The organism is Streptosporangium sp. NPDC001559 (assembly GCF_042893955.1).
GTDB lineage: Bacteria > Actinomycetota > Actinomycetes > Streptosporangiales > Streptosporangiaceae > Streptosporangium.
Genome location: NZ_JBIAVG010000011.1, coordinates 1 through 54,284, shown reverse-complemented (window position 1 = coordinate 54,284; position 54,284 = coordinate 1). Strand labels below are relative to the sequence as shown.

The 54,284-nt window shown below is 70.1% G+C and carries 57 protein-coding genes and 1 pseudogene (1 of these 58 running past the window's edge); 29 read left to right on the top strand and 29 right to left on the bottom strand.

Annotation, left to right across the window (positions count from 1 at the left end; genetic code table 11):
- Positions 1 to 609, top strand: the 3' portion of a protein-coding gene (gene narI / locus ACFYY8_RS24130) for a respiratory nitrate reductase subunit gamma (protein WP_390044479.1). It extends 120 nt beyond the left edge of the window; only the last 609 of its 729 coding nucleotides appear in the window; its start codon lies beyond the left edge, outside the window; its stop codon occupies positions 607 to 609.
- 3 nt (positions 610 to 612) lie between these two features.
- Here the strand turns inward: narI and ACFYY8_RS24125 are convergent, their stop codons facing one another.
- Positions 613 to 1,113, bottom strand: a complete 501-nt coding sequence (locus ACFYY8_RS24125; RefSeq protein WP_390044477.1) for a hypothetical protein — start codon at positions 1,111 to 1,113, stop codon at positions 613 to 615.
- A gap of 143 nt (positions 1,114 to 1,256) precedes the next feature.
- Here ACFYY8_RS24125 and ACFYY8_RS24120 point away from each other — a divergent pair, with 143 nt between their 5' ends.
- Both ACFYY8_RS24120 and ACFYY8_RS24115 read left to right on the top strand, forming a co-directional pair.
- The gene (locus tag ACFYY8_RS24120) at positions 1,257 to 2,252 is read left to right on the top strand and encodes an RDD family protein (RefSeq protein WP_390044475.1); all 996 of its coding nucleotides are present in this window, start codon (positions 1,257 to 1,259) and stop codon (positions 2,250 to 2,252) included.
- Between the two features lie 120 nt (positions 2,253 to 2,372).
- Positions 2,373 to 5,579 carry a BTAD domain-containing putative transcriptional regulator gene (locus ACFYY8_RS24115; protein WP_390044473.1) on the top strand — a complete coding sequence of 1,069 codons (3,207 nt, stop codon included), beginning with the start codon at positions 2,373 to 2,375 and terminating at the stop codon, positions 5,577 to 5,579.
- On the opposite strand, the gene ACFYY8_RS24110 is transcribed toward ACFYY8_RS24115, so the two are convergent.
- Both ACFYY8_RS24110 and ACFYY8_RS24105 read right to left on the bottom strand, forming a co-directional pair.
- Entirely contained in the window at positions 5,508 to 6,347 is an 840-nt protein-coding gene (locus ACFYY8_RS24110; RefSeq protein ID WP_390044471.1) for an ABC transporter permease, read from the bottom strand. The genes ACFYY8_RS24115 and ACFYY8_RS24110 overlap by 72 nt on opposite strands.
- Positions 6,344 to 7,360 (bottom strand): ATP-binding cassette domain-containing protein, encoded by a 1,017-nt coding sequence (locus ACFYY8_RS24105; RefSeq protein ID WP_390044469.1) that lies wholly within the window; start codon positions 7,358 to 7,360, stop codon positions 6,344 to 6,346. The genes ACFYY8_RS24110 and ACFYY8_RS24105 overlap by 4 nt, the downstream gene beginning before the upstream one ends.
- Before the next feature lie 373 nt (positions 7,361 to 7,733).
- On the opposite strand from ACFYY8_RS24105, the pseudogene ACFYY8_RS24100 reads away from it, so the two are divergent.
- Positions 7,734 to 8,453, top strand: a pseudogene (locus ACFYY8_RS24100) (GDSL-type esterase/lipase family protein); the annotation flags it as partial.
- A gap of 84 nt (positions 8,454 to 8,537) precedes the next feature.
- On the opposite strand, the gene ACFYY8_RS24095 reads toward ACFYY8_RS24100, so the two are convergent.
- Entirely contained in the window at positions 8,538 to 8,888 is a 351-nt protein-coding gene (locus ACFYY8_RS24095; RefSeq protein WP_390044467.1) for a hypothetical protein, read from the bottom strand.
- Positions 8,889 to 9,144: 256 nt separating this feature from the next.
- Between ACFYY8_RS24095 and ACFYY8_RS24090 the strand changes: the two genes are divergently transcribed.
- Entirely contained in the window at positions 9,145 to 12,231 is a 3,087-nt protein-coding gene (locus tag ACFYY8_RS24090; protein WP_390044466.1) for a BTAD domain-containing putative transcriptional regulator, read from the top strand.
- 20 nt (positions 12,232 to 12,251) lie between these two features.
- Here ACFYY8_RS24090 and ACFYY8_RS24085 read toward each other — a convergent pair whose 3' ends face one another.
- The 4 genes from ACFYY8_RS24085 to ACFYY8_RS24070 are packed head-to-tail and all read right to left on the bottom strand — an operon-like array spanning position 12,252 to position 16,887.
- Positions 12,252 to 12,893 (bottom strand): DUF6461 domain-containing protein, encoded by a 642-nt coding sequence (locus ACFYY8_RS24085; RefSeq protein WP_390044465.1) that lies wholly within the window; start codon positions 12,891 to 12,893, stop codon positions 12,252 to 12,254.
- Positions 12,894 to 12,913: 20 nt separating this feature from the next.
- Complete coding sequence (locus tag ACFYY8_RS24080) at positions 12,914 to 14,764, bottom strand: asparagine synthase-related protein (RefSeq protein WP_390044463.1); 1,851 nt, start codon at positions 14,762 to 14,764, stop codon at positions 12,914 to 12,916.
- A gap of 59 nt (positions 14,765 to 14,823) precedes the next feature.
- Positions 14,824 to 16,299: an MDR family MFS transporter gene (locus ACFYY8_RS24075; RefSeq protein WP_390044461.1), complete on the bottom strand. Its 1,476-nt coding sequence runs from the start codon at positions 16,297 to 16,299 to the stop codon at positions 14,824 to 14,826.
- 6 nt (positions 16,300 to 16,305) lie between these two features.
- Positions 16,306 to 16,887, bottom strand: coding sequence for an NADPH-dependent FMN reductase (locus tag ACFYY8_RS24070; protein ID WP_390044459.1), 582 nt, complete (start codon positions 16,885 to 16,887; stop codon positions 16,306 to 16,308).
- A gap of 107 nt (positions 16,888 to 16,994) precedes the next feature.
- Here ACFYY8_RS24070 and ACFYY8_RS24065 point away from each other — a divergent pair, with 107 nt between their 5' ends.
- The gene (locus tag ACFYY8_RS24065; RefSeq protein ID WP_390044456.1) at positions 16,995 to 17,711 is read left to right on the top strand and encodes a TetR/AcrR family transcriptional regulator C-terminal domain-containing protein; all 717 of its coding nucleotides are present in this window, start codon (positions 16,995 to 16,997) and stop codon (positions 17,709 to 17,711) included.
- Here the strand turns inward: ACFYY8_RS24065 and ACFYY8_RS24060 are convergent.
- The 6 genes from ACFYY8_RS24060 to ACFYY8_RS24035 form a co-directional block, all read right to left on the bottom strand.
- Entirely contained in the window at positions 17,646 to 18,350 is a 705-nt protein-coding gene (locus ACFYY8_RS24060; protein WP_390044453.1) for a hypothetical protein, read from the bottom strand. The genes ACFYY8_RS24065 and ACFYY8_RS24060 overlap by 66 nt on opposite strands.
- Positions 18,347 to 18,643: a PadR family transcriptional regulator gene (locus ACFYY8_RS24055; protein ID WP_390044451.1), complete on the bottom strand. Its 297-nt coding sequence runs from the start codon at positions 18,641 to 18,643 to the stop codon at positions 18,347 to 18,349. The genes ACFYY8_RS24060 and ACFYY8_RS24055 overlap by 4 nt, the downstream gene beginning before the upstream one ends.
- 135 nt (positions 18,644 to 18,778) lie before the next feature.
- Complete coding sequence (locus ACFYY8_RS24050; protein WP_390044449.1) at positions 18,779 to 19,096, bottom strand: hypothetical protein; 318 nt, start codon at positions 19,094 to 19,096, stop codon at positions 18,779 to 18,781.
- A 618-nt stretch (positions 19,097 to 19,714) separates the two neighbouring features.
- Positions 19,715 to 20,650 carry a phosphotransferase family protein gene (locus tag ACFYY8_RS24045; protein ID WP_390044447.1) on the bottom strand — a complete coding sequence of 312 codons (936 nt, stop codon included), beginning with the start codon at positions 20,648 to 20,650 and terminating at the stop codon, positions 19,715 to 19,717.
- A gap of 377 nt (positions 20,651 to 21,027) precedes the next feature.
- Positions 21,028 to 22,464 (bottom strand): MFS transporter, encoded by a 1,437-nt coding sequence (locus ACFYY8_RS24040; protein ID WP_390044445.1) that lies wholly within the window; start codon positions 22,462 to 22,464, stop codon positions 21,028 to 21,030.
- A 432-nt stretch (positions 22,465 to 22,896) separates the two neighbouring features.
- Entirely contained in the window at positions 22,897 to 23,529 is a 633-nt protein-coding gene (locus ACFYY8_RS24035) for a TetR family transcriptional regulator (RefSeq protein ID WP_390044443.1), read from the bottom strand.
- A 136-nt stretch (positions 23,530 to 23,665) separates the two neighbouring features.
- On the opposite strand from ACFYY8_RS24035, the gene ACFYY8_RS24030 reads away from it, so the two are divergent.
- The 4 genes from ACFYY8_RS24030 (at position 23,666) to ACFYY8_RS24015 (ending at position 27,175) form a co-directional block, all read left to right on the top strand.
- Positions 23,666 to 24,415, top strand: a complete 750-nt coding sequence (locus tag ACFYY8_RS24030; RefSeq protein ID WP_390044441.1) for an HXXEE domain-containing protein — start codon at positions 23,666 to 23,668, stop codon at positions 24,413 to 24,415.
- A 516-nt stretch (positions 24,416 to 24,931) separates the two neighbouring features.
- Positions 24,932 to 25,270: an IS5 family transposase gene (locus ACFYY8_RS24025; protein WP_390044439.1), complete on the top strand. Its 339-nt coding sequence runs from the start codon at positions 24,932 to 24,934 to the stop codon at positions 25,268 to 25,270.
- Positions 25,271 to 25,805: 535 nt separating this feature from the next.
- Positions 25,806 to 26,123, top strand: a complete 318-nt coding sequence (locus tag ACFYY8_RS24020; RefSeq protein WP_390044437.1) for a hypothetical protein — start codon at positions 25,806 to 25,808, stop codon at positions 26,121 to 26,123.
- A 146-nt stretch (positions 26,124 to 26,269) separates the two neighbouring features.
- Entirely contained in the window at positions 26,270 to 27,175 is a 906-nt protein-coding gene (locus ACFYY8_RS24015; RefSeq protein WP_390044435.1) for an NADP-dependent oxidoreductase, read from the top strand.
- A gap of 139 nt (positions 27,176 to 27,314) precedes the next feature.
- Here ACFYY8_RS24015 and ACFYY8_RS24010 read toward each other — a convergent pair whose 3' ends face one another.
- Positions 27,315 to 27,788 (bottom strand): hypothetical protein, encoded by a 474-nt coding sequence (locus ACFYY8_RS24010; RefSeq protein WP_390044433.1) that lies wholly within the window; start codon positions 27,786 to 27,788, stop codon positions 27,315 to 27,317.
- 260 nt (positions 27,789 to 28,048) lie between these two features.
- Between ACFYY8_RS24010 and ACFYY8_RS24005 the strand changes: the two genes are divergently transcribed.
- On the top strand, positions 28,049 to 29,029 hold the full coding sequence (locus ACFYY8_RS24005) for a hypothetical protein (RefSeq protein ID WP_390044431.1): 981 nt from the start codon (positions 28,049 to 28,051) through the stop codon (positions 29,027 to 29,029).
- Here the strand turns inward: ACFYY8_RS24005 and ACFYY8_RS24000 are convergent.
- Complete coding sequence (locus ACFYY8_RS24000; protein WP_390044429.1) at positions 29,014 to 29,412, bottom strand: winged helix-turn-helix transcriptional regulator; 399 nt, start codon at positions 29,410 to 29,412, stop codon at positions 29,014 to 29,016. The two genes, ACFYY8_RS24005 and ACFYY8_RS24000, sit on opposite strands and share 16 nt — an antisense overlap.
- Positions 29,413 to 29,529: 117 nt before the next feature.
- Between ACFYY8_RS24000 and ACFYY8_RS23995 the strand changes: the two genes are divergently transcribed.
- The 5 genes from ACFYY8_RS23995 to ACFYY8_RS23975 all read left to right on the top strand — a co-directional run bounded on the left by ACFYY8_RS23995 (position 29,530) and on the right by ACFYY8_RS23975 (position 33,140).
- Positions 29,530 to 30,387 carry an aldo/keto reductase family oxidoreductase gene (locus ACFYY8_RS23995; protein WP_390044427.1) on the top strand — a complete coding sequence of 286 codons (858 nt, stop codon included), beginning with the start codon at positions 29,530 to 29,532 and terminating at the stop codon, positions 30,385 to 30,387.
- Between the two features lie 310 nt (positions 30,388 to 30,697).
- Positions 30,698 to 31,522, top strand: coding sequence for an NAD(P)H-binding protein (locus ACFYY8_RS23990; RefSeq protein WP_390044425.1), 825 nt, complete (start codon positions 30,698 to 30,700; stop codon positions 31,520 to 31,522).
- A 99-nt stretch (positions 31,523 to 31,621) separates the two neighbouring features.
- Positions 31,622 to 32,221 (top strand): TetR/AcrR family transcriptional regulator, encoded by a 600-nt coding sequence (locus ACFYY8_RS23985; RefSeq protein ID WP_390044423.1) that lies wholly within the window; start codon positions 31,622 to 31,624, stop codon positions 32,219 to 32,221.
- Entirely contained in the window at positions 32,212 to 32,721 is a 510-nt protein-coding gene (locus ACFYY8_RS23980; RefSeq protein ID WP_390044421.1) for a cupin domain-containing protein, read from the top strand. The genes ACFYY8_RS23985 and ACFYY8_RS23980 overlap by 10 nt, the downstream gene beginning before the upstream one ends.
- Positions 32,721 to 33,140, top strand: coding sequence for a DUF4267 domain-containing protein (locus tag ACFYY8_RS23975; protein WP_390044419.1), 420 nt, complete (start codon positions 32,721 to 32,723; stop codon positions 33,138 to 33,140). Before ACFYY8_RS23980 ends, ACFYY8_RS23975 begins: the two co-directional genes overlap by 1 nt.
- Before the next feature lie 48 nt (positions 33,141 to 33,188).
- On the opposite strand, the gene ACFYY8_RS23970 is transcribed toward ACFYY8_RS23975, so the two are convergent.
- Both ACFYY8_RS23970 and ACFYY8_RS23965 read right to left on the bottom strand, forming a co-directional pair.
- Positions 33,189 to 33,632, bottom strand: coding sequence for a GNAT family N-acetyltransferase (locus tag ACFYY8_RS23970; protein ID WP_390044417.1), 444 nt, complete (start codon positions 33,630 to 33,632; stop codon positions 33,189 to 33,191).
- A gap of 335 nt (positions 33,633 to 33,967) precedes the next feature.
- Entirely contained in the window at positions 33,968 to 34,375 is a 408-nt protein-coding gene (locus ACFYY8_RS23965; RefSeq protein ID WP_390044415.1) for a hypothetical protein, read from the bottom strand.
- 138 nt (positions 34,376 to 34,513) lie between these two features.
- On the opposite strand from ACFYY8_RS23965, the gene ACFYY8_RS23960 reads away from it, so the two are divergent.
- Both ACFYY8_RS23960 and ACFYY8_RS23955 read left to right on the top strand, forming a co-directional pair.
- Positions 34,514 to 34,780 (top strand): hypothetical protein, encoded by a 267-nt coding sequence (locus ACFYY8_RS23960; protein ID WP_390044413.1) that lies wholly within the window; start codon positions 34,514 to 34,516, stop codon positions 34,778 to 34,780.
- Positions 34,749 to 35,420 carry a DUF2079 domain-containing protein gene (locus tag ACFYY8_RS23955; RefSeq protein ID WP_390044411.1) on the top strand — a complete coding sequence of 224 codons (672 nt, stop codon included), beginning with the start codon at positions 34,749 to 34,751 and terminating at the stop codon, positions 35,418 to 35,420. The genes ACFYY8_RS23960 and ACFYY8_RS23955 overlap by 32 nt, the downstream gene beginning before the upstream one ends.
- Before the next feature lie 15 nt (positions 35,421 to 35,435).
- Here the strand turns inward: ACFYY8_RS23955 and helR are convergent, their stop codons facing one another.
- Positions 35,436 to 37,580, bottom strand: a complete 2,145-nt coding sequence (gene helR, locus ACFYY8_RS23950) for an RNA polymerase recycling motor ATPase HelR (RefSeq protein ID WP_390044409.1) — start codon at positions 37,578 to 37,580, stop codon at positions 35,436 to 35,438.
- Between the two features lie 35 nt (positions 37,581 to 37,615).
- The gene (locus ACFYY8_RS23945) at positions 37,616 to 38,836 is read right to left on the bottom strand and encodes a glycosyltransferase (protein WP_390044407.1); all 1,221 of its coding nucleotides are present in this window, start codon (positions 38,834 to 38,836) and stop codon (positions 37,616 to 37,618) included.
- Positions 38,837 to 39,156: 320 nt separating this feature from the next.
- On the opposite strand from ACFYY8_RS23945, the gene ACFYY8_RS23940 reads away from it, so the two are divergent.
- From ACFYY8_RS23940 to ACFYY8_RS23930, 3 genes are all read left to right on the top strand, one after another.
- Positions 39,157 to 39,600 carry an SRPBCC family protein gene (locus ACFYY8_RS23940; protein WP_390044405.1) on the top strand — a complete coding sequence of 148 codons (444 nt, stop codon included), beginning with the start codon at positions 39,157 to 39,159 and terminating at the stop codon, positions 39,598 to 39,600.
- Between the two features lie 149 nt (positions 39,601 to 39,749).
- Positions 39,750 to 40,091 (top strand): YciI family protein, encoded by a 342-nt coding sequence (locus ACFYY8_RS23935; protein ID WP_390044403.1) that lies wholly within the window; start codon positions 39,750 to 39,752, stop codon positions 40,089 to 40,091.
- 5 nt (positions 40,092 to 40,096) lie between these two features.
- On the top strand, positions 40,097 to 41,377 hold the full coding sequence (locus ACFYY8_RS23930) for an RNA polymerase sigma factor (RefSeq protein WP_390044400.1): 1,281 nt from the start codon (positions 40,097 to 40,099) through the stop codon (positions 41,375 to 41,377).
- A gap of 5 nt (positions 41,378 to 41,382) precedes the next feature.
- Here ACFYY8_RS23930 and ACFYY8_RS23925 read toward each other — a convergent pair whose 3' ends face one another.
- From ACFYY8_RS23925 to ACFYY8_RS23890, 8 genes are all read right to left on the bottom strand, one after another.
- Positions 41,383 to 42,339 carry an inositol-3-phosphate synthase gene (locus ACFYY8_RS23925; RefSeq protein ID WP_390044398.1) on the bottom strand — a complete coding sequence of 319 codons (957 nt, stop codon included), beginning with the start codon at positions 42,337 to 42,339 and terminating at the stop codon, positions 41,383 to 41,385.
- Between the two features lie 109 nt (positions 42,340 to 42,448).
- A complete protein-coding gene (locus ACFYY8_RS23920) occupies positions 42,449 to 43,093 on the bottom strand; it encodes a LuxR C-terminal-related transcriptional regulator (RefSeq protein ID WP_390044396.1) in 645 nt (214 codons plus the stop codon).
- Positions 43,078 to 44,277, bottom strand: a complete 1,200-nt coding sequence (locus ACFYY8_RS23915) for a sensor histidine kinase (RefSeq protein ID WP_390044394.1) — start codon at positions 44,275 to 44,277, stop codon at positions 43,078 to 43,080. The genes ACFYY8_RS23920 and ACFYY8_RS23915 overlap by 16 nt, the downstream gene beginning before the upstream one ends.
- Before the next feature lie 260 nt (positions 44,278 to 44,537).
- The gene (locus ACFYY8_RS23910) at positions 44,538 to 45,644 is read right to left on the bottom strand and encodes a CU044_5270 family protein (RefSeq protein ID WP_390044392.1); all 1,107 of its coding nucleotides are present in this window, start codon (positions 45,642 to 45,644) and stop codon (positions 44,538 to 44,540) included.
- A complete protein-coding gene (locus ACFYY8_RS23905; protein WP_390044390.1) occupies positions 45,637 to 46,230 on the bottom strand; it encodes an RNA polymerase sigma factor in 594 nt (197 codons plus the stop codon). The genes ACFYY8_RS23910 and ACFYY8_RS23905 overlap by 8 nt, the downstream gene beginning before the upstream one ends.
- Before the next feature lie 140 nt (positions 46,231 to 46,370).
- Positions 46,371 to 46,610 (bottom strand): DUF2283 domain-containing protein, encoded by a 240-nt coding sequence (locus ACFYY8_RS23900; protein ID WP_390044388.1) that lies wholly within the window; start codon positions 46,608 to 46,610, stop codon positions 46,371 to 46,373.
- Positions 46,611 to 46,620: 10 nt separating this feature from the next.
- On the bottom strand, positions 46,621 to 47,544 hold the full coding sequence (locus ACFYY8_RS23895; RefSeq protein WP_390044386.1) for a hypothetical protein: 924 nt from the start codon (positions 47,542 to 47,544) through the stop codon (positions 46,621 to 46,623).
- Entirely contained in the window at positions 47,535 to 47,855 is a 321-nt protein-coding gene (locus ACFYY8_RS23890; RefSeq protein ID WP_390044384.1) for a hypothetical protein, read from the bottom strand. Before ACFYY8_RS23890 ends, ACFYY8_RS23895 begins: the two co-directional genes overlap by 10 nt.
- A 163-nt stretch (positions 47,856 to 48,018) precedes the next feature.
- Between ACFYY8_RS23890 and ACFYY8_RS23885 the strand changes: the two genes are divergently transcribed.
- On the top strand, positions 48,019 to 48,411 hold the full coding sequence (locus ACFYY8_RS23885; RefSeq protein ID WP_390044382.1) for a YbaB/EbfC family nucleoid-associated protein: 393 nt from the start codon (positions 48,019 to 48,021) through the stop codon (positions 48,409 to 48,411).
- A gap of 13 nt (positions 48,412 to 48,424) precedes the next feature.
- Positions 48,425 to 48,805, top strand: coding sequence for a YbaB/EbfC family nucleoid-associated protein (locus ACFYY8_RS23880; RefSeq protein ID WP_390044380.1), 381 nt, complete (start codon positions 48,425 to 48,427; stop codon positions 48,803 to 48,805).
- 3 nt (positions 48,806 to 48,808) lie between these two features.
- On the opposite strand, the gene ACFYY8_RS23875 is transcribed toward ACFYY8_RS23880, so the two are convergent.
- Positions 48,809 to 49,123, bottom strand: coding sequence for a MazG nucleotide pyrophosphohydrolase domain-containing protein (locus ACFYY8_RS23875; RefSeq protein ID WP_390044378.1), 315 nt, complete (start codon positions 49,121 to 49,123; stop codon positions 48,809 to 48,811).
- A gap of 75 nt (positions 49,124 to 49,198) precedes the next feature.
- On the opposite strand from ACFYY8_RS23875, the gene ACFYY8_RS23870 reads away from it, so the two are divergent.
- From ACFYY8_RS23870 to ACFYY8_RS23845, 6 genes are all read left to right on the top strand, one after another.
- Positions 49,199 to 49,627: a hypothetical protein gene (locus ACFYY8_RS23870; protein ID WP_390044376.1), complete on the top strand. Its 429-nt coding sequence runs from the start codon at positions 49,199 to 49,201 to the stop codon at positions 49,625 to 49,627.
- The gene (locus ACFYY8_RS23865; protein ID WP_352012849.1) at positions 49,621 to 49,845 is read left to right on the top strand and encodes a helix-turn-helix transcriptional regulator; all 225 of its coding nucleotides are present in this window, start codon (positions 49,621 to 49,623) and stop codon (positions 49,843 to 49,845) included. The genes ACFYY8_RS23870 and ACFYY8_RS23865 overlap by 7 nt, the downstream gene beginning before the upstream one ends.
- Positions 49,846 to 49,886: 41 nt before the next feature.
- Entirely contained in the window at positions 49,887 to 50,855 is a 969-nt protein-coding gene (locus tag ACFYY8_RS23860) for an NAD(P)-dependent alcohol dehydrogenase (protein ID WP_390044374.1), read from the top strand.
- A gap of 180 nt (positions 50,856 to 51,035) precedes the next feature.
- Positions 51,036 to 51,521, top strand: a complete 486-nt coding sequence (locus tag ACFYY8_RS23855) for a hypothetical protein (RefSeq protein ID WP_390044372.1) — start codon at positions 51,036 to 51,038, stop codon at positions 51,519 to 51,521.
- A gap of 36 nt (positions 51,522 to 51,557) precedes the next feature.
- Positions 51,558 to 53,477, top strand: a complete 1,920-nt coding sequence (locus tag ACFYY8_RS23850) for a M48 family metalloprotease (RefSeq protein ID WP_390044370.1) — start codon at positions 51,558 to 51,560, stop codon at positions 53,475 to 53,477.
- A gap of 4 nt (positions 53,478 to 53,481) precedes the next feature.
- A complete protein-coding gene (locus ACFYY8_RS23845) occupies positions 53,482 to 54,153 on the top strand; it encodes a hypothetical protein (RefSeq protein WP_390044367.1) in 672 nt (223 codons plus the stop codon).
- Positions 54,154 to 54,284: the final 131 nt, after the last annotated feature.

The window sequence follows — 54,284 nt, the reverse complement described above, 5'->3', positions numbered from 1 at the left end:
GAGAACCGGATCCTGCGCCTGGGGTCGCCGCTGTTCCACCTGGGCGCGTTCGGGGCCATCGGCGGGCACGCGATGGGGCTGCTGGTCCCGGCCTCGGTGACCGCGTGGCTGGGTGTCCCCGAGCACCTCTACCACCTGGTCGCGGTCTGGGCCGGTACGGTGACCGGCGTCATGCTCGTCGCCGGGTTCGTCCTGCTCGTCGCCCGTCGCGTGGTCAACCGCCGGGTCAGGCGGAAGACGACCCCCATGGACAGGGTGCTCTACGCGGCCCTGGCGGTCATGATCGGGCTCGGGATGGCCGCCACGGTCGTCGTGAACCTGTTCGGCCCGGGATACGACTACCGGGAGACGGTCGCGGTCTGGTTCCGCGGCGTGTTCCTGTTCTCCCCGCGCGGTGACCTGATGACCGGCGCCCCGCTGGTCTACCAGCTGCACGCCGTCGGCGGCTTCCTGCTCCTGGCGCTGTGGCCGTTCACCCGGCTCGTCCACGTCTGGTCGGCCCCCCTGGCCTACCTGTGGCGCCCCTACGTCGTCTACCGCACCCGCCAGGGCCCCGTCCCACCCGCCCAACCCAGCCCGGCCGCCGTACGCGAGGCGACCGGCAGGTAACCGCTATACCGGCCAGAGCTGCATCCGGTAGAGGTCGACATCGACGATAGTGGCCGGGAAGTCGGGTTCATCGGTGTTGGACAGATATCTGGTCAACACCCGGGCCGACCAGGTGCTGTCCCGCCTGCCGGTGTCGAACTCCAGGTAGTCGCCTATCTCCTCTCCTTCCTCTCCTATCTCCTCGACGATGCCGATCCGACCGGAGCGCAGGTGGAGCCGCCCTTCCCACATGCGCTCCCAGGAGGGGATCAGGCCGGGCTCGGCGTCCCAGAGTTCGTAGCGGACATGGATCGGACCACCTCGCTGGTCCGGCCCCTCAGAAGAGATCACACTGGCGATTCTGACCCCGTTGGGACCTGCCCCGATCCTGGGGAGCGTCATCCTCATGCCGTCACCGGGCGAGGGACTGCCCGTGGGGATGCCGTCCTCCACCTCGGTGATGAGAAAGGTGGAGTCCAGATACACCCTCAGGCTGTCTAGAGCACTCACGAGAAGAACCGCCATGGAGTTCTGCCTTCCTGTGGAAACACCTCGCCGTGAATTCCAGGGGCGATGACAGCGTAGTGAGACATTTCCACGAAATCCGTGGCGTCCAGGTCTGTCGGTAGGGTGTCGTCTCCCAAGACGAAAGGACCACCTTGCCGCGGATGTCCCGGTCGACGCTGGCGGCGTGGGTGACGGCCGCGGTCGTCGCGGCCTTCCCGACGTGGGAATTGTGGCGCGAACGCCTTGGTTATGAGGAGTTCGTACGGACTTCGGGAGAGCCCGACACGTTTTACGGGGTCGTGTGCCGGTTCGGCAGTGGAACGACGCTGTCCCCGCTCGCCCCGCTGAGCCATGATCTTGAAGCGATCGGGGGGTTCGCCACGGAGTGGGCGGTCGCGGCGCTGGTGGTTCTTCTCGGCCTTCTGTCCTGTCTGAACCGTGGGGATCCCGGAGCGACCGGCCGACGTGTGGCCTGGCTCCTCGTCATGGGCGCGGCCGTCGGACCTCTCACATCGCTGTACGGCTACAGCGAGATCTGCCGAGAGGAGATCCCGCTTCTCAGCGTCGAGCGGTTGGCGGCGATGGCCAACGGGTGGGGGATCACCCAGCTATGCCTTCTGATGGCGGCGGCGCTGGTGTTCGCCTCCTCATGGGAGCGTCATCCGGACGGCTCATCGGCGGGGATGGCGTGGCGACGACCGGCCGCGGTCCTGGTCGACTATCTCGTCATCTGCACGGTCCTCAGCGTCGTCGTGGGACTGGTGATCGGCGTGGGCCCGACGTCCGGGATGGGAGTCGGCTTCCTGAAGCGGGTCGAGGTGTACCCGACGGCACCGGCCGTCCCCGCCGGGCTGTTCCTCTACTTCTGGGTCCAGCACGTCCTGTGGGGGCGGACACCCGGTAAGTGGCTGCTGGGGATCCGTGTCGTCGCGGCGGGCACACGATCATCAGCCGGGAGGGCGGCGCTTCGCGCGCTGGCCTTTCCGCTGCTCGCCCTCGTCCCCGGTGCCGGGCTGTGGTTACTTCTGGTGGACGGGCTGTGGACGCTCTTCGACGCGGAGGGCCGGGTCCTTCGCGATCGGTTGCTGGGCTTCACGGTGATACGTGACCGGTCGATTCCGGGAGTAGCCGCCCCAGGGGCCGGTGGTGGTGTTTGAAACCTGGCGTACGCGGCGGGGCCGGCGGTCGAATGTCGTGAACGTCGCAGGTCAGCGGCCTTTTGAGGGGGAAATATATGCATTGCTACTGGAAGGCCGATACGCCGTAAGCTGGGGTGCGTGGCTCCGGTGCTGACCCTGCTCGACGGTGTCCGCTGGGAGGGTAGGCCACTGGCGGGCGATCGCGCGCATGCCCTGCTGGCCGTGCTCGTGCTGCACGGAAAGGCCGGGGTCAGCGACGATCACCTGGTCCGGGAGCTGTGGTGGGAGGACCCGCCCGCCAACCCCGTCAAGGCGCTACAGGTCGTGGTCTCCCGTACCCGGTCCGCGACCGGCCCCGACGTCGTGGTGCGTACGGCGCACGGCTACCGGCTGGGCCTGTCGGCGGACCAGGTCGACGCCCACCTGCTCGCCGACCTCGTGGGGCGGGCGGTCAAGGCGCTGGGCGAGGGGGACACGGCCCTGGCCCGCCGGTGCGCCGAGCAGGCGATCACCCTGGCGGGGAACGGCCGTGAGCCGTCGACCGGAGCGCTGGCCGACCTGCGCGCCGTCGCCGCCGGACACCTGGCCGAGGCCTGCCGGGTGCTGGCCCTCGCGCGAGGCAGGGACGGCGACCACGCGGGTGCGCTTCCCCTGCTTGAGGAGCGCGCGGCCGCCCTTCCGCACGACGAGGAACTGCTGGCCTGCCTGCTGCGCAGTGAGGCGGCGGTGCGCGGTGTCGCCGCGGCGCTGGAACGCTACGAACGCTACCGGGCCGACCTCGCCGACCGGCTCGGCACCGATCCCGGGCCTGAGCTGACGCGGGTGCACGCCGGGCTGCTGGCCGCCGACCGGCCGGTGCGCGAGGGGCTTCGCTACGACGGTTCCTCGCTGCTCGGCCGTGAGGACGACATCCGTACGGTCCACGCCCTGCTGCAGAGCGGCAGGGTCGTCTCCATCGTCGGCCCCGGCGGGCTGGGCAAGACGCGGCTGGCCCACGTGGCGGGCAGGAACGCCGTGCAGCCGGTGGCGCACTTCGTCGAACTGGTCGCCGTGTCCTCTCCCGAGGGCGTGGTGGACGAGGTGGGCTCCGCGCTCGGGGTGCGTGACTCGGTCGTCGGGCGGCGGGCGCTGACCCCGCAGCAGCGCGCCGACGTGCGGGCCCGCATCGCCGCCCACCTGGACCAGGTGCCCTCCCTGCTCATCCTGGACAACTGCGAGCACGTCGTCGAGGCCGTGGCCGACCTGGTGGCCTTCCTCATCGCCACCACCCGTGACCTGCGGGTTCTCACCACCTCACGCGCTCCGCTGGCGATCCCCGCCGAACGGGTCCACCAGCTCGGCGAGCTGGCCACGGGTGACGCGGTCGAGTTGTTCGGCCAGCGGGCCACGGCGGCCCGTCCCGGTGTGCGGCTCGACGAGGAGGTCGTGCGCGAGATCGTCACCCGGCTCGATGGTCTGCCGCTGGCCATCGAGCTGGCCGCGGCCAAGACGCGGATGATGTCGGTCGAGGAGATCAGACGGCGGCTCAACGACCGGTTCGCCCTGCTGCGTGGCGGTAACCGCAGCGCCCCCGACAGGCACCAGACGTTGCTGGCGGTCATCGACTGGTCCTGGAACCTGCTGGGCGAGCGGGAGCGGCGCGCGCTGAGCCGGCTGTCGCTGTTCGGCGACGGCTTCACGTTGGAGACGGCCGAGTACATGCTGGGCGCGGACGCGCTGTACGCCGTGGACGCGCTGGTCGAGCAGTCCCTGCTGAGCGTCAGGGAGACCGCGTACGGCCTGCGCTACCGCATGCTGGAGACGGTCAGGGAGTTCGGCCTGATGCGCCTGGCCGAAGCCGGTGAGGAGGAGCGGGCGCGGGCGGCGCAACGGTCCTGGGCCGTCGAGTACGGCATACGCCATATCGGCTACCTGTTCAGCACCCGCCAGTTCGAGGCCGTGGACGCGCTGCGCGCCGAGGAGGGCAACCTGGCCGACCAGCTGCGCCGGGCACTCGGCGAGGGCGATGCCGGCACGGTGATGCAGTTGATGTCCGCAGTGGGCGCGCTGTGGTCGATCCGTGGCGACCACCCCAGGATCGTCGTGCTGCGTGAGGCGCTGGTCCAGGCGCTCGACGGCTGGGTCCCGCCCCCGGAGCTTGAGGAGGCGACCAGGGCGGCCCTGCTCATCATGCTCATGAACATGATGGGGATGACCGACCGCACGCTGCGTGACCTGCTCGCCCACCTGCCCAAACGGGAAAGTCCCGATCCCCGCCTGGCCGCGATGACGCGGGTGGTGCTGGCCGGCGACTCCCCCGTCGGAGACCAGGTCATCCGGCGACTGACCGAGCTGAGCCTGAGTTCCGACCACGATCTCGCCCTGATGGCGGGGCAGGCGCTGGCCCACGCGCTGGAGAACATCGGAGCGGCGGAGGCCGCGTGCGCGGCGGCGGAGCGGGCGCTGGCCGTGGCACGGGAGGACGACGGGCCGTGGCAGAAGGCCGTCCTGCGGGCCACACTCGCCCAGCTGACCCTGCAGCAGGGGGACCACGAGCAGGCGGTCCGCCACGCCCGTGCCGCCCTTCCCGCCATGATCAGGATCGGTGCCACCGACGACGAGGTGCAACTGCGCGCCGTCATCATCCACAACGCCATCCAGACGGGTGATCTGGAGACGGCCGAGGCCGAGTTCGCCGAGCTGACGCGGATCAGCGAGAGCGAGGCGGTGCAGGGCGAGATGGTGTTCATCCCGATGTGCGCGGCCGAACTGTCCCTCGCCCGCGGCGACACGGCGCACGCCCTGGCCCAGTACCGCCTGGCCGTACAGCGGGCCCGTGACATGCGGCTGACCGCAGGTCTTCCGAGCGGCAGCGAACCGTGGGTGATCGTCATCACCGCCTTCGCGCTGACGGCCCACGCCTACCACGCCGGCCCGTCCGACCTGCGTCACGGCGAGGAACTGTTCGCCGACCGGTCCTTCCTGCTGGACGGGGAGATGCTGAGCGCGCGCAGCCTCTACATCGACTACCCGGTGGTCGGGACGATGCTGTTCGCGCTCGGAGCGTGGGGCCTGCTGTGGGAGGCGCTGCCCGCGCACGAGGCGATCAGGCTGCTGGTGCTCGCCGAGCGTTTCTCCTACAGCCAGATGATGTCCAGCATGGCCTTCGACCGGATCGAGCCGCACGCGGAGAGGGCCGCGCCCGGCCTGATCTCCGCGATACGGGCGGAGTACGGCGACCGGCGCGGCCCCGAGTTGCTCGACGAGGCCAGGAAGGCGCTGCGCGGCCACGGCTCAGATGTGCCGCTTGTAGGAACGCACCGCCAGCGGCGCGAAGATCAGGATGCAGATCAGGCAGGCCAGTAGCGTCCAGGCCACCTCCCCGCTCACGACACCGTTGTTGGCCAGGTCGCGGGCCGCCGTGACCAGGTGCGAGACCGGGTTGACCCGGACGAAGGCGGCCAGCCAGCCCGGCAGCGTGTCCACCGGCACGAACGCGTTGGACAGGAACGTCAGCGGGAACATGATCATCATCGAGATGCCCTGCACCGCCTGGGCGCTGCGCGCGATGGTGCCGACCCAGGTGAAGGCCCACGCCAGCGACCAGCCCGTGACGATCGACAGCGCGATCGCGCCGAGCGTCCCGAGCACGCCGCCGCCCGGCCGGTAGCCCATGAGGACGCCCATGCCGAAGGTCAGCCCCGAGGCGATCGTGTAACGCACCAGGTCGGCGACCATCGGCCCGGCCAGCGGCGCGATGCGGGCGATCGGCAGCGACTTGAACCGGTCGAAGACCCCCTTCTCCATGTCCTCACGGAGCTGGATGCCGGTCGCCATACAGGTGGTCAGCACGGTCTGGGCGAGGATGCCGGGAATCATGAGCGGCAGGTAGTTGCCCACGTTCCCGGCGATGGCGCCGCCGAAGATGTAGGCGAACATCGCCGTGAACAGGATGGGCTGCAGCGTCACGTCGATGAACTGCTCGGGGTTGCGGAACATCTTCTTCACCGCCCGCCAGGCCATCATCATGGTCTGGCCGAGCGTCTCGCCGACCGAGACGCGCCGCCGCGCGGACGTCACCCGGTCGGCGGCCCGTACGGGCTGGCGAGTGGCCGGTGCGGTCAGGGTGCTCATCGGTTCTCTCCGTCGTTGTCGTTCTTCTCGTCGGCCTCGTGACCGGTGAGGGCCAGGAACACCTCGTCCAGGCTGGGCTTGTCCACGCTCACCGACGCTACGGACACCCCCGCGGTGCGTAGTGCGATCAGCACGTCGGCGGCGAGGTCCGCCTGGCCGAGCGGGGCGGTGAGCCGTCCCTGCTCCGGGCTGAGCACGGGCTCGACGCCGACCACACGGCGCACGATGTCCGAGGCCTGCCGCATCTCACCGGGTACGGCGAGCACGACCTGCAGGGCTGAGTCGCCGACCGTGGTCTTCAGCTCGTCCGGGGTGCCCTCGGCCACCTTCCTGCCGTGGTCGATGACGGCGATCCGGTCGGCGAGCTGGTCGGCCTCGTCGAGGTACTGGGTGGTCAGCAGGACGGTGCAGCCGTCGGCGACCAGGTCACGGATGGTGTCCCACATCTGTCCGCGTGTCCGCGGGTCGAGTCCGGTGGTCGGCTCGTCCAGGAAGATCAACGGCGGCCTGGTGATCAGGCTGGCGGCCAGGTCGAGCCGCCGCCGCATGCCCCCGGAGAACTGCGCGATCGGCTTGTTGGCGGCCTCCTCAAGCCCGAACCGCCCCAGCAGGTCGGTGGAGATCCGTTTCGCCTCCGCGGAGCCGATGCCCTGCAGCCGTCCGAACAGCCACAGGTTCTCCCGGGCGGTCAGGTTCTCGTCGACCGACGCGTACTGGCCGGTGACCCCGACCAGCTGCCTGATCACGTGCGGGTTGTCGGCCACGTCGACGCCGAAGATCTCGGCGCGTCCGGCGTCGATCTTCAGCAGCGTCGCCAGCATCCGCATCGTCGTGGTCTTGCCCGCGCCGTTGGGGCCGAGGACCCCGAAGACCTCGCCCGGCCGTACGTCCAGATCGATCTTGTCAACGGCCCGGTACGTGCCGAACGTCTTGACCAGTCCCTCGGCCCGGACGGCGCTCACCGCCTTCTCGGCACCGGACCTCGTCTGTCTTGTCTCTTGAGTGATGCTCATGGACACAGGTTCGACGACCCGGGTTTCACCGCACCTTCGCCCCGGTTTCGCGGCGCCTCCGGGGTGAAACCGAGGGCTGCGGAAACCGTCAACGACATCGCGCCGGAGAACCAAAGGAGCGCCCACCGCCGGGAGGCGGTCGTACCCCAAGCCCGTAGTCGATCTGGCCGAGAGAGCCGACGCGCCCGCGACCGTGACCGCTCCGTCATGACGCGCCGGTTCGCCGAGTCGGGCGCTACCGGGACGTCTTTTTAGAAGAGCTTCTTGAGAAAGTCGTTACACACCGCGCCGGTCGCACGGCTGCGTTTGCCGGGTCCACCGTCGGCCTTGAACGCGGGAGCCGGCCGTCGCCGAGGCCGGTGACGACGTCACTCCCTGGGTGGACTGGGTCGGCTCGGTCCGGGTGGGGACGATGGAGGACCGGGAGGTCGAGGGCTGGCGCGGGTACACGATCGACCTGATCGCCGGGAAGGCCCGGTGCGCGGTCAAGGTGTTCAAGCCCAACGTCATCACGCTCATCGCCGGCGGGAACGACGTCATCTACGACATCCAGACGGACGGTGCGATCGGGCGGCTCCAAAGACTGGTCGAGCAGATCGCCGACGACTCTCCGAGGGCCGTCGTCCTGGTGGCGGGGATGCAGCCCTTCAGGGATCCGGCCAAGAACGCGCGGGGCGAGGCGTTCACCGCCCAGATCCCCGCCATGGTCGACCTGCTGGTGAAACGCGGCCTGCGTGTGGTGTACACCGACACCACCGGATCGGAGCTCTCCGACATCGGCACCGATGGCATTCACCTCACCGACCAGGGCTACGAGAAGAAAGGCCGACTTCCTGCGCATCGGCTGGACCGGAGTGATGCACGCCTGGCTCAACAAGCTCCCGGCGAACTACTTCGACACCTTCCACTCTTGAATGAAGGCTCTGGGGTGCCCGATGCGCCGGTCACACCATCGGGCACCCCAGACCCGCGGTCACCGCTGTGGAACGGGTCCGAAACAGGAGCGCGAGGCGCCGTACGGCGGACCGGGGAATCTCCTGTCACGGCCGATCGTCGGCGACCGCGCCTGTGGAACTCAGCGACGCCTGGGTGAGACGCCTCGGAGAAAGTCAGCCGGAACTCCCCCGTCCCGTCGCCGGCCATTCTCTTCGGCTCTTATGAGCGGCGTATAGCGCGTTCAGCAGCTACTGGAAGAACTCGCGTAGTAGACGCTCCGGCCGGTCGGCTCGGGCCAGGTGGCGTAGGAGACGGTCTTCGTCGACCGTCCGGGGACGGCGTGCGGCCCGGAGTCCCGGTTCCAGACCTTGTCGATGCAGACGTAGCGCGTGGAGGAGCACTCGTTGGAGAGGTCCACCCTCCTGGCGTTCCCGACGTCGTAGAAGTGGTGCTGAACCTGGCAGGCGGCCTTGTTCGTGGAGGACATCTGCAGGCCGGCACCGGCGGAACTGGCGTTGGAAGGGGTGGCGAAGACGGACAGGGCGAGCGTGCCGACCGCCACGGCGAACGCGAACTTTGTCTTGTTGTTCATTTCTTCGGCTTTCTCTGAAGGGAGTTCAGGCTCGCGGCCGGCCGTGTCGCACGGCCCACCGTTTCGGCCTGAGATTCGTCACGACCCTACGAACGCCCGCTTTTGTTTCGCTATCGATCCGATATGACGGCGACGCCGGTCGTGACCTCCGAAGAACGATCCCTTTTCTTTCCGGGTGACGGCCCTCGCCCCCGCGTGAAACGACCACGGTTTCTCTCCGGACGGACGAGGCGCCTACCCTCGCTATCGTGATCACATGGGGGCTGACGTACGGTTCAACATCCTGGGGCGGCTCGAAGCGACGGTCGACGGCAGGCCGGTGCGGCTGGGCGGCCCGCGGGCCCGGGCCGTACTGGCCATGCTGGCCGTCGGCCACGGCCAGGTGCTCAGCATCGACCGGTTGGCCACCGCCTGGGGGCGGCACCCGCCGGCGACCGTACGCAACCAGGTCATGATCGCGATAGCGGCCCTACGCAGGGAGTTACGCGGGATGGGCGCCGAGCCGGAGATCATCAGGACGGAGGGGTCCGGCTATCGGCTGGTCGGCGGCCTGGTGGACACGCACCACGCGGAGCGGTGCGTCGATCGGGGCAGGCAGGCGGCTCAGGCCGGACGGCGGGCCGAGGCCGCCGACCTGCTGGGGCAGGCCCTGACACTGTGGCGCGGCCCGGTGCTCGCCGACCTGGAACTGGAGGAGCTGGCGGCCTTCGCCGGACGGTGGGAGGAACTGCGCCTGACCGTCCTGGAGGAGCGGGCCGAACTTGACCTGACTCTCGGCCGGCATCGCAACCTGGTCGGTGAGCTGTCCGAACTGCTCGCCGAGCATCCGCTGAGGGAGCACCTGCGGGCGCTGCTCATGACGGCGCTGCACGGCTCCGGGCGGCGGTCCGACGCGCTGGAGGTGTACCGCGAGGGGCGGGCCCTGCTCGCGGACGAACTCGGCCTCGACCCCGGGCCCGAGCTGCGCAGGTTGGAGGCGACCATCCTCGCCGACGCCCCCGACCCCGAGCCGTTCCACGGACGCGACGAGGTGAGGCAGGTGCCCGCCGAGTTACCCGCCGACGTGACTGGTTTCGTGGGGCGCGAACGCGATCTGGAGCTGCTGCGCCGGCATGCCTTCGCCGCGGGCGCTCCCTCCGTCACGACCGTCACCGGCGCGGCCGGCGCGGGCAAGACCGCCCTGGCCGTACGGTTCGGCCATCTGGTGGCCGAGGAGTTCCCCGACGGCCGGCTCTACGTGAACCTGCGCGGGCACTCGCCCCGCCCGCCCATGCCTCCGCTGGAGGCACTCGTGCGGATGCTCGGCTCGCTCGGGATACCCCCGGAACGGATCCCCGAGCAGGAGGAGGCCGCGGCCGGCCTGTACCGCTCGCGCCTGTCGGGCCGTCGGATGCTGGTGCTGCTCGACGACGCGCGGACGGCCGAGCAGGTGCGACCCCTGTTACCCGGCGCTCCCGGTTGCCTGGTCGTCGTCACCAGCCGCAACGCGCTCGCCGGGCTGACCGTCTCCCACGGCGCCAGGAACCTGTCACTCGGCGTGCTCGACCAGGACAACAGCGTCCGGCTGCTGGCCTCCATGGTCGGGGATCGGCGACTGTCCGCGGAGCCGGAGGCGGCCGAGCGGATCGTACGGCTGTGTGGACACCTCCCGCTGGCGCTGCGCGTGGCCGCCGCGACGCTGGCGACGCGTCCGCGAAGGTCGCTGGGGGAGTACGCCGCCGCGCTGTCCGCGCGAGGGCTGGACCTGCTGCGGATCGACGGCGACGTGGCGGTCAGGGCGGCGTTCGAGCTGTCGTACACGGGCCTGCCGGAGGCGGAGCGGCGCCTGTTCAGGCTGCTGGGGCTGGTCCAGGGGCCCGACGTCACCGCGCCGGCCGTCGCCTCCCTGGCCGACATCGAGATCGCCGAGGCTGAACAGCTCCTGGACCGCCTCGCCGCGGCCCACCTGATCGAGGAGTACCGGCCGTACCGGTACACCTGTCACGACCTGCTCCGGCAGTACGCGGGAGAGCTCACGCTCCGCGACGACGACCCCGCGACCGGCGTCCAGGCTCTCGAACGCCTCGGCGACCGGTACCTGGCCGAGGCCGTCGCGGCGGCGGAGAGCGCCTATCCCTCGATCGCCCGCCTGCCGCTTCCCGTCCCGTCCGGGCTCAGCCCCCGCGCCGAGGCGATGGCCTGGTTCGGCGCCGAACAGGCCAACCTCGTCGCCTTCGCCCTGCACGCCGCCGGCGCCGCCGACCCCTCCTCCGCCACCCGCCGGCCTCCGATCACCGGCCCCAGGCGACACGCCTGGCTGATCGCCGACGCCCTGCGTGGCCACCTCGCCCACCACACCGCCACCAGCCTGGCCGACATCGTGGCGATCGCCGACGCCGCGACACACGCCGCCACCGCCGAGGACGACCCGCTCGGCCTGGCGGCGGCGCACCTCTGCGCAGGCACGGCCGCTCTGTGTCGCGCCGACTATTCCGCCGCCCGCGCCGCCTGCGAGCTGGCCATTCGGTACAGCGAGCGCGCGGGCTGGCCCGCGGGCGCCGCCGCCGCGCACAACAACGCCGCCACCGCCTGCCATGACCTGGGCAGGCTGCGCCAGGCCATCGACCACCTCGTCAGGTCCGTCGAGCTCAACCGCGAGATCGGCGACACCTACGGCGAGGCCCGCGCCATGGGCAACCTGGGGACCGTGCACCTGGAATGCGGCGACCTGGAGGCGGCGGAACGGCACCTGCGCGACGCCCTCGCCCTCCACCGTCGCCTGCGCGCCAGCGATCTGAGCCACTCCCTCAACGAGCTCGCGACCGTCCGGCGCCTCAGCGGCGACCTGGACGAGGCACTGGCCCTCGCCACCGAGGCGCTCGGCCACGACCGCGAGAGCGGCCTGCACGTGCCCGAGGCCAAGAGCCTGACCACGCTGGCGGAGATCCACCGTGACCGCGGCCGTCTCGATCTCGCCCTTGAGGCCGTGGTCTCGGCCGGTGAGCGCGCCGAAGGAGCGCGCCACGTTTACGCCATGTGCCGCGCCACGCACGTCCTCGGCACCGTCCAGGCGATGACCGGACAGCACGGCGAGGCTCTCGACGCCCACCAGCGAGCACTCACGTACGCCGTCACGGCGGGCATGGTGCATCTGCAGGTCAGGCCGCTGCTCGGCCTCGCCCGCGCGCACGCCGACCTGGGCACGCACGACCGTGCGCTCCGGTACGCCCGTCAAGCTCTGGACCAGGCGTCCTCGACGGGCTACCTCCTGCTGGAGGACCTGGCGCTGTCGCTCCTGGCCGACCTCGAAGGGAGGCCGCAGCCGGCACGCCGTGAGGAGGACGGGCACCGCACGCGGCGGTGACGCGGCGCGAGGACCTACGGTCACCGCTGCGAAGCGGGCCTGAAACAGGAATGTGGGGCGTCGAACCAGTCGGCGGCGATGTCCGTTCCCGTCAGCCGTCCGATGAGCGTCAGCGTCGAGCTGATGCTCTCGTCCTCTTCCACGAGGTCCTCGGGGCTTCCCGGGGTCGCGGGGTCGTACGGGTCGTTGAGCTGGAAACGCAGCCCCTCCATCAGGTGGTCGAGCGCGTGCGGGTCGTCACCGGACCGCTCGTCGGGCGACAGGGGGTCGAAGGAGACGATCATGCGCCCGTCGCGGGCGTACGAGAACCGCTCGGTGTGGTTGATGTCCATGGTGAGGCCGACGGCCTGCCCGCCGTTGGCGCTGAGAGGCGGCAAAGACCGGTCGTCGTGCGTTCCGGGCACGACGCAGAGCCAGTCTCCGACCTCGGCGACCCAGACGGAACCGTCGTCGATGTTACGGTCGAGAATCTCACTCAGACGGCAGGGCGTGCGGGTGCTCGGGTCAAGGGAGGATTCCGCTGTGATGGCCGCGGCGTCCATTCCCTGAACCCATGTGGCACCGAATCCCAGCGCCCACAGGTCCATGTCGTGGTCGAGCCCCTCGGTGAACACGGTCGATACGAGGAGCCGATAGAGCTGAGTTTCCCGCCGAAGACGCATGGGGGAAGTCAACCATTCGATCAACGGGGAATGGGGATGCGTAGGGAAGGCAGGTCAGGAGGGCCGGGGGCGGCGAAGGCGTCGGTGAGCATCGTGGAGACGGTGTAGAGGTGCCACAGGACGTCCATCCGGGAGTCCGGCAGCCGTGCCACCTGGGTCGCGTCGACGACGTGTGCCAGCCCGTCCGCCCGCAGTTCCCCGCGGTCGTCGATCACGGCCGCGCGCAGCAGGCCGGTCAGCTCGGCTGAGGGCTCGGTCCGCCAGTTCCAGGGCTTCCCCCCGGAAGCCGCGGAAGCCTTCAAGAAGCCGGCAGAGGAACCGGAAGGCCCGGAACGCGAGGACAGGCCGCGTGAGCGGAGCCGGTCCCACAGGCTGGGGTGGCTCTCCTCGGTGAACCGCCACGGACGCCCCTCGACGGGCACGTCCCGCAGCGAGGGCGCGAAGGCGTTGATCACCCCGTGGATGAGCGCCTCCGAGCGTCGCCACAGCGGGTCGATCCCGAGCGCGGTCCTGACGACCAGGTTGTCGAGGAACGGTGGGACCGGGTTCTGTCCGCGCAGCAACGACGCCCGCGAGGCGGCGTGCCAGCGGCCCACACGATGCGCCAGGTACAGCCGGTCCAGGGCGCCGGGGCCGTCCAGCTCCCGCCAGGGGGAGGCCAGCGCCTGGGCGTGCCGCCTGCCCTGGTCGGTCAGCAGGTCGGCGTTCCTGCTGAAGAGGCCGTCGATCCGCCGCCTGACGGCCTTGGCGTCCAGGACGGCCTGGTTGTGCAGGAAACCGCCCCGCAGGATCTCCCCGCCGTGCCCGGACATTCGTGGCGTGGGGTCGAACCGTATGCCGGCCGGGATGTTCTCGTAGACCGAGATCATGCCCTCGCAGGCGAACAGGACGTTGTGGCCGCGAACGTGGGGATGGGCGACGACCAGCTCCGTGCCGTCGTCGGACCGTTTCGGCCGGGCGACGCTGTGCCGTACGCCGAGGGCCCGCGCGACACGTTCGGCGAGCACCACGTCGGGGCTGTCGTCATGTCCGGAGGTGGCCGTCACGAATGGAATGTCGGCCTTGTGCAGCAGCGCGGCGAGGAGACGACTGTCACGGCCACCGGTGAGCGACAGCCGTACCGGCTCGGCGGTGTGGCGCAGCGGCCGTACGGCGGTGAGCAGCGCGTCGGCGAGTTCGTCGATCTGGGCGCGCGCCGCGCGCCGGGAGGCGGGGGCCTCGCGGGCCTCGGGGAGCGGGGTCTCGGTGATGGTACGGCGACCGCCCTCGACCCTGATCTCGGCGGCCGGAGGCAGCGCGCCGACCCCGTGGAACGGCGTCTCGTCGGACAGGAAGTAGCCCGCCCGCACCATCGACTCAAGGGCGGCCAGGTCCCAGACGATCGAGGGGCGGCTCGACGACGTCTCGGCGGCCCTGGCGACGAGGTGCACGAGCAGCGCGCGGCTGCCGATGACGTGGACGTCCGGGGTCTCGGCGTGGAAGACAGGGCAGGCCCGGGTGAGTCCGGTGGCGGCGCTCACCTCCGTCCCGTCGGCCCGGAAGATCGAGAAGACACCGCCGGTGCGGGTGACGGCCTCTCCGAGCCGGGGTACGGCGAGCAACCGGTCCACCTCGGACGGTTCGGCCAGGTGCCCGGTGAGGGCCGCGACCCGGCCGCCACCGGAGCACATGATCGGCAGCCCGTGCCCCTCGGGTTCGTTCGACCAGGAAAGCAGCGCCGTTTCACCGGTGGCCGAGTGCCACTCGTCCGAGGTCACGGTCGTGGCGGGCACCGGGAAGGCGCGGGAGACCCCCTGGCGTGCCGCGTCGAGGACCACGGACGGCAACGGGACGCCCGTACGTCTGGCGACGATCATCAGATGGACACGCAAGGCGACCTCCCGGGCATCGGTGATCCACACCCCTGTTCCGCCGATGCCCGGATTCGCCTTCACGAAGAGCCGTGTTCCGATGAGCGCTCGGAAGGCACCGGGGTGCCGGTCGGTGGCGTGGTGGTGGCCCGGAGGGGGGTCTCCCGGATGAACCAGGAGGCGGCGAAGGCGACCGCGGAGAGCGCGACGACGCCGACCAGGATGACGTGCAGGCCGTCGACGACGGCCAGTCGTACGGCGTCGGCCGCCCACACGGGCAGATCCGGCAGGAGCGCGGGCGTGAGTTCGGCGCCGCCGGTCAGCCGGTCGGCCGTGGCCGACCCCAGGTGGGAGGCGTACAGCGTGCCCAGGAGGGCGATGCCGAGCGATCCGCCGATGGTGCGCAGCAGGGTGAGGGTGCCGCTGGCGGCGCCCATGTCGCGTGGGGCGGCGCTGTTCATGGTGATCAGAGTGGTGCTCTGCATCACCAGGCCGATCCCCGTCCCGATGGGAAGGGTGAGGGCTGAGGCGAGGACGACGGGTGTGTCGGCGTCGAGCCGGAGCAGGGCCAGCGCACCCGCGACGGTGAGGGCTCCGCCCAGGACGGGATAGACCCGGTAGCGGCCGTTGGCGCTGATGAGGCGACCGGCGACCAACTGGGCGCCGAGCATGGCGAACATCAGTGGGAGCAGCAGCATGCCGCTGGCTGCGGGGGAGGATCCCTGGACGAACTGCATGTACTGCGGCAGGTAGTTGGTCACGGTGACCATCACCGCGCCGACCAGGAAGCTGAGGGCCTGAGCGAGGGTGAAGTCGCGGTCGGCGAACAGGCGGGGCGGGATGATCGGCTCCGCCGTACGGCGTTCCACGGCCACGAAGGCGCCCACGGCGAGCAGCCCGATCGCGCCGAGGGCCCATGAGGCCCCGCCCGCCAGCAGGGTCAGGGCCACGATCGCGATGGTCAGCAGGGCCGCTCCGGCGTAGTCGATACGGGGGCGGTGGCGCTCGACGGGCGGCGGGTGGACGCGGGTGACGATGAGCAGCAGGGCGAGGGCGCCGAGGGGAAGATTGACGTAGAAGGTCCAGCGCCAGCTGAGGTGGTCGGTGAGCAGGCCGCCCAGCAGTGGCCCGCCGACGTAGGCGACCGGCATGATGGCGCCGATCATCGACTGCAGCCGGCCGCTCTCGCGGGGCGGGACCAGGACGCCGATGATGGCCAGCGCGCCGACCATGAGCCCGCCCGCGCCGAGTCCCTGCACGGCGCGGAAGGCGATGAGCTGGGCCATGTCCTGGGCCAGGCCGCAGAGCGTGGACCCGGCCAGGAAGAGCGTGATGGAGGTGACGAAGGTGGCCTTGCGGCCGAACAGGTCGCCGATCTTGCCCCAGATGGGGGTGGTGGCCGCGGCGGCGAGCATGTAGGCGGTCACCAGCCAGGGCAGCAGGTCCAGGCCGCCGATCTCGCCGGCGATCGTGGGGAGCGCGGTGCCCACGATCAGGCCGTCGAGCATGGCCAGGAACATGCCGATGAGCAGCCCGAAGACACCAAGGCGGTTCATGGCGGTTCAGGCGGCGTAGGGTCGGGCGGCTCTGGCCTCGCGCAGCGCGTGTGCCCACCAGGCGAGCCGATCCAGCATGACCTTGGCGGCGGCGTCGGCGGCCGGGTCCACGGCTTTGCCGTCGCCGTCGAACTGCGCCCAGGGGTGCTGAAGGCCGACGCTGTCGCGGACGGTGACAGCGTGCAGTTCGGCCAGGACGAGCCGAAGGTGCTCGACGGCGCGCAGTCCGGCGGAGAAGGCTCCGTAGGAGACGAACGCGACGGGCTTGGCGTGCCACTCGGTTGCGTGCCAGTCGATGGCGTTCTTCAGCGCCGCGGGGAAGCTGTGGTTGTACTCGGGGGTCACGATGACGAAGGCGTCGGCCGCCGCCATCCGCGGTGAGACGGCCGCCAGCTGGTCCCTGGCCTCCTGCGTGGCGGGCGGCTGGCCGAGCACCGGGAAGACAGTCGGCAGCGGGGTCTCGACCAGGTCGATCAGGTCGGCGCTCATGTCGTCGCGCCGGTCCAGGTGGCCCATGACCCAGGTGGCCACGGCGGGGCCGAAACGGCCGTCACGGGTGCTGCCGAGAATGACTGCGATGTTCAGCATGACGCTCCTCAGAAGTGTACAGCGTATCGAGTGGGATACAACGTACACAGGCGTGTGTACGTTGTCTACTGCTGATACGTTGTACACGAACGCGAGGAAGGGACGGCATGGCGACCGACAGGAACGAACCGCTATGGGAGCGGCTGGAACGGCCTTCGCCGGCTCCCCGCCAGACGTTGTCGCCACGGCGCATCGCCACGACGGCTGTCGCGGTCGCCGACGCCGAGGGCCTTGAGGCCATCACGATGCGTCGCCTGGCCACCGAACTCGGCGTCGCGCCCATGGCGCCCTACCGCTACGTGTCCAGCAAGGACGACCTGCTGGAACTCATGGTCGATCACGTCTACACCGATCTGCGTCTGCCCCACGGCCACGACTGGCGGCCGAGCCTGCGCGCCCTCGCCGTACGGACTCGTGAGTTGATGATCCGGCACCGATGGCTGGCCCGGTTGCCCCCGCAGGCCAAGCTGTCCCTCACCCCGAACCGGATGACCGTGGCCGAGCAGGCTCTGACGGCGCTCGACGGCCTGGGCCTGGACGCCGACACGATGATGGGCGTCTTCCGTGCCGTGGACGCCTACGTGCACGGCGCCATGAGCTACGAAAGCGCCGTCAGCACTCTCGTGAGCGAGCAGAGCCTGTCCGGCGGAGCCGAACTGCGCGACGAACTCGCCCCGCTGATGATGTGGCACATGCGGACCGGCCGTTATCCGACCTTCGAGCACTACCTGCACACCGCCGCCCGTAAGGACGACGCCTCATGGCAGTTCGACCTCGGTCTGGACTGCCTCCTCGACGGCATCGCCACCCGCCTTGGCATCTGAGGCGCTTCCCGGCCTGCGGGACACCTGGATGTTCCAGCGACGGCGGAGCCATTCGACGCCCGCGTAGAAGGTGGTGATGACGGGGATGGTGTAGAAGACCGAGCCCCAGCCCTGGGAGAGGTGGATCTGGACCGCGCCGGCGACCATCCCGGTGCCGAGCGGCCACCAGGTGCGATGGTTGGAGGCGAGTACCCAGCGCACGGCCCTCAGCAGCTGGGTGCCGAGGTCGTACAGCCTCATCAGCAGGGCGGCGTGGACCAGGCCGAGGCCGTACCGGACGGGGTTCGGGGAGGCCTCGACGGCGGCCTGCCAGTCTTCGGCCCGCCACCGTCGGGCGCGGCCACCGACGCGCAGCGCGAGGTCGAGCGTGAAGGACAGGCGGACCCTGTCCCGGATCGTCGGGACGTCGAGGTTGTTGGCGAAGAGAAAGCCGCCGACGAACAGCGACATCCCGCCGAAGGTGAGACCGACCCTCAGCTCGCCCGTGTCCAGCCCGGCGTAGACGCTGAAGGCGATGAGGACGAAGGTCAGGAAGGCGACGACGCCGATGATCCCGCGGCGGTCGCGGTCACTGAGCTCGACGGGCTCCGGGGAGTCGGAGTCCAACCAGCCCGCCATGCCGACCGGGTCGTCGATCACCGTCCGGCCCCCCTCAGGCTCCAGGACCACAGGGGGGTACGGCCCTGCCGGAGGGCGGCGTACTCCTGGCGGCCGGTGCCGGACAGGGTGTAGAGACGGCGCCGGGGCCGGCCCTCGGGGACACCCACCTCCCAGGAACCGGTGATCCACCCGGCCTTCTCCAGCCGTTCGAGAAAGGGATAGACCGTGCCGGGGCCGAGCCCGGTCTCCTCGGTGACGCGGTATCCCCACAGCGGGTCATCGGGATCGGTGGCCAGGAACAGATCAAGGACAAGTCGTGTGGTGACGGTCAATCGGATCTTCGGTGGCGGATCGATTATCGGACACCCCCTATCGATGACGATACGTCCGCTGTGTCCCGGGCGTGGAGAACGCCCGGGACCGAGAACGGGCCGGGAACGGATCGCGAAGGATCCGTCGGCGAGAAATCAGCAGAAGACCGTTCCCGTCACCTCGCGTTGTCCCCAGACGTAGTTGAACTGGAGGAGCTGCCCGGGGGACACGCACTCGGTGCGGTAGCCGTAGAGCCACGTGTCCGCCTGCGGGTTGGGATGTTTGACGCGGTAGGAGAAGGCGTACTGGCCGTCTCCGCCGCTGCAGTAGTACCAGGCGGTTCCACCCGTTCCGGTCGGGTTGAGCGTACCCCCGCTGCACCCGGTCGGCTGGGCCTGGGCGGGGGTGGCGAAGAGCGTGGTGGCGGCGAGAAGGGACGCGGCCAGGACCGCGGCGTGCTTTCCGATGTGCATCTGCCGGCCTCCAGCAGGTAGAAGGTGGAGCACTGTTAAGAAAGCTTCCTAAAAGGAAGATAGACGCGCTCCGCCCGCCGTCAAGGCCCGTTTTTTTAGTGGTTCTTCGTGATAAGTCCGCACTATCCAGCTCTGGTAGGAAATTATGTGAAAAGCGCTGATCGACAGTCATTCAGGGACTGTGACGCTTTCGCCTCCGCCCGAGCCGCCCTGCTTGATGGGCAAGGTGGCCCGCGTCAAGCTGGAATCGTGGATCAGTCAGGAGTCCTGTACCTCGCTATCGCGGATCGGCTCCGTCAGCGGATCGTCAATGGCGAACTGGCCCCGGAGCCGCCGGTCACGACGAAGGCCTCCACCCGGCCGCCGGGGAACTCGGCCTGGTCGGTGTCGTAGGTGCGGTCGACGGCCCCGACCAGGTGGCCGTGACCGGTCGGCTCCTTGGTCAGGACGGTGCCGAGGCCGCGGTCGCTGCGCAGACCCGGCGAGTACAGGACGACCGGCCTCCCGCCCCGACCGGAGCCCCCCTTCCTTCGCAGGCAGGAATCGCCCTACGGTTCGGCGTCCTGACGGTGTCGCAGGGAAGGCCGTCCAGATCGTCGGGTGGGTCCGGGCGAGGCATCAGGACAGATCGGCCCAAGGGGCTGGTGGAGCCGAGGCGAAGAAGCGAAGCAGGCCGAGAAGTCGGCTGGCCGGAGGGGCGGTCCAGTGGCGTTCGCCCGGGCGCGGGACCGGATCTTTCAGTCGTCCAAGTGCCCAGGTGAGATGGAACCACAGCACGCGAGCTTCCCAGGTCGGTGCGCTCGTTGAGGTTTCCTGGCCGGTTTGCTGTCGGTAGCCGTCGAGCATGGCCGGGATGCCGGTGAGGGGCATTTTGGCGAAGTCGACAGCGGGGTCGGCCCATGCGGCATCGCCCCAATCCACGATGCCGTTGAGCTGGTTCGTCTTCGGGGAGACGAGCAGGTTCTGCGGAGCGACGTCGCCGTGAACCAAGACCATAGGCGGGTTGGTGGGGAGATGAGGTGAGAGCCGGTCGAACCATCCGGTGAGCCAGCGGGCGGTCTCGGCGTCGATCCAGCCGTCTTGGAGGAGGCGATCGATGAGTGCCCAGGGGTCTGTGACGTCGTTATCCACAGGGACGTCAGTAAGGGCCGGTGCGGTGTCCGGGGATAGCCAGTGCAGTTTGCCCAGCTCTCGCCCCACGTCCCGGAAGAGATGTTCTGCGTCGGCGACGGGTGGTTCGAGGCCTGCGAGATCTACTCCCCGCGTTCGGGTGAGCACCATGTAGGGCACGTCCACCACCGAACAGGTGTCATCGAAGGCGATGACTTCCGGAGTGCGCACGCCGACGTGCAGGGCGAGGGGAATGACCGCGGACTCCTTGACCAGGTCCGGGAGGAACCGCTCGGCCCGTGGGACGCGCAGGACCAGGTCGTCTCCGAGAAGGAAGACATGGTTGGCCACCCCTTGCGGAAGGGGTCGCACCTGCTCGGCGCTGATCCTGTGCCGGCTGGCGATGGCGGCCAAGGTTTCGTTGCTCGTCTCGTATTCCACCATGACGAAGCATGCTGACACGGACGGCTGGGCGCCGCCTCGCCCTTTTCGACCGCTGACGGCGGCAGGGTTTCATACAAGGCCGGGGCGATCGCAACGCCCGAAACCCTGACCTCCTGGTCTGATCGATGCCCTGCGACGCGCCCGTTGTGCCCGCAGAGGTCACCCGGTCCTAAGGCAGCGGGACAGCGGCAGGCCGGGACGAACCTGCTGCCCGGCAAGACGACCGCCCAGCCTACGTGCCCGACAGGCTTTCAAGCGGCCGGCCAGCAGGTTCGTTCGACGACTCTAGATGACGATCGGCCTCGTTCCTGACGTGGTCAACATGCCTGACGACCCTTGGATACCGGTCAGGCGTGATCCACGAACCCCCACATGCCTTACATGTCTGACCGCCGAGAGCCACTCGAGATAACGGTGTCCCTGGCACGCGAGCCGGGGAGCCTGAACGCGGCCAGGACGGCTGTCAGCATGACGGCGCCCAGGACGTGGACGGCTGTGCGCATTCCCTCGGAGGAGGCGGTGGCCAGGGCCTGTCCTTCGATGTCGCGGTTGGCGACGGCCACGAGCACCGCCAGGCCCACGGCGGTTCCCACCTGCAGCGCGGTTGAGGCGACCCCGGAGGCCAGGCCCTGCTCGTCCGCCGAGACGCCGGTGCCCGCGGCGATCCACATGGCCTCGTAGGTGACGCCCATGCCCAGACCGATGACGACGACCCCGGCCAGGACGGTGAGGAAGGATCCGCCCACGTGCATGCCGGGGGCCAGGAGCACGGCGCCCACGGCGTTGAAGACGATGCCGACGACCAGCGTGTTCCGGGTGCCGAAACGGTGGATCAGCCGCTCGCTGAGGAAGTTGCCCGCCGTGATCGACAGCGTCGGGCCGAGGAACGCCAGCCCGGTCTCCAGAGCGCTGAAGCCAAGGACGTTCTGGAAGTACAGCGTCAGGAAGTACGGCACGGCCTGCATCGTCAACCCGAAGACGAGGATGACCACGACTCCTCCGCTGAACGCGCGGTTGCGGAACAGCCGCAGTGGCATCAGCGGTGTCCGGCCGCGGGCCTGGACGCGCAGGAACACGACCAGCAGGGCCGCCGCGAGAGCGGCCGCGCCGATCACCTCGGTCCGTCCCCAGCCGACCTCGGAGCCGTGCGCCACCGCGAAGATCAACAGCGTGACGCCCGCGGTACCGGTCAGGGTTCCCGGAACGTCGACGCCTCCTCTGGTGACACGGCCGTCGGAGGGCAGCAGGACGAAGGCGGCGACGGCCCCCACGGCGGCCAGCGGGACGTTGACGTAGAACACGGCCTGCCAGCCCAGCGCCTGGGTGAGCACCCCGCCGACCAGCGCGCCCACGGTGAGCCCGCCCGCGCCCGCCATGGCCCAGACCGTCAGGGCGCGGTTACGTTCCCTGCCCTCGGCGAAGGTGGTGTTGACCAGGGCCAGCACCGCGGGGAACAGCACCGCGCCGGCGAGACCCTGCAAGGCGCGCGCGGTGAGCAGTACCGCCGGGGTCGTGGCCAGGCCGCCCAGTACGGAGGCCACGCCGTACAGCGCCATGCCGAGCACGAACATCCGCCGACGCCCGATCAGGTCGGACAGCCGGCCGCCGAACAGCAGGAAGCCTCCGTAGAGGACGGCGTACGCGGTGATCACCCATTGCAGGGTGTGCGGTGTGAAGCCGACATCGGTCGCGATGTCGGGCAGGGCCACATAGATGATGGTGAAGTCGAGACTGATGATCAGGTGCCCGAGCGCGAGCAGCGCGAGGCTCCGTCCCGGCCGTCGGCTGCGGGCCGGGGACTGGGTTGCGGACATGGGTGTGCCTTTCGTCCGTGTGTGGTTCGGTGGCCTGTCATGGCTGCACCGGGACCGGCGGACACTTGTTGGCACACCCTCTGAGGGCGCTGGGGTGGGCGGCGCCCGGACTTGGCCCGTCCGGTCCGGTCATCGCCCCTCCCCGCTTCGCGTGCTCTGCGCTGTCCGGCACGACTATGCCGCTCGCCGTTTCCCACGGCATCGGACGCCAGGTCGGCACGGCCCGGGACCTTGGACCTAGGACCGCGTGACCATCGAGGGGATCCTCCGCTCCGACCGGCCCGAGCCTCAGGGGGCTTGCCTGGGTGATCCCGTCCGCCGTCCGGTGCGGCGATGGTCGCGCGTGATGTTCCTTCGCCCGGCAAGCGACCCGGAGCTCTCCGGCCGTGACGCCGAATGCCGGGGCCGAGGACGAATGACGTTCCGGGGTGTTTACGACGGGGCGGCGGCGGGCTCAGGGCAGCCCAGGGGGCCGGTGAGGTAGTGCTGGACGGTGGGGGCGACGGCGGCGAGGAGGATGGACAGGTCTCGGTCGGCCAGGGCCGAGAGCCGGAGCAGGTGGCGGCCCAGCGCGATGCCGAACAGGTGGTTGAGCGCCAGGGCGAGGCGCAGGTCCGGGTCGTCGCCGGGCAGCAGGGAGAGGACGTCTTCGGGCAGGGCGGCGGTGAGCTGGGCGCGCAGCTGCTCGCGGGCGCCTTCGTGGGCGAAAGCCGACGTCACCGTGGCGCTCAGGGACCCGGCCAGGCCGGGGTCCTCCCACAGCGACAGGTAGGCGCGGGTCAGGCGCTCGCCGATCTCGCCGACGGGCCCGTCGAAGGCCCCCTGGACCTGCTGGACCGCCTGGCCGGGCAGCTGGAGGGTGGCGGCGAACAGGCCGTCCTTGTTGCCGAAGTAGTGAGCCAGCAGCGCGACGTCGACCTCCGCCGCCGCCGCGATCGACCGCATGGTCGCCCCGCGGAACCCCTTGGCCGCGAACTCGTGCCTGGCCGCGGCCAGGATGCGGTCCCGGTTGCGGCCATCGCCGCCGGGCGGCCGCCCGGGACGCTCGGAGTCCTTCTCACTCATGCCAGGCACTCTATCCGATATCAACAGCTGTTGACATCAACAAGTGTTGAAATACAGTGTGGTGGTCCGGATCCCGATGTGCGACCCCCGCTCAGCGGCGGATCCGTACCAAGAACCCCTGGAAGGCACCCCGCGCATGTTCTCCACATTCGATCTTGAGTTCGCCTGGATCGGCCTCGGAGCCGCGATCGTCCTGACGGTCATCCTCCTGACGACCGATGCGCTGCGCAGCGGCCGCGCCCTGTCCCGGTGGAAGGACCCGGCCTGGCTGGGCTGGGTCGCCGTCGTCGTGTACCTGTTCCACAACCTTGAGGAGTACGGCATCGCCGCCGACGGCGCCCACCACGCCTTCCCCGACTCCCTGTGCACCACGCTCAACCAGGGCGCCTATCCGGAATGCCCGATCCCGACAGAGTTCTATCTGTTCGTCAACATCGGGTTGATCTGGGTCGTGGCGGTGATCTGCGCCCTGCTCGCCCGCAAGCACGTGATGATGGGGTTCGCGTTCTACAGCATCGTCATCGTCAACTGCCTCATCCACATCGTCCCCGCCCTCGCCACCGGCACGTACAACCCGGGGCTGCTCACCGCGGTCGTGATGTTCCTGCCCGCCTCGGCCTGGATGACCAGCGTCTTCCTCAAGCGTCAGGACCCGCCGCTCGGCAGGTGGCGTCTGCTCGGCATCGTCGGCGTCGGCGTGGCCGCCCACGGCTCCCTGTTGCTCACGATCAACCTGTTCCTGAACGACGTCATCTCCGGACCCGTCCTCGACCTGCTGCAGCTCCTCAACGCGGGCCTCATCCTGCTGGTCGGCGCCCTCCTCCAGAGGTCCCTGCCCCCGGCACGCGCCGCGACGGCGAAGACCGGCACCCAAGCCGCCCACTGAACGGACGCAAGACCCTTCCCGCACACGGGCGCCGGCCACTGACCCTGGCGCGTCCGACTGGTGGAGTACCCACCACCGCTACAACTCCGCCGTCGTCATGGCACTCGTCTGTGCGACGGTCGACGGCCTGGCACGTGTTCGGCGTCGTGCGCGTGAGGAGGTGTCGCCATCGACTGTCCGATGCTCTGCCGAATTGTCAGACACGACCCAGTGATTTGCAACTGATCCACAAGGCCGTCTGAGGATCATTCCTCGTGTCCGACGACAAAAGGAGATGTTCACATGAACAAAAAGCGCACGGCTGCAATGATCATAGCCGCGTTCTTCGCAATCGGTACCGCGCAATTCATCAGTACCGGGCCTGCGGCGGCCGTGACCTCTGACAGCGGGAGTGTTCGGTCGATTTATCCCGACGCTGACCCCATCGACTGCGACACCAGCCCGCATCACTGTCGCTGACCCGGCCCAAGGCTTGTCTGATAAGTGATCTCCTCAGGTGCGGCTAGATGATCGTTCATGGTGAGACGCGGTGAGCTGACCGACAAGGCCTGGCGACGGATCGAGCCCCTGCTGCCCGCGACGGGCGGCAGGGGACGCCCCTGGCGCGATCATCGCGAGGTCGTCAACGGCATCCTGTGGCGACTGCGCACCGGAGCGCCCTGGCGGGGCATCCCCGAACGATACGGTCCCTGGCAAACCTGCTACGAGCGGTTCAAACGCTGGGACGAGGACGGCACCTGGGTCAGGATCCTGGAAGAACTGCAGGTCAAGGACGACTCGATCGGCGCCGTCGAACTGACCGTGAGTATCGACTCGACCATCGCCCGCGCCCGCCGGCGCGCCGCCGGAACCTGAGGAAGGGGAACGACGGAGGGACGGTCGACGCGAAGGAATCCCAAGGACGACAGGTCCTCGGACGCTCCCGCGGCGGACCGGCCACCGAACCCCACCTGATCACCGAAGCTCGCGGCCTGCCGCTGACCTTGCGTCCGACCGGCGGCGAAGACAGGCCTTGGGTCCGGCCATCGAGGAGACCTTCCGCCCGGACAACGACCCGGCCGGAGCGGGAGCCGTCAGAGAGCTTGCCCGAGTGGTCTCGTCTGCCATCCAGAATGGCAGCTTTGCCGTCTGGTGCGGCGATAATCGCGCGTGATACTCCTTTGGTTGATAAGCGAGTCGGAGCTCTCCGGTCGTAATGCCGAATATATGCATGCTTTCAGTGCGCCGAGTGGCCGGCTGTAATCTGGTACGGGGGCGGTCCTGAACTGGGATAAGGCAGAAACAAAGGCCTTGACCAGCAGTCGGGTGCATAGAAGGATTGCCGTGGGCGGGAGGCCTGGAAAACACACCCGCCCACGGAAACATCCGTAGACGCATTAGAGAGGTTACTATGCGGACACGCATACGCGCAGCTGTCCTGGGCGGGATCGCCTCGGCGGCCTTCGGTGCCGCCCTGTTCTCCGCCCCCGCCGCCAATGCCGACTGGAACGGCACCTGTGCCATTTCCTATTACCAGCAGTCCGGAACCGGCCATGCCACCGGCTGGTGCGGCGGCACCGGGCCGGAGAAATACCAGATCGGCGTCAGGTGCGCTGACGGTCTCTGGTACTGGAGCCTTTTCGCGAAGGACTTCGGTGACACCACCGGTCTGACCGCGAACTGCCCGACGGGATACGCCGCCATCGGTTACGACTGGCGTCGTTTCTGACGTTCACCCGGTGCGGCCGGCCGATGAATCGGCCGGCCGCACCGTTCTCTTCGCGTACGGGGTTCACGCGGTCCGGGGCCGTGCCGTACCTCCAGGGGCGGCCCCGCCCTATGTTGGACGTTGATCGAACATAGGGGGAGTTGAGTATGCGCATCGTGCGGATCGACCGTTTCGGCGGTCCTGACGTCCTGACCCTCGCCGAGGCACCCGCGCCCCGCCCGCTGGACGGCGAGGTCCTGGTACGCGTCGTGGCCTCCGCCATCAATCCCGTCGACGACAAGACCCGCGAAGGGGCCATCGGGGAGGGCGCTCCACCCCTGCCGATGACCTTGGGCTGGGAGTTGGCGGGCGTCGTCGTCGACAGCCGTACCGACGCGCTGCCCGTGGGGGAACGGGTCTTCGGGATGTCCCACCAGCTTGGAACAGGGCGGGGAACCTGGGCCGACCTCGTGGCCATGCCGGTCGGCGCTCTCGCCGTCGCCCCCTCGGCGATCAGCCTGGTGGAGGCGGCGACGCTGCCACTGCTCGGGCTCACCGCCCTGCAGACGCTGGACTGGCTGGACGTCCGCGCGGGACAACGGCTGCTGGTGACGGGCGCGGCCGGTGCCGTGGGCGGCCTGGCCGTACAGCTCGCCCGAGCGCGCGGCGCCCGGGTGGACGCGCTGGTCTCCCGGCCTGCCCAGCTCGACGTGGTGAAGGAACTCGGGGCCGAACGGGCCACGACGGACCGCGCCGCGCTGCCCGTGGCCGCCTACGACGCCGTCTTCGACACCTTCGGCGCCTTCGTCACCGACGCCGTCGCCGATCGGGGCCGCTACGCCTCCATCGCCACCCAGGCCGGTCCCGTGCCGGACCTGTCCCACCGGGCGGTCAGCACCACGGTCAACCAGGTACGCGAGGACGGCGCGGGACTCGCCGAACTGGCCAGGATCGTGGACGCGCACCAGGTGAACGTACGTGTCGACTCCGAGTACGGCCTGCGAGACGTGCGAGAGGCACACGAGCACTTCCGCCGTGGCCGGCTGACAGGAAAGATCGCTCTCGTTCTCTGAGCGTGACCCGGGTTTCCGTACTCCCGCGACTTGGGGTATGGAAACCCGGTCGGATCGCTACGGATCACAGGGAGGGTGAGCGGAACGCCTGCCCGCCGAGGTTCCGGGACGCCGCGTCATCGGTTCAGGTGTGGGCGGTTCATTTCCACTTGATGGAAGAGGTCCGGTCGTTCATGTATCCCTCTATATAAAGGTTCCAGAACAACCAGTCGGTGCTCTTCCCAGAGAAGTTATCGTGCTCGTAGTGCTTGACGAAGCAGCGGTCGTAGGCGATGTAGGAGCTGATCATTTCGTTCATTCCGACGCCTGACAAACTGCTGACCTGATAGGTGATGTCGTGATCCCTGCCGCAGCCTGTCCCGTTGCCCATGAAGGTGTAGGAGCGGCCCGAGTACTTGTCGTGCTCGTACTCGATGCTGATGACGTTCGGTTCCTCGGCCACAGTGGGCCGCGCCGATGAGTTCTGGCTGAGGGCGTTGATGCGGCGGGTGAGCCCGGGGTCGGCCATGGCGGCGGCGGTGTCGTTGGGCGCGTCGGTGATCCTGCCGCCAGTGGCGAAGGCGACGGCCTCGGTGAAGGTGTCGTAGCAGCTGGTGTTCTCCTTGGAGATCACGGAGGCTGAAAACCGGGCCGCCGGAACCCGTCACCGACCGAACAGGGCCGTCTCCAGAAAAGGGACGGCCCTGTTTTCGTCCCGCATCAATGGATTATGGACGGGCACGCCGCCTTCGCGGCCCGACCAAGAAAACGTCGCATCCGGGCTTCAGCACCTGCACCGGTAGCCGCGGCCATATCTGAGAGGCGGCTGAGACTCTCTGAGAGAGGGCTGAGAGCGGCCTCAAGTTCATTGTCCATTTTCGTCATACTCCGGTCATGTCGATTTCAGAGGCGGCGCTCGTGGGGCCGAGGTGGCGTGCCGTACGGCAGGGGGCCGGGTACGGCGCGGCCGGGACGATGTCGTTGTATCTGCTGGTCAAGGTGATCTGGGTGGCGAGGCTGCTGCTCGGCGGCGGCTCGTGGGGGGCCGAGACGCAGGTGGCCGACTGGACGCTGCTCAACGCGCTGACCGTGGTGATGGCGGTGGCCGGGGTGGCGCTCGGGCTGGCGCTGGCCCGGCCTTGGGGGATGCGGATCCCCGCGCCGTTGCTGCTGCTCCCCGCCTGGACGGCCGCGGGTTTCCTGGTGCCGATGCTGCCCTACATGGTGGTGAGCGCTCTGCTCGGCGACGGGAACGCCGAGGAGGGAACACGTGCCGCGAGCGTCGCCGAGCCTGCGGCGGCCGGATGGGAGATGGTGTTCCTCACCGTCGGTTTCGCCGGGATGGGACTGGGCCTGGCCGTCGGACTGCCGATCTACCTGCGGGAACGGTGGCCCTGGGCGTTCCTGGGCCGGGTCGGTGACCTCCCCCGGGTCCGTCCCACCTGGCGGGCGAACGCCGTACGGGCGGCACTTGTCGTCGCGGCGGTGCTGGGGGTGATGTGGTCGTTCTGGGCGGTCGGCGGCACCGCGGGGCTCCGCGCGGACCTCGGTCTGAACGGCCGGTTGCTCGCCGCGACCTCCGGTGTGTGGGCGTTCGCCACGGTGGGAAGCGTCTGTGTGCTCACCACCCGGGTGGCCAGGCGGCTGCCCGTGTGGTTCCCGATGGCGATGGCCTTCGCCGGATCGGGCTTCCTGACCGCGTGGAGCGGCTGGAAACTGGGGATCTCCGCCTTCGGTCCTGATGGCTTCGCCTCTCAGGAACACCTCCCCGTCGCGTTCGCCGGGAACATCCTGGCGGTCGCCGCCGGGGCCGTCATGATCGGTGCGGTGCTCCAGGTGTACCGGTCCCGAGCCGGAGCTCAGCGGGCGTCGTAGTCGTCGCGGTTCGCGAGGACCTCGGCCATGTGCGTCTGCGCCCAGCTTCTGAGCCCGCGCGTCATGTGGTGGAGCGAGAGACCGAGGTCGGTCAGCTCGTAGGAGACGGTGACGGGGACGGTCGGCGTCACGGTGCGGGTGAGCAGACCGTCGCGCTCCAGCGACCGCAGCGTCTGGGTCAGCATCTTCTGGCTGACCCCGGCCAGAAGCCGGGCGATCTCGGAGTAACGCATCGCCCTACCGGGGCTGTCGTCGCCGCCCAGCGCGCACAGGACCAGGACGACCCACTTGTCCGAGATCCGGGCGAGCAGTTGCCGGCTGGGGCACGCTGCCAGGAACGCGTCGTACTCCACCTTGGCCTGGGCCGCCTTCGTCGTCGTCACCGGTCGCACCTCTCACTCACGGGTGGTTACGCACTCCAAAGTACCTACTTCCCAATGGGAAGTTTCTCTCCAATGCTGATGCGGACACCGCCCCAGTACATGAAGAGAGGCATCACGATGAGTACACCCGGTGGCACCTGGACCCTGGGCGACCTGACCGTCACCCGGTTCGGCTACGGCGCCATGCGACTGGCCGGTCCTTGGGTCATGGGGCCGCCCGCCGATCGTGAGGGCGCCCTGGCCGTTCTGCGCGAAGGGGTCGACCTCGGCATCACCCACATCGACACCAGCGACGCCTACGGGCCGCGTGTCACCAACGAGTTGATCCACGAGGCACTGCACCCCTATCCCGAGTCGCTGCGCATCGCGACCAAGGTGGGCGCGGACCGCGACGACCAGGGCGGCTGGCCTCCGGCCCGGCGTCCCGAAGACCTGCGCCGCCAGGTCCACGACAACCTCAGATCCCTCAGGCTCGACGTCCTCGACGTGGTCAACCTCCGGCTCGGCGACGCCGAAGGCCCCAAGGCCGGCTCGCTCGCCGAGGCGTTCGAGACGCTCGTCGAACTCCAGGAGCAGGGCCTGATCCGCCACCTCGGGGTCAGCAACGCCACCGAGGAGCAGGTCGCCGAGGCGCGGGGCATCGCGCCGATCGTGTGCGTGCAGAACATGTACAACCTCGCCCACCGCCACGACGACAGGCTCATCGACCGGCTCGCCGCCGACGGTGTCGCGTATGTGCCGTTCTTCCCTCTCGGAGGCTTCGACCCGCTTCAGTCCACGGCGCTCTCCGCAGTCGCCGCCCGGCTGGGGGCGACGTCGATGTCCGTCGCACTGGCCTGGCTGCTGCGGCAGTCACCGAACATCCTGCTCATCCCCGGCACGTCGTCGACGGCCCACCTGCGGGAGAACATCACCGGCGCGGGACTGTCCCTCTCTCCTGAGGATCTGGCCGAACTGGACGGCATCGGCCGCTGAACGGCCTTCAGGGGGACGCTTCGTCACCGATGGCGCGGAGCACCTTGGAGAGCCGGACGAACCCGTATCCCACGGCACGGTCGGGATCGGAGAGCATGTCGTCCAGGTAGCTCCACGAATCGGACAACGCGCCGATCGTGAGTTCTCGCGGCTCGTCTCCTCACTCCCCGGCGGTCCTGCGCGATCCGTTGTGAGTCAGTTGCCCAACTTAGATTGGACAAGCATGGGGTGGGCCGCTAGCTTTGTCGTCAGTTAGCCAACTAACTAACAAAGTGGCGGAGTGATTCGCCATCCTGGAACGGGGAAAACCATGATCGTTGTTACGGGTGCCACCGGGAACGTCGGCCGTGCGCTGGTGCGGGAGCTCGTCGAGGCCGGAGAGCGGGTGACGGCGGTGGCCCGCCGGATCGAGGCGGCCGACGTCCCGGCCGGGGTTCGCGCCGTGGCCGCGGACCTGGGAGACGCGGGCAGCCTTTCCGGTGCGCTTTCCGGTGCGAAGGCGCTGTTCCTGCTGGTCGCGGGGGAGGACCCGGCCGGAGTGCTGGCGAAGGCGAAGGCCGCCGGGGTGGCCAGGGTGGTGTTGCTGTCCTCCCAGGGGGTGGGCACCCGGCCCGGCGGCGCCTACGCGCACGCCGCCGGTTTCGAGCGGGCCGTGACCGCCTCCGGGCTGGAGTTCACGGTGCTGCGTTCGGGCGGCATGGCCTCCAACGCGTTCGCCTGGGCCGAGCCGATCCGCGCGCACCGCACCGCCGCCGCCCCGTTCGCCGAGGTCGGCCTGCCGTTCGTCGACCCCGACGATGTCGCGGCGGTGGCCGCCGCCGTACTGACCGGTGACGGGCACGACGGCGCGACCTATGTGCTCACCGGCCCGGAGCCGACCACGCCGCGGCAGCGGGCCGAGGCGATCGGGCGGGCGATCGGTGAGCCGGTGACGTTCGTCGAGCAGACCCGCGAGCAGGCGCACGCGCAGATGTCGGCGTTCATGCCCGCCCCGGTGGTGGAGGGCACGCTGTCCATCCTCGGCGAGCCAACCGAGGCCGAGCAGGCGGTCAGTCCCGACGTGGAGCGTGTCCTCGGCCGTCCGGCCACGCCGTTCGCCGCCTGGGCGACGCGCAACGCCGCCGCGTTCCGCTGACCGGCCCACGCGTCATTTACGAAACCGGAGTTGCGTAATTGGAGGGGGAGGGGGTAGCTTTCATTTCGCAACAAGGGTTTCGTAAATGAGGGGGCTGCCATGGCGCCGCGCGGACGACCGCGTGACACGCAGGTGGACGAACGGGTGCTCGGGATCGCCGCCGCGCTGATCTTCGAGCGCGGTTACGCCGGGCTGTCCGTCGACGAGGTGGCCGAGCGGGCGGGCGTGGCCAAGACCACGCTGTACCGCCGCTGGCCGACCAAGGATCACCTGGCCGTCGCGGTGGTGGCCCGGCTGCAGGCCGACGACGAGATCACCGACACCGGGGACATCCGGGCCGACCTCGTCGACTACCTGGAGAAGATCGCCGCCGGGCTCAACCGGATGCGCGCCGCGGGTGGCAACAGGGGCCCGTCCGCGGGAGCCGTCGGCGAACTCGTGGGCGCCGCGGCCAGGCACGAGGACATCGGCCGGTTGGGCCGCGAGCAGTACGCCAGGCGGAACGCCATCGCGCTCGCGCTGATCGAGCGCGCCCGGCTCCGCGGAGAACTGCGCGCCGACCTCGACGCCGAGGCGCTGTTCGACCAGCTCGCGGGAGCCCTCTACTACCGAGTAACGATCACCGGCGCACCGATCGACCGGGCCTACGCGGAACGGCTCGTCTCCTGCGCGCTCGAAGGGAACATGACATGTCGCTGATCGCGGAAACCGCCGTCGTCCGAGAGGTCGACGCCGAGACCATCGTCTCGACCACCGCCACCGGACGGCTGCTGCTCGACTCCAGCGACACCGGCGGCGCGCTGAGCACCCTCAGGATGACGCTCACCGAGGGCGCGGACGGCGCGGTGCCCCACCACCACGCCACCTCGACCGAGCTGTTCTACATCCTGGACGGCAAGGCCCGCGTCCTGGCGGGCGAGGAGATCGTGACGCTGGGGGCGGGCGACGTGGCGGCCGTGCCCCCGATGACGCCGCACGCCTTCGCCGCTGCCCCCGGCCACACCGCCGACCTCCTCATCGTCGTCGCCCCGGGCATCCAGCGCTTCGAGTACTTCCGGCTGCTCGACCGGCTGCGCAGGGGCGAGGCCACGCTTGAGGAACTGCTGGCCTCCCAGGAGCTGTACGACAACCACTTCCTCGACAGCCCGGTCTGGACCCGTGACCGCCAGGCGTCCACCGACGGTGAAGGAGAGCTCTGATGCTCACGAAGATCGGTACCGTCCTCGCCGTCATCGGCGCCCTGTTCATCGGCTACGTCGGGGTGAGTTACCTGCTCGCCCCCCAGTCCATGGCGCCCAACTTCGGCCTGCCGAGCTGGCCGCGGGGTGAAGGAGCCGGCTTCCTCGCTGTCAAGGGGATCCGGGATGTGGTCTCCGGCCTGGTGATCCTCGCGATCGCCCTGACCGGCAACCGCCGAGTCCTGGGATGGGCCATGCTGGCCATCGCGCTCACCCCGATCGGTGACATGCTCCTGGTGCTGTTCTCCGGTGGAACGCCCGCGATCGCCTTCGGTGTGCACGGCGCGACCGCGGCCCTGGTCGCCCTCACCGGAGGTCTCCTGCTGAGCGGCCCCCGCCCCAAGCCCGCCACGTCCTTCACGACCCCGCTGGTCTCGTGATCCTCGCCACCGGCGGGCCGGGTGAACGTCCCTCGTGAGTCCACGGCCTCACGAGGGACGGGCGAGGTAGGCCGTCTTGGCGTCGGAGGAGAAACCGCACGCCCGGTAGAACGCGTGGGTGGCCGGCCTGCTCGACCCGGTCAGGAGCATCACCTTGTAACAGCCCGCGTCCCAGGCGGCCCGAAGCGTACCGGCCATGATCTGCTTGCCCAGCCCCGTGCCCCGCAGTTCCTCCTCGACCACGACGTTCTCGATGACGGCGTACGGCGACGCGGAGCGGGTGAGATTCGGGATCACGTTCAGATACGTCGTGGCGACGACGGCCCCGTCGGCTTCGAGCACGAACAGATGCAGGCCGGGCGAGTCCAGGATCCGCGTGAAGGTCGTCGCGTCGGACCCGTCACGCAGAACCGGGTCCTTCGGCTGCAACTGCCGATAGAGACGCATGACACCGGCGAAGTCATCGGGTACGGCCTCGCGGAAGACGATCATGGCCGCAGACTAACGCCTCCGTACCGGGCCTCGGACTTCCTTGCCGGCATAAGGGAAGGGGCGAACGGTGGTGGCGGCCGCGGCGGGTTGCGCGGTGAGAGTCGTTCCGGCGACGGTGTGGGCCAGGCTCCTGGGTTTCAACAAACCCCTTCCCCTGCCTTTCGCGGATCAGGGGCACCCACACGACGGACGGCGGGCATCCGTCTGTCAACATCCGTCACCGGCGCCGAATCGTCATCGGGAGCCGCTGTCCATATCCGGCCATATCCGTCTATTACCGACAGCTGGGCGGCTGGAAGGCGCCTCGGTGAGTGTCTCGCGACCAGAAGGGACGGTCAGCTCCTCCTGGGGAAGGCGGAGCCGCGGGTGATGACGGCGACGGGGATGAGGGCGAGTGCCGACAGGCCCTGGAGGACGGCGTACCAGGCAGGGCAGAGGCCGGGAATCAGGTCGACGCCGATGATCGCGATCGGCATGACGACGGACAGGGTGCGTACCCGGTCGAAAGCCTTGCCGGACCCCTCCTCGGCCCGGACGGTCATCCGGTGGAGTATTGGGGCGATCGCGAGCATGACGACCGCCCGGACCCACATGAACGAGGTCGTCTCGCCGCCGATGAGGGCCATCACGGCGACCGTTCCCAGGACGACGGCGCTGATGGCGCCGAAGAGCAGGACGTACTTCCTCGCCGCCGCGAAGGCCTCCTGGGCGCGGGCGTCGCCGGTGCTCGTCATCTCGTTCATGGGTCCTTCTCCTCCGTGTCGCTGTGGTGACGACGCTACGGAGATCCCAACCGGCCCAGTATGGGGATGGCCGCACGGAAGGGTGGGGCTGGACCCACTCCCGAGCCGGTGCCCGAGGGTGCTTCGTAAGGTCGGCTCATGGACGGCGATGAGCAGCCAGGGCTGGATGAGATCGAGCGGTGCTTCGTCGCGATGCTCGATGGGCGGATGAGCAGGGACGAGGCCGATCGCTGGGCGTGGCGCTGGATCGCCGACGAATCCCTTGCCTGGGACGACGCGGCCTGGTGGGCCTTGGGCCTTCTGCACGGGATCGACCTGGCCCCCGGCCCGAGCGAGGACTTTCTGCACGACGACGAGCAGGTACGCGAATGGCTTGAGGAACTACGGCGTCGTCGAGCCGGATGAGGGCCGCCGCTCGGCCGGCCGCATCTTCGCCTCGGTCATGTCGCCCATCACCGTCGCCGCCGTTCCGTTGCTGATGGAGCGAATGCTCTCAAGCTCTTTCCCGAACTGGTGGGAGCCGAAGTACCACTACAACGCCTTCATCGTGATGGTGGTGTTCATCGGGGGAGTCGACGGATATCGAAGAACGGTGGCCCGCATACGATCCCGGACGTCACCGAGGCCGGACTCGAAGAACCCCGGACGGCTTCTCCGTGTCGTTCGAGGATGGCCTTCACTGGTCCTTCTGGTCGGTGTCGCGATGGTTCCCTTCTTCGCGTTCGGAAGGTTCTTCAGCGTGGGTTTCCACGCCCCGACGACCCGGACGGAGGCGGCCGCCGCAGCCGTTGCCGTCGTTCCTGGGAACGCCCTGGTCGAAGCCGCGAACAACGTCGCCCCCGCACTCTCAGGCCGGACCCGGACGTTGCTGTGGGACAGAACCGTACGCTGGGCCCCCTGGGTCGTCGCGGACGTCGGAAAACACGTCTTCCCGTTCCAGTCGCTCGACGAGCAGACCGCACGGGTCGACTTCCTGCTCAAGAACGACTACCGCGTCGCTTTCTCGTCGGACGGCTACGTGGTGCTCTCCCGGATCCGGAGCTGATCGTACGGCTCGCGTTCAGGGGGTCGTGAGGATGACCAGGCGTTGGGTGGCCCGGGTCATGGCGACGTAGCGGTCCACGGCTCCCGCTATGCCTTCGCCGTACCTGTCGGGATCGACGAGGACGACCAGGTCGAACTCCAGGCCCTTGGCCAGCTCCGGGGTGAGGGAGCGGACGCGGGGGGTTTCCCGGAAGGAGGGGTGGCCGATGACGCAGGCGACCCCCTCGGCGTGCTCGGCGAGCCAGGTGCCGAGGATCGTGTCCAGGTCGGAGACGGGGCCGTGCAGGACGGGGACGCCGACACTGCGGATGGAGGTCGGCACGTTGGCGTCGGGGAGCGCGGCGCGGATGACCGGTTCGGCCTCGGCCATGACCTCCTCAGGCGTCCGGTAGTTGACGCTGAGGGAGGCCAGGGCGATCTGGTCGAGACCGACGCGTTCGAGGCGCTCCTGCCACGACTCGGTGAACCCGTGCCTGGCCTGGGCGCGGTCCCCGACGACGGTGAAACTGCGGGACGGGCAGCGGGAGAGCAGCATCTGCCATTCGGCGTCGGTCAGCTCCTGGGCCTCGTCCACGACGATGTGCGCGAACGGCCCGGCCAGCGGATCCTTCTCGGCGCCGGGCACCACGGTCTCGTCGTCCAGGGAGTTGCGCATGTCCTCCCCGCGCAGCATCGTCACCAGCCCCTCTCCGTCGGGGTCGGCCTCGATCAGGTTGTCCACGACCCGGGACATGCGCTCACGCTGGGCGGCGAGGGCGGCGTTCTGCCGACGCCTGCGCCGGGCCGCCTCGGGGTCGCCGAGTCGCTGGCGTGCCGCGTCCAGCAACGGCAGGTCGGAGACCGTCCAGGCCTGGGCGTTCTCCCGCCGGAGTCTGCGGATCTCGTCGCGGTCGAGCCAGGGGGCGCACAGCCGTAGATAGGCGGGCACCGTCCAGAGGTCCCCGACGAGGTCGGTCGCCTCAAGCAGCGGCCACGCGCGGTTGAAGGCCGTGACCAGCTCCCGGTTGCCCGTCAACGACCTGCGCAGCAGCTGGGGAGGGGCCTCCTCGTCGCCGTGCTTGTCCACCAGGATCGTGAGCAGCTCCTCCCAGATCTGGCCACGCGCCTCGTTGTGCGGGGTGCCGGGGTCCGGTACGGCGAACGCCTCGGCCCAGTCGTCGGCGCCCAGCCAGATGTCCGACCAGTGCGTCGTGACCGTCATCCCCTCGGTCGGCGGGTTCTCGTAGAACCTGACGGCCTTGTCGATCGCCCCCACCAGGTCGGCGGACGACTTCAGCCGGGCCACCTCGGGATCGGCCTCGACCGCCGCGGAGCCCCCCTCCGGGACGAGGTCCCGCAGGGTGCACAGCCGTACGCCCTCCTCGCCGAGGCTGGGCAGGACGTCGGCGACGTAGGCGAGGTACGGCTGGTGCGGGCCGACGAACAGCACACCGCCCCGGTTGTGCCCGAGCCGAGGGTCGGAGTAGAGGAGGTAGGCCGAACGGTGCAGGGCGACGACGGTCTTGCCCGTGCCGGGACCGCCGTCCACGACGAGGGCGCCACGGGACCCGGCGCGGATGATGGCGTCCTGGTCGGCCTGGATGGTGCCCAGCACGTCCCGCATCCTGGCCGACCGGTTGGTCCCCAGGCTGGCGATGAAGGCGGACTGGTCGTCGAGCGCGGCGTGCCCCTCGAACCCGTCCTGGGTGAACACCTCGTCCCAGTAGTCGTTGATCCGGCCCCGGGTCCAGCGGTATCTCCTGCGGCTGGCCAGCCCCATCGGGTTGGCGTGGGTGGCGCCGAAGAACGGCTCCGCCGCCGGGGAACGCCAGTCGAGCAGCAGCCTGCGGCCTTCACTGTCGGTGAGACCGAGCCGCCCGATGTAGACGGGTTCGGGGTCGTCCGTACCGACCATGTGCCCGAGGCACAGGTCCAGGCCGAAGCGGCGCAGGGTGCGCAGGCGGGCGGTCAGCCGGTGGACCTGCATGTCCCGGTCCATCGCCTGCCGTCCCGCGCCGCCGGGAGCCTTGAGCTCGGCGTCGAGCCGGTCGGACAGTTCGGCGATCGACTGTTCGAGGCTCTCCGCGATGGCCGCGAAGTGCCGTTCGTCACGGGCGATCAGCGCCGGTACGGCCTTGGCGGCGAGGCCCTCGGGAAGGTCGAACGCGCTGACGGTCTTCACATCGGTTCCGATCTTGTTCGGCGATTCTGAGCGGTTCACGGCCTCTTACCGCCGATCATGTCGAGCAGCAGCCGCGCGGCCACCGCCGTACCGTCGGTGCGGACCGTGTCGGCCACGGCGGTCGCCCGCGCCCGGGTCTCGGGGCTCAGTATGGCCCCGAGCGCGGCCGACAGGGACTCGGCCGTCGGGACCGGGCCGTCGTGCGCCACGCCGACGCCCAGCCCGGCCACCCTGCCCGCCCAGTACGGCTGGTCGGCCGCCTGGGGCACGACGACCTGGGGCGCGCCCGCCCGGGTGGCCGTCGTCGTGGTGCCCGCGCCGCCGTGGTGCACGACGGCGGCCACCCGGCCGAACAACGCCTGGTGGTTGACCTCGCCGACGACGAAGCAGTCGTCCCGGCCGCCGATCGGGGCCAGGTCGGCCCAGCCACGGGCGAGGACCACGCGACGGCCCCATGCCCGGACCGCCTCGACGACCTCCTCGGCTTTCACGGACCGCATGGGCATGCTGCCGAAGCCCACGTAGACCGGGGGCTCCCCGGCGTCGAGGAAGGCCGTCAGCTCGGCCGGGAGCGGCCGTTCGTCGGGCAGCGTCCACGCGCCGGTCTGCACGACGTCGAGCTCCGGCGTCTCCAGCCACGGGTCCAGGACCGGGTCCGTGGCCAGCCACGGCCGCTCGCCGACGACGTAGCCACGGACGTCGTCGACCGGTGGCAGCCCGGCCGCCACGCGGTTGACGTTGAGCGCCTCACCGAACAGTTCGTTGATGTTCCCGGCGTCCAGGTCCCACAGCGTCCGCCTGTCGGTCACCTCGGCCGGGAACGGCCTGCCCGGATAGGCCAGCGGCGCGTGGTACGGCGACGGCAGGGTGAGCTGCTGGAAGGTCACGGAGACCGAGGGGACGCCCAGCCGTTCGGCCACCGAGAGCGCGCCCGCGGCGGCGGGCATCATGCCGGTCGCCACCAGCGCGTCGCACCCCTCGGCCGCCGGGGTGAGCGCCTCGAACTGGCCGGCGATCACCTCGGCCGCGCGCCGGGGCAGGTCTCCCGCCGTCGGCGGCGCCGCCGTCGTCAGCGCCCGGGCCGACGGGCCGACCGGCACCAGCGGCACACCGACCCCGGCCAGCCGCCGGGCGAAGTCATCGTCCGGCGGCGCGCACACCCGCACCTCCACGCCGTGTTCCCGTAGCCGCACCGCCAGCGCCACCAGTGGTTCGACGTCCCCTCGCGAGCCGTACGTCGACAACACCACACGCATTCCGCGTCCCCCGTTTTCGCAGATCCTGGCCTCGGCCGACGATTCTGCGGCATACCCGGGGCCTTGTGGCAAGTCCCCCCATGCGCTATACGTTGAGAGTGGAAAGGGGCGAACGCCCCTTTTTTTGTGTCCGCGATCGTACGGACAGGTCCCTCGCCAAGCGGGGAGGCGCCGATCCTGCCGCACGAGCTCGCGATCTTCGCGATGCCGCGATCCCGGAAGGGCCCGCCATACCGCGCGAAAAACGCTGCGAGGCCCTGTCGAAAAACGGGCCGCCCGTTCGTCGGGGAGATGTCAGAGCAAGTGACCGGAGGAAACCCATGACCAGGACCGTGACGACCGATCGGGCGCGGGGGCGGGTGGTCCGCCGGATCGTCGTCCCGGCCGACCCCACGACGATCTTCGCGCTGCTCGCCGATCCCCACCGGCACGCGGAGCTGGATGGGACCGGATCGGTCAAGGGGGTGATCGACGGCCCCGACCGTCTGGAACTGGGCTCACTGTTCCGGATGCGGATGAAGGGATACACGACCACCAACACCGTGGTGGAGTTCGAGAGCGACACGCTCATCGCCTGGCGGCACCGTGGCCGACATGTGTGGCGCTGGCAGTTGCGCGCCGTGACCGGCGGCACCGAGGTGACCGAGACGTTCGACTACAGCGCCAAACGAGCGCGTCGGCTGGTGCGGCTCATCGGTATCCCCCGGCGGGCCGGCGTGGCGCTGGACAGGTCACTGGCCGCGTTGCGGGCGCGGTTCGCCTGACAACCGGCTCTTCGCCTCCTCCGAGCCGGAACAGCGGCCGGAGCGGATCTCCTCAGACGGAACCCAGGCTGTCGGAACCTCGTTCGCCGACGGCCGGACAGATGGCAGGCGGCGTCACCGCCACGACGAAAGCGAAGATCATGCGTTACATGCTGATGTCTCACATCGACCCCTCCGGGCTGGCGGCCCTGTCCCCGGACGCGCACCAGGCCGCCATGGAGCGATTCGTGTCCTTCACCCAGGCGCTGGCCGATTCGGGGGTGCTGCGCGGCGCCGAGCGGTTGCAGGCGGCTGAGACCGCGACCACCGTGCGGGTCCGTGACGAGCGAACTCTGCTGACCGACGGGCCCTACGCCGATCTGACCGAGTCCTTCGGCGGATTCTGGATCGTCGAGGCCCCCGACCTGGACGCGGTTCTGGCGTACGCCGACGGCTGCCCGGCTGCGGAGTACGGTTCCCTGGAGATCCGCCCCCTGGCCGAGCTGGGCTGACGAACGTGTCCGCCTCGGTCGAGGACGTCGTCGCGCGGGTCTACCGGGCCGAATGGGTCACGCTGGTGGCGGCCCTGGCCCGGTGGAGCGGAGACCTCGACCTGGCCGAGGAGGCGGCCGCCGACGCCGTCGCCGCCGCGCTGGAGACCTGGCCGGGTTCGGGCGTTCCCGACCGGCCGGGTGCCTGGCTGTGGACCACCGCACGTCGCAAGATCCTGGACCGGGTGCGTCGCGACCGCACCGGCAGGGCCAAGCTTGCCGTCCTGGCCGGTGACCTGCGGGACGAGCCGGGCACCGACAGCGTGAGCGACCCCGACGACCCCTTCGGGGCGGTGCGCTGGTCCGACACGGCCGCGGAGGACGTGCTACGTCTGGTGTTCACCTGCTGTCACCCCGCTCTGGCGCCCTCGGCGCAGGTGACTCTGGCCCTTCGGCTGCTGTGCGGGTTGAGCGCCGCCGAGACCGCACGGCTCATGCTGACCAGCGAGGCCACCGTCGCCCAGCGTCTGGTGCGGGCCAAGCGGAAGATCCGCGACGCCGTCATCACGTTCGAGGTCCCGCCCCGTGCCGCCTGGCCCGACCGGCTGGAGGCCGTACTGGCCGTGGTCGGGCTACTGTTCACCGAGGGGTACGTCGCCACCGAGGGCCCGGTCCTGGTGCGGGCCGCCCTGTGCGACGAGGCGCTTCGCCTGGCCGCGCTGCTGCGGCGGTTGCTGCCCGACGAGGCCGAGGTGCTGGGCCTGTCGGCGCTGCTGCTGCTCACCGACGCCCGCCGCGACGCCCGTACGGATGACAACGGCGATCTGGTGTTGCTGGCCGACCAGGACCGCGACCGCTGGCGGTGGAACGACGTCGACCGCGGGCTCGGCCTTGCGACCCTGGCGTTGCGTCGCGGCGGGGACCGGCCGGGCCCGTGGGTGTTGCGGGCCGCCATCGCCGCCCTCCAGACCCAACCGTCCCCGGATCACGACGCCGTCGTCGCGGTGTACGACCGACTGGCCGAACATGCCCCCTCCACGGCGGTGCTGACCAACCGGGCCGCGGCCGTCGCCCTGGCCCGAGGGCCGGCCGCCGCACTGGCCGAGGCCGACGCCCTTCCCGTGGGCTATGACAGCTATCGCTCCCTGGTGCTGCGCGCCGAACTGCACGCCGATCTCGGCCGGCTGGATGAGGCGCGCGCGCTGATGCGCCAGGCACTGGGACTCGCGCGCAATGACGTCGAACACCGCCACCTACAGCGGCGACTGTACGGCTGGACGGCCGAGAAGCCGGAGCCTTCCAGGTAGACGGCCTAGACGGTGGGCGGGGACTTGAGCAGCGACGCCGTCTCGGGGGGACAGCCGCCGCGCCGCCGCCGGAGCGCGTGCGCCGCGATGCGGACCAGGTCGACGATCACCCCGGCGCCGCCGCTGGGGTCGTGCACCTTCAGCTTCAGGTCCAGACTGACCGGGGCCCCTCCCCACGCCCGCGCCTCGATGTTGATGTGCGCCACCTTGTGCGACTCCAGGTGTGGCAGGTATCCGAGCGGGGCCAGCTCCACCCGCCCGGTCGTGCCCAGGGCGTTGAGCTTGGACCGCATCTTGGTGTTGTCGTTCTCCACCAGGTTGCGGAAGTCCTCGGTGCCGCCCAGATTGACCTGGTAGGAGCTGACCAGGGTGAGCCCTCGCTCCTCCAGCAGCCGCAACAGGGCGTGGTGCACGATGGACGTGCCGAACTGGCTGGTCAGGTCGTCCCCCAGCAGGGGAAGCCCGGCCTCGGTGAACCGGTCCAGCCACCGTGGATCACGGGCCACCGTGTCCGAGGTGATGTTGACGAACGCCGCGCCCGCCCGCAGCGCCGCCTCGGCGTAGGCCTCCGCCGTTCTCTGCCTTCCGCTGGGGGCCGCGTAGAGCACCACCTCGGCCCCGGCGAGTTCCCCGGCCACCCGCTCCACCTCGGCGGCGTCGGCACCGGCGTCGTCGGCCGTGAGACCACGGCGCACCGTGACGCCCGACGGCGGCAGGTCGTCGACGATCCGCGGGAAGTTGTTTGGCGGCATGAGGATCGCCTCGGCGAGGTCCTTCCCGACTTTCTCCGGGGACATGGCGAACGCCGCCACGAAGTCGATGTCGCCGACGCCCATCCCCCCGAGCACCGGCTGCCGGACCCCGACCAGTTCCCCCGTGGCCCGGTACAGGGCCATCCCCTGCAGAAACGCGGACACGTTGTTACCGACACCGACAACCGCGACCTTAGCCTGTTCGATCATGCTTTCAAGGTACGGCGGCGCGCGCTCATCAGGTGCGCCTGTGCGGGGAGCGGCTCACTCGCGTCGAGGACCCATCGCCGTACGTCCACGGCGTACGGCGATGGGAATGTCAGGCTTTGTTGAGATAGGTGAGGACGGCCAGGACACGGCGGTTGTGGTGGTCGTCGGTGATGCCGAGTTTGTCGAACATCGAGGTCGTGTACTTGCCGATGGCGCTCTCGCTGAGGAAGAGCCGCTGACCGATGGCCTGGTTGGACAGCCCTTCGGCCATCAGGGCGAGTACGGAGTGCTCGCGTTCGGTGAGGCCTTCGAGCCGCCTGTTCGTGGAGCCGCTGGAGAGCAGCCTGGCGATGACGGCCGGGTCCATGGCGGTCCCGCCTCCGGCGACGCGCTCCATGGCGTCGACGAACTGGTCGGCGTCGAACACGCTCTCCTTGAGGAGGTAGCCGACCCCTCCGGTGCCGTCGGCCAGGAGCTCCCGGGCGTAGAGCTGTTCGACGTGCTGGGAGAGGATCAGGACCGGCAGGCCGGGCACCTCGCGACGGGCGGCGAGCGCGGCCTTCAGGCCCTCGTCCGACTGGGTCGGCGGCATCCGGACGTCGACCACGGAGACGTCCGGCCGCCACTTCAGCAGCGCGTCGAGCGTCTCGGGCCCGGTGGTGGCCGTCGCCACGACCTCGTGCCCGTAAGCCTGGAGGAGGCGGATCATCCCGTCACGCAGGAGATAGAGGTCTTCGGCTACGACGACGCGCATGGCACCATCATCCTCACGTGGGTTGGGCCGCCTGCCGGGCTGGTGACCGCCAGGGTGCCGTCGAAGACGGCGAGGCGACGGCGCAGCCCGTCGAGTCCGCCGCCGGTCCGCATGTCGGCCCCGCCCCGGCCGTCGTCCTCGACGTCGACGACGACACCGGTCTCGTCCCGGACGATGGAGACGCGCGCCAGGGTCGCGTGGGCGTGCTTGGCCGCGTTGGTCAGCAGTTCGGCGATCCCGAAGTAGAGGGCGGACTCGATCGGCAGGTCCAGGCTCAGCCGCGCGTCGGCGCTGACGGTCGTTTCGAGCGGGCTGTCCAGGGCGAGGGCGCGGACGGCGTCGACGAGACCCCGCTCGCTGAGCACCGGCGGGTTGATGCCCCTGACCAGGTCGCGCAGCTCGGCCAGCGAGGTGGCGGCGCCTGCCCTCGCTCCCCGCAGCAGTTCGGCGGCCTGGTCGGGGTCGGTCCTCATGAGTTTCTCCACGGTCGCCAGCGACATCCCGAGCGCGACCAGGCGTGCCTGCGCCCCGTCGTGCAGGTCCCGCTCGATCCTGCGGATCTCGGCGGCCTGCGCGACGGTGGTGTCCGCGCGCTGGGCGGTCAGTTCGTCGACCCGTTCCGCCAGTGCCATCGCGGACGACGGGCGCAGGAAGCGGACGGCCACCGGCTCGACGACCCGCCAGGAGTCCGGGGAGCGGAAGACGGCCACGGCGCCGCTGAACACGCCGAGAAGACGCATGACGGGTGACGGCTGGGAGAGTCCGACGATCGCTCCCGCGATCCCGGCAGGCGGGATGACCGCGGACACTCCCGCGGTGAACGGCATGATGGCCACGAACCGCAGGTCACGCCGGTTCGCCGGGTCCTTCCACCGGAGCCGCCACCTCTGGTCCATGAGGGCGTCGCGATCGCTGCGCTCGTAGGAGTGGCCGTTCCACCAGTATCCGGTGGACAGCTGCGTCACCGGTCCCGGCTGCCGGTACCCGGCGGGGATGACGGTTCCCGTCCATCTCGCGACGAGGGAGCGGACCATCCGGCAGACCGGGCGGGTCAGGGCGAGTGTGCCGACGCAGGCCCACAGGAGCGGGACGATCCCCGACCACAGGTCTCCGTGCCACACCCGGATCCACAGCGCCACGGCGGCCGCCCACACGGCCGGGACCAGCAGGCTGACGGCCGCCACGACGCATGACCGTACGAAGCCCGTCCCCGCACATGTCAGCCACGATGCCAGGCGTCTCATGTCTTCCCTCGCTTTTTCGGTGCCTCCACTGTGCACCGTGCGGGGCGCGTGACCACAGTGGGTCCAGCCCCACTCGTTCGTGCGTCCAGGCCGATATTAGGCCTCCTGTCCGCTTCGTGATGTCTGTGGCGGATCAGCCGGGAAAGCTCCGCCCGGACACACCGGATGAGGCGTGGCCGGGCGGAGCGGTCGTACGCGGGTCAGTCAGCCGGACGGTCCGAAGGGCTCTGCTTGGCGGGGAGGGCGGGCTCCTCGTCGGTCCAGGTGAGGGAGCTGATCGCCGCGTAGGACTCGATCCGCTCGCCACGGTAGGAGTTGGCCGACTCGGACGCGAGCGGCTGTCCCGTGGTGGTGTCCAGCACGAACCGGGTCCGCGCGGCGGACCCCTCCTGGAAACTGACCGCCTGACCGGTACGGCCGAACGGATCGGTGACCGCGCCGAGGGACTTCACACCGGGCAACGTGGCGCACATGCGGTAGACCGCGGCCCGCACCTCGGCGGAGACGGGGAAGTCCATGACGAGCTGCGTGCCGTACTGGAAGACGTTGGCGTTCACGTTGACCGGCTCGGCGCCGTACCCGTCGGCGACGACCTTCTCCAGGTAGGTCCGCATCCCCTCGGGGGTCGTCGGCAGCGCCCGCAGCGCCTGCGGGGTCATGGGGGTGTCGAGCAGGGTCATCGAACCACCGGTGTCGCTCCACGCCGCCTGGCGTTCCCCCGGTTCGGCGTGGAGCGTGATCTTCCGATCGGGGTAGGTCCAGCTCCGCGGGGAGCCCGCGGCCCGCCAGGCCTTCTCGTCCTCGGGCGTCGCCGGGACGATTCCCCGCTCCTGCGTGATCGTCCACGCGCGTCCACCCGGTGTCCGCGGGACCCAGGACTCGACCGCGGTGGTCTTCTCAAGACGGTAGCGCTTGTCGGGAGAGTCGAGCCGGCGGCCGTTGACGGCCTTGCGCACCCAGTACTTCCCGGTCGTGGGCGTCTTGACGGTCGAGTTCGCGGCGGCCAGGAAGACGTCCTTCGCGGACAGCATCGCCACGGAGTGCGTGGGCGCGGGAGCCGGGGTGGGCCCCTGTGAGAGCACGATGGCCGTGGTGGCCGCGACACCGAGCAGACCCGCGCCGAGGGCGGTCCACCTGGCCGCCCGTATGGCCCTGCGGATCCGGTTGACAGTGGGTTCCCGGTGAACGGGCTCCGGGGAAACGGTTTCCTGGAAGGCGGCGGTGAGTCGTGCCCTGCCCGCGGTGACCACGTCCGGCGTGGGCGGCGGCACCGACATCAGCGCGCGGATCTGGGCGAGGTCATCCATCCGATGCTCCGATCAAGGGGTTGACGCCGCCGAGGGCGGCTCGCAGCTTTCTGCGGACGCGGTTGAGCCGCGATCCGACGGTTCCCATGGGGACGCCGAGGGCGTGCGCGATCTCCTCGTAGCTGAGCTCGGCCAGCGCGAGAAGCAACAGCACGTCACGGTCGGCCTCCGGCATCGCCTCCAGAGCCGCCGCGAGCGGCCCCCGCACGCCCGCGGCGGTGAGCCGTCCGGTCACCAGTTCCTCGTGCCCGGCGTCGATCCGGTCGTCGGCCGACATCCGGTACAGGGCGCGCAGGTGGTGTGCCTCCTGGCCACGGTGGCGGGCGAGGAGGTTGGTGGCGATGCCGTACAGCCAGCCGCGGACCGTTCCCCGGGCGGGGTCGAAGCCCTCGCGGCCGCGGAAGGCCGCGAGGAAGACCTCTGCCGTCAGGTCGTCGGCGGTCTGGGTGCCCAGCCTGCCCGCGACATAGCGGTGAATGTCCGGAAAGTAGCGGTCGTAGAGGACCGCGAACCGTTCAGGGACGTGGAGGGACTCCTCGATCGCATGGGCGTCCTCGGCCTCTCGCGATGGGGTGCTGACCTTCACGTCAGCCCCCATCGGGGGCATCGACGGCCATCAGAGGTGTTTTTTGTGGGTTCACACCTCTACTTGCTGAAACGAGCCTGTCTTCTTCACGCCGACCGCCGACCGCCGACCGGGGTGGGACGAGGATCAGCGCGGGGACCTCACCCCTCGTACGGCGTGCCGTCCTCCTCGGACTCGGCCAGGGTCTCCGGGGACAGCACGGTGGAGGCGCCGATGACCTCGACACCCAGCAGACGGCCGTGCTCGTCGAGGTCGAGGATCACCTCACCCCGCAGCGCCGGGTTCTCGACCAGGATCTGGGTCTTCGCCTCACCCGGGGCGATCTCCTCGACCAGGTAGACATAGGCGACGTCGTTCTCGGCGTCGTGCTCTACATGCAAGGCCATCTCCCTACCGCCACATGGCCGAGACGATGCCTCCGGCCTTGTTCACCACGACGCGGACCTTCTGACTCTCGTGGACCCTGGTGTCCTTGGTGTTGCCGGGCTTGGCGGGCGACCTCAAGGCCTGTTCGATCATATCGTCGCTGATGCCACGCTGGATCTGACGGATCTCGGTGTGCCCTGACTTGGCCCCGCTGCCGGCCCGGTTGCCTCCGCCGCCGCCTCCTCCACCGCGCCTGCCGGCACCGCCCCGGCGGCCGTTGCCGCCCGCCCTGGCGTTGCCGTTGTTGCGGCCCATCAGGGCCATGCCGTCCCTGGGGGAGGTCGCTCTCGGGCCGACGGTGCGGACCGGGACACGGCCTCCGGCGAGCGCGAGAGGCGGTCCGCCGGGGGGCCTGAGGTTGTCGAGGACACGGCGGAACCGCTCGGTGACCCGGCGGTTGAGCGCGGGAGTCAGCACCTTGCCCACGCCCTCGGCGCCCTCGCGCTGGAGGCGGCCGATCAGGGCGCGCGTGCGGTACATCTCCGCCGTCGCCGCGGCCCCGCCGAACGGGCCACCGACCAGCAGCGCCCTGGCCACCCGTACGGTGGCGTAGACGGCCGCGGTTCCCACGGCGAGTTTCACGCCGGTGGTGAGCCAGGCGGTGTTGTCGAGCACCACGGGGGCGGACCTGACGGCGGAGGCGGCCTGGCCGAGATGCCCGCCGGTCTCCTCCCAGTAGCTCGCCAACTCGGTCGCGGAGTCGCCGCGGTAGCCCTGTTGCACGCGCTCGACCGTCGCCTGGGTCCGGGCCGTCGCGGGTTCGGCACCGGCCAGTACGGTCCGCCAGGCGTCGGCGTCCTTGCGGATCTCGTCCTCGTCGACGTTCGGCCAGGGCACACCGAGCAGGCTGAGCATCGTGTCGACCTGCGGGGGAACCGTCACCCCCATGCGGGACCCGCCTGGCCGTACGGGATGCTCGCCTGTTCGGCGACGTCGGTGTTGGCGACCACGGTGCTCATGGCCCCGCCGGTGCCGTCGATCACCTGGGACAGGCCGGTCAGGGCGTCGAGACCGACCATTCCGGCCTCGGAGTAGGAGTGGAGGAACGTGGACAGCAGGCCGTTGTCCCCCCAGGACGAGCCGCCGAGTCCGCGTTCCCTGAGCCGCCGTACGGCCGCGGCGTAGTCCTCGCCGTGCGTTCGCATCCGGGAGGACTCCTGCTCCAGCGTCCCCCGGGAGATCTCGAATCCGGAACTCATGCCGGTGACACTAGTCGGAAGATCGAGTGAATAGATCCGAAAGATGCCCTGAATGATGATATTTAGTTATCTATAGCTCTTCGACGGATTCGCTGCCAGGCGGCGTTCCAGAGCCGGGAACCCAGCGGTACCTCACCAGCAGCGCCTCACCATCGGAGCCGACATGTCCACCCACCCCTCGCCCGACGACGACGTCGAGCGTCTGGAGCGAGTCCTGCTCCAGGGGCGCGGGATGATGGAACGGCTGCGGGAGGCGCAGGCCGGGGTTCGCGAGGCGTCCGGGCGGGCGCGGAGCGCCGACGGCCTGGTGGAGGCCGTGTCGAACGGGCCGGGCGACGTGGTCGAGGTCCGCCTCGACCCCAGGGCCATGCGGCTCGACCACACGGCTCTGGGCAGGCAGGTGACCGAGGTGCTCCAGGCCGCCCAGGACGAGGCGGCTCGGCTGGCCCAGGAGATCGTCGAGCGGGCCCTCGCCGAGACCGAAGGTCTGCCGGAACCGCCCGACGAGCACTTCATCCGCGACCGGGTCGACCAGATCGCCCGCAACCTGTTCTGATTCGGAGACTCGCGTGTACGGCTCCCGCATCGACCCCGCTGACATCCGCGAGGAGGACCTCGCCCTGGCCGACACCCAGGCGGACCGGGTCCTGGCATGGATTCAGGAGGCCCAAGGCGCTCTCGACGAGGTCGTCGGCGAGGGGCGCGGGGAGTCCGGTCAAGTCACGGCGACCGTGACGGCCGAGGGGCGGGTGCTGGAGGTCGTGTTCGACCCCCGTGCCATGAGGCTCGGCAGCCACGTCCTCGCCGAGGAGGTGCGCTCGGCCGTCGCGCGGGCCAGGCTGGACGCGACACGCAGGATCGAGGAGATGATGCGCGAGGGGATCGCCGGATTCGACCCGGCCGAGGCCACCGCCCAGTTCGAACGGCTCCTCGACACCCCCTGGCGGTAGTTCTCACCCCCGGTCCGGGTGCCAGGGCATCCACTTGCGGTCGATCTCCGCCTCCAGGTCGACCCCGTGATGGCGGGCCATCAGCAGGACGTGCGCCAGGACGTCGGCCAGTTCGGCACGCAGGTCCTCGTCGAGTTCCTCGGGGGAGCGGCCCTTGCTCCTGGCCTGTCCTGAGCGCATGAGGAAGGCCTGCGTCAGCTCGCCGACCTCCTCCTGAAGCTTCAGCAGGAACCAGGTGGCGTCCCTGGTGAAGCCGTGCCTGTGGGCGTAGGCGCTCGACACGGCCTCGACCTCGTCCGTGAGCCGTCGCAGATCCATGCGGGGAGCGTACGACCACGCTCGGTGATGTAAAGAAAAGTAGACATGATGTTTTGTTTGCTTTACATTGGAGGCATGTCGGCGGAAGAGAAACGCGCCTGGGTCATGCTGGTGGTCACGGTCGTGTCCTACGTGACCTACGTGTCGGTCGTCCTCGGACGGATGGGCGACGGCGCCCTGGCCGCCGTGCCGTACGTTCCGGTGCTGCTGTGGACCGTCGGCTCGGCGATCGTGGCGACGATCGTGCTCGACGCGGCGCTCGCGATAGCCTCACCCGGGGACGCCGACAGGAGGGACCAGCGCGACCGGGAGATCTACCGGTTCGGCGAGTACGTCGGCCGGTGGTTCGTCGTCGCGGGTGGCGTGGCGGCGCTCGCCATGGCCATGGCCAGGCTGGACCACTTCTGGATCGCCAACGTGATCTATCTGGCGTTCGTCCTGTCGGCGGTCCTCGGATCGGCGACCAAGATCATCGCCTACCGCAGGGGTTTCCAGACGTGGTGAAGCCGACCAGGATCACGAACACGATCCGGTCCCTCAGATTCGCCCAGGGCGAGATGACGCAGGCGGAGCTCGCCGAACGCGTCGGCGTGACCCGTCAGACCGTCATCGCCATCGAGCAGGGCCGCTACTCGCCGTCCCTGGAGATGGCCTTCCGCATCGCCCGGGTCTTCGGCGTCCCGCTCGACGACGTCTTCCAGTACCCCGAAACCGAGGAGTGACCCCGCTCCTCGCGACCCCCAGTCAGTGAGGAGATACGGTCATGCGCGCGATCACCCACGAGCGGTACGGCCCGCCCGACGAGGTGTTACGGCTCAAGGAGATCCCCAGGCCGGTCCCCCGGGACGGGGAGGTGCTGGTCAGGGTCCACGCGGCCCCCATCGGGGGAGACGACTGGCACCTCATGCGGGGCATGCCGTACGTCGCCCGGTTCGTGACCGGGCTGCGCAGGCCGAGGAACCCCGTCGCCGGGCTTGAGGTCGCCGGACGCGTCGAGGAGGTCGGCGCGAACGTCACGGAGTTCGAGCCGGGAGACGAGGTCTTCGGCTGGTGCGGCGGCTCCTTCGCCGAGTACGTCGCCGTCCCCGAGGGGCAGCTCCTGCCGAAACCGGTCAATCTCTCCCTGGAGCAGGCCGCCGCCGTACCCATCTCGTCGTTCACCGCCCTGCAGGGCCTGCGCGACGGGCGGATCGGCCCGGGGCAGCGGGTCCTGGTCAACGGCGCCTCCGGAGGCGTCGGCACGTTCGCCGTGCAGATCGCCCGCTCGTACGGCGCCGTCGTCACCGGTGTCTGCGGCCCGGCCAAGGCCGACCTCGTGCGTTCCCTGGGGGCCGAGGACGTCGTCGACCACACCAGGGAGAGGTTCGCCGACCGGGGGGAGCGCTACGACCTCATCCTCGACGTGCAGGGGAGCCCGTCCCTGGCCGAGTGCCGTCGCGCGCTGAAGCCGCGCGGGACCCTCGTGATCGTCGGGGGGACCGGCGGCCCCTGGTTCTGGGGGACCGACCGCTGGTTCAGGGCCTTCGCGCTGTCGCCGTTCGTCGGGCAGAGCCTGCGGGTGCGGGTGCACACCGACGACCGCGCCGACCTTCTTCTCATGAAAGAACTCATCGAGGCGGGAAAGGTCACCCCCGTCGTCGACCGCACGTATCCACTGGAGCGGGTGGCCGAGGCCATCCGCTATGTCCAGGAGGGGAATGCGCGGGGCAAGGTGGTGGTCACCGTCCCCTGACCAGGTGTTCGTCCCGCTATACAACGAAATATCGCCCTTAAGGGATATATCTTCCTTAAAGGTTAATATTCAGTTTTGGTATGGCTTATCCGGTGGAAACACCATGGCGGGTGAGGCGATTCTCCGGCGGGAGGAGTAACTTCTGATACGCCTCATTCTCCCTTGGCATCGGGAGCGTCAGTGTCGCAACGGCGCACACCCTACGAAATCGTCGAGGCGGTCATCGCCGACCTCGGCCCCGAGGAACTCCCCTTCCTGCCCCGGCTCTGGGCGGTCTACGTCAGGAACCCCACGGACGGCCGGGCCCGGGAGCGTCTCATGGGCTCCGGAATCCTGGTGGAGATCACCGCCTGGACGCCCGTGGTCATCTCCTTCGTCGGCGGTGCCCTCCTGGACGCCGCCAAGGACGAGATCACCGACCAGGCCCGCACCGGGATACGCGGACTCTTCGGCCAGGTGACCCGGCGCGGGAGGAAACGGCTCATCGAGGAGCCGCTACCGCCCTTCGACGACCGGCAGTGCCGCAGGATCGGGGAGGCCGTCCTGTCCAACGCCCTCGCGGCGGGCCTGGTGGAGCCCCGGGCCCGGCTCCTGGCCGACGCGGTCGTCGGCACGCTCCACCGCGAACTCGGGCTCGACGCTCCACCCGACGCGTCCGGGGGGTGACCCGTGCGGGGGACCGGCGCGCCCACCCTGCCCTCGATGCCCTTGATGCCCTCGGTGCCCTCGACGAGCGTCGAACGCCTGCGGCTGCTGTTCCTCACCGTCGCGGCGGGGGCGCTCTTCGGCGGTTACTGGTTCCTGGTGCTCGTCCAGGACGGCTGGAGCGAACGTAACCGGGCCTGCGGCGCGCTGCCCGGGATCGAGGAGTTCCTCGACTGCTCGACCCGGATCCTGGTGCTCCAGGCGCTGGTCCCGCTGGCCGGTCCCGCGCTGGTCGCGGTCCTGACCGTGCTGGCCTACCTGGCGGCGCCCACCGTGATCACCTACCGGCACGGCGCCCGCCCGCTCGACCCCTGGCCCCGGGCCATACGGGAGACCGTCGAGCAGGCGGGCCTCGACCGGACGCCGACGCTGATGCTCAGCGAACAGAGCGGGCCGCTGTGGATGTTCGTCTACGGCCGCCGGAACCGGCACCGCGTCATGCTCTCCTCCGACACCCCCCTGTGTACCGTGACGGACACCGAGCGGGTCACCGCGACGCTCGCCCACGAGCTCGGCCACCTGCGCAACCGGGACGTCGACCGTACCTACCTGGCCGTCTTCGCCGTCGCGAGCCTGGCGCTGGTGACGGTCGCGCCGGTCGGGCTCTCGGCGCTGCTGGTCACCGACCTCACCCCGGCACTCGCCGTCACCTGGCGCGACCTCGTGCTCGCGCTGCTGGTCACGGGCACCTGGGCCGCCGTGGTCAGGGCCCGCGAGCACGACGCCGACCTGTGGGGCGGCGACCTGCGGTCCGGCGGCATGCTCGCCCTGCTGACCGGCGGAAAGCAGGAACGCCGCGGCCTGCTGCGCCTGCACCCGCCCCACGAACGGCGGCTGAGGGTGCTGCTCGACCGGGACCTGCTGTTGCGGCCCTCCGCCGCCGAGGCCGTCGCCACCGGGATCGCGGCGGGAGTCGTCGTCACCGAACTCGGCGTGAGCCTGCGGACGCTGCTGCCCGTGCCGCCGCTCGTCGCCTACTGGGTGGCCGGTCTCGTCGCCGCGGTGCCCGTCTCCGGGATCGTCGGCCTGGCCGTCTGGCGGGCGGGGGCGGCGCGGGTCCTCACCCGGCTCCAGGTCCTGGCCTGCGGCCTCGGGCTGGGGGCGGGGCTGGTGGCCGGGCTGGTCCTGGCGCCCAGGTCGGGTGTGCGGTGGAGCCGCTGGATCCCCACGGCGCCCGACTTCACGGCCGTCGCCGAGCCGACCGAGATCCAGCCGGGCACCGCGATCTGGATGACGGTGACGCTCCTGGCGCTGACCACGGCGGTGACCGGCTGGCTCGCCCTGGCCGCCCGCGCGTGGGCGCCCAGGGCCGGGACGCGCGCCTGGCGGTACACGGCGTCCCTGGCGGCCCTGATGCTCGCCGTCGTGCTGGGCACCTGGTCCCTCGCCGCCCGCCTGGCCGCCTCCGAACAGTGGGGCGCCGCCGACCTCGCCCGCCTGATGATCACCCCCCAGGCGGCGCTGTTCCTGCTGGTCCTCGCGCTGGTCGCGCTGCTCGCCCTGCGCCTGCCCCTCCGTACGGCTGCGCCCCTCCTCGTCCTCGTCCTCGTGCTCCCGCTGGGCCCGCTGATCCTCTCTCCCGCGCCCCCTCCGCCCGTGACGACGCGCGCGGCGGCGCTCCCCGACTCACCCCAGGCGGGCGTGATCTGCCTGGGGCTGTTCACCGTCGGTGTGTCCGGCTTCGGCGCTCCCGCCGACCACGCCGCCAGGGCGCGGCTGGGGGAGACGCTGCGTGACTCGGACGACGGCCTTCTGCGCCAGGTCGGCGAACTGTTCCTGCGCGGCGCCCGCACCCGGTCCCAGGACCTGGAGGGACTGGCGTGGACCGCGTTCGTCAGACGCTGCGACCACCTCAGGCGCTACCGCGACGCACCAGTGCCGGAACCCGTCTCCCCGTTTCCCACCGAAGGGTGGTGACGCCATGTCCCGTGCCGGGACGCTTGGCCGTACTCTCCTGGCCGTCCCTCTGCTGCTCGCCCTGTTCGTGCTGCCGGCCGGCCGGGCCGACGGCGACACGAGCAGGGCCGTGCCCGCGCTCGGCCGCGGGCTGCTCACCCTCGCCGACCTGCCCGCCGGTTACGCCCCATGGAAGCCCGAGTACAAGCCCTACAGCGCCAGCACCAGTCCGGAGTGCGCCGCCGTACTCGACGAACTGGAGTTCAGCAGGCCCCGATACCGTGGTGTCGACTACGCCTTCGCCGGGTTCGCCGCCAAGGGGGCCTTCGGACCGTGGGTCGTGGAGAACCTGCGGCGCTACCCGACGGCCGTCGTCGCCGACCACGACCTCGACCGCGTCCTGAGGGTGCTGCCCCGCTGCTCGTCGTTCAGCCTCGCCTACCGGGGTGAGCGACCGGCCGTCTCCGTCGTGCGGGTCACCCCGATCAGGATGGCCGCCCTCGGCGACCGGAGCCGGGCCATGTGGATCACCGTGAACGTCAACGGCGAGTGGGCCTACGGGGAGGTGCTGGTCCTGGCCAGGGTGCGCTCCACCCTCATGGTCCTCAGCCAGCTCGCCTTCCGGCCGCCGAAGGCCGCCGCCGCCCAGGCGGTCGCCGCCAGAGCGGTCGCGAGACTCCGGGCGGCCAAGGTCTGAGACGTGGTGCGCGGGGCCCCCCCCCCGGGGGGGGGGGGCGGCCCCGGGGGGCCCCCCCCCCCCGCCCCCCGGGGGGGCCCCGCGGGGGCGGGCGGGGGGGGGCGCCCGGGCGGGCGGGGCCGCGCCCCCGC

Excerpts from the sequence above, each read along its gene's own strand:
- ACFYY8_RS23895 (WP_390044386.1), bottom strand. The coding sequence starts at position 47,544 with ATGGGGGTGACGGTTCCCCCGCAGGTCGACACGATGCTCAGCCTGCTC.
- ACFYY8_RS24035 (WP_390044443.1), bottom strand. The coding sequence starts at position 23,529 with ATGAGTGAGAAGGACTCCGAGCGTCCCGGGCGGCCGCCCGGCGGCGAT.
- ACFYY8_RS24030 (WP_390044441.1), top strand. The coding sequence starts at position 23,666 with ATGTTCTCCACATTCGATCTTGAGTTCGCCTGGATCGGCCTCGGAGCC.
- ACFYY8_RS24095 (WP_390044467.1), bottom strand. The coding sequence starts at position 8,888 with ATGAACAACAAGACAAAGTTCGCGTTCGCCGTGGCGGTCGGCACGCTC.
- ACFYY8_RS23890 (WP_390044384.1), bottom strand. The coding sequence starts at position 47,855 with ATGAGTTCCGGATTCGAGATCTCCCGGGGGACGCTGGAGCAGGAGTCC.
- ACFYY8_RS24050 (WP_390044449.1), bottom strand. The coding sequence starts at position 19,096 with ATGCACATCGGAAAGCACGCCGCGGTCCTGGCCGCGTCCCTTCTCGCC.
- ACFYY8_RS23975 (WP_390044419.1), top strand. The coding sequence starts at position 32,721 with ATGCTCACGAAGATCGGTACCGTCCTCGCCGTCATCGGCGCCCTGTTC.
- ACFYY8_RS23960 (WP_390044413.1), top strand. The coding sequence starts at position 34,514 with ATGGACGGCGATGAGCAGCCAGGGCTGGATGAGATCGAGCGGTGCTTC.
- ACFYY8_RS23970 (WP_390044417.1), bottom strand. The coding sequence starts at position 33,632 with ATGATCGTCTTCCGCGAGGCCGTACCCGATGACTTCGCCGGTGTCATG.
- ACFYY8_RS24125 (WP_390044477.1), bottom strand. The coding sequence starts at position 1,113 with ATGGCGGTTCTTCTCGTGAGTGCTCTAGACAGCCTGAGGGTGTATCTG.
- ACFYY8_RS24075 (WP_390044461.1), bottom strand. The coding sequence starts at position 16,299 with ATGAACCGCCTTGGTGTCTTCGGGCTGCTCATCGGCATGTTCCTGGCC.
- ACFYY8_RS24120 (WP_390044475.1), top strand. The coding sequence starts at position 1,257 with ATGTCCCGGTCGACGCTGGCGGCGTGGGTGACGGCCGCGGTCGTCGCG.
- ACFYY8_RS24110 (WP_390044471.1), bottom strand. The coding sequence starts at position 6,347 with ATGAGCACCCTGACCGCACCGGCCACTCGCCAGCCCGTACGGGCCGCC.
- ACFYY8_RS23870 (WP_390044376.1), top strand. The coding sequence starts at position 49,199 with ATGTCGGCGGAAGAGAAACGCGCCTGGGTCATGCTGGTGGTCACGGTC.
- ACFYY8_RS23985 (WP_390044423.1), top strand. The coding sequence starts at position 31,622 with ATGGCGCCGCGCGGACGACCGCGTGACACGCAGGTGGACGAACGGGTG.
- ACFYY8_RS23995 (WP_390044427.1), top strand. The coding sequence starts at position 29,530 with ATGAGTACACCCGGTGGCACCTGGACCCTGGGCGACCTGACCGTCACC.
- ACFYY8_RS23910 (WP_390044392.1), bottom strand. The coding sequence starts at position 45,644 with ATGGATGACCTCGCCCAGATCCGCGCGCTGATGTCGGTGCCGCCGCCC.
- ACFYY8_RS24005 (WP_390044431.1), top strand. The coding sequence starts at position 28,049 with ATGTCGATTTCAGAGGCGGCGCTCGTGGGGCCGAGGTGGCGTGCCGTA.
- ACFYY8_RS23980 (WP_390044421.1), top strand. The coding sequence starts at position 32,212 with ATGTCGCTGATCGCGGAAACCGCCGTCGTCCGAGAGGTCGACGCCGAG.
- ACFYY8_RS23935 (WP_390044403.1), top strand. The coding sequence starts at position 39,750 with ATGCTGATGTCTCACATCGACCCCTCCGGGCTGGCGGCCCTGTCCCCG.
- ACFYY8_RS23940 (WP_390044405.1), top strand. The coding sequence starts at position 39,157 with ATGACCAGGACCGTGACGACCGATCGGGCGCGGGGGCGGGTGGTCCGC.
- ACFYY8_RS23875 (WP_390044378.1), bottom strand. The coding sequence starts at position 49,123 with ATGGATCTGCGACGGCTCACGGACGAGGTCGAGGCCGTGTCGAGCGCC.
- ACFYY8_RS24045 (WP_390044447.1), bottom strand. The coding sequence starts at position 20,650 with ATGGTGGAATACGAGACGAGCAACGAAACCTTGGCCGCCATCGCCAGC.
- ACFYY8_RS23920 (WP_390044396.1), bottom strand. The coding sequence starts at position 43,093 with ATGCGCGTCGTCGTAGCCGAAGACCTCTATCTCCTGCGTGACGGGATG.
- ACFYY8_RS23990 (WP_390044425.1), top strand. The coding sequence starts at position 30,698 with ATGATCGTTGTTACGGGTGCCACCGGGAACGTCGGCCGTGCGCTGGTG.
- ACFYY8_RS24090 (WP_390044466.1), top strand. The coding sequence starts at position 9,145 with ATGGGGGCTGACGTACGGTTCAACATCCTGGGGCGGCTCGAAGCGACG.
- ACFYY8_RS23925 (WP_390044398.1), bottom strand. The coding sequence starts at position 42,339 with ATGATCGAACAGGCTAAGGTCGCGGTTGTCGGTGTCGGTAACAACGTG.
- ACFYY8_RS24040 (WP_390044445.1), bottom strand. The coding sequence starts at position 22,464 with ATGTCCGCAACCCAGTCCCCGGCCCGCAGCCGACGGCCGGGACGGAGC.
- ACFYY8_RS24025 (WP_390044439.1), top strand. The coding sequence starts at position 24,932 with ATGGTGAGACGCGGTGAGCTGACCGACAAGGCCTGGCGACGGATCGAG.
- ACFYY8_RS23885 (WP_390044382.1), top strand. The coding sequence starts at position 48,019 with ATGTCCACCCACCCCTCGCCCGACGACGACGTCGAGCGTCTGGAGCGA.
- ACFYY8_RS24065 (WP_390044456.1), top strand. The coding sequence starts at position 16,995 with ATGGCGACCGACAGGAACGAACCGCTATGGGAGCGGCTGGAACGGCCT.
- ACFYY8_RS23845 (WP_390044367.1), top strand. The coding sequence starts at position 53,482 with ATGTCCCGTGCCGGGACGCTTGGCCGTACTCTCCTGGCCGTCCCTCTG.
- ACFYY8_RS23945 (WP_390044407.1), bottom strand. The coding sequence starts at position 38,836 with ATGCGTGTGGTGTTGTCGACGTACGGCTCGCGAGGGGACGTCGAACCA.
- ACFYY8_RS23965 (WP_390044415.1), bottom strand. The coding sequence starts at position 34,375 with ATGAACGAGATGACGAGCACCGGCGACGCCCGCGCCCAGGAGGCCTTC.
- ACFYY8_RS24085 (WP_390044465.1), bottom strand. The coding sequence starts at position 12,893 with ATGCGTCTTCGGCGGGAAACTCAGCTCTATCGGCTCCTCGTATCGACC.
- ACFYY8_RS23850 (WP_390044370.1), top strand. The coding sequence starts at position 51,558 with ATGCCCTTGATGCCCTCGGTGCCCTCGACGAGCGTCGAACGCCTGCGG.
- ACFYY8_RS24015 (WP_390044435.1), top strand. The coding sequence starts at position 26,270 with ATGCGCATCGTGCGGATCGACCGTTTCGGCGGTCCTGACGTCCTGACC.
- ACFYY8_RS24070 (WP_390044459.1), bottom strand. The coding sequence starts at position 16,887 with ATGCTGAACATCGCAGTCATTCTCGGCAGCACCCGTGACGGCCGTTTC.
- ACFYY8_RS24105 (WP_390044469.1), bottom strand. The coding sequence starts at position 7,360 with ATGAGCATCACTCAAGAGACAAGACAGACGAGGTCCGGTGCCGAGAAG.
- ACFYY8_RS23860 (WP_390044374.1), top strand. The coding sequence starts at position 49,887 with ATGCGCGCGATCACCCACGAGCGGTACGGCCCGCCCGACGAGGTGTTA.
- ACFYY8_RS24020 (WP_390044437.1), top strand. The coding sequence starts at position 25,806 with ATGCGGACACGCATACGCGCAGCTGTCCTGGGCGGGATCGCCTCGGCG.